Source organism: Sphingomonas montana, from assembly GCF_001956315.1.
GTDB lineage: Bacteria > Pseudomonadota > Alphaproteobacteria > Sphingomonadales > Sphingomonadaceae > Sphingomonas_R > Sphingomonas_R montana.
Map to the genome: position 1 here is coordinate 1 of NZ_MOLY01000019.1, position 47,355 is coordinate 47,355.

Genomic DNA, 47,355 nt, shown 5'->3' on the forward strand with positions numbered 1-47,355 from the left:
ACCGGGCCGTCCGCGCCGCCCGGCCGGCCCGCGCCACCGCCCGCGCCGAACCCCCCGGGGCCTTGCGCCGGCACCGTCTCGCCCCGCGCGATCCGCGCATCACGGTCCGCGCGAAACGCTTCGAACAGCGCCTGTTCGTTCGCCTTCAACGGCACCGACAGGTTGAACCCCCAGCGCAGCTGTTCGCGGTTCTGCGCCAGGAAATTGACCGGCCGGCTGTCGATGCTCAGCAGCGTGCCGTTGGCGTCGCGGACGAACCGGTCGCCGAACGCCGCCTCGATCGCGGCGGTGGGGGCCGGCAGGTTCTCGGTCGCATTGGCGATCCGCGTGCGGACATAGTTGGCGACCAGCGACAGGTCGGGCGTGTTGAACGGTTTCCAGTTCGCGCCGATCTTGAACACGCGCCGCGTGTCGGATTGCAGGTCCGGATTGCCGCCGCTGATCTGCGTGATCCCCACCGTCTGCGCGTTCCGGTAATCGAACACCCGGACGTCGAACGTCGAAATCTGCGGATTGCCCAGCTGCTGCACGCTCGGCGCGCCTTCCTCGCGCGTTTGCGACGCGATCAGGCTCAGCCGCCCGGTCGGCCGCCAGTTCAGGCCGTAACCGATCTTGGTTAGTGTCCCGAAATCGGAAAGCTGGTCGATCGATGCGTTGAGATTGGCCGATACGTCGCCGATCGCGCTCAGCACGTCGGCGCGCCGACTGGTCAGCGGAATATCGATATTGCCCTGCGCATTGGCGTTGCTGCGGTCCAGATTGGCCGACCGCACCACCCCCGACCGTACCGACCGCGTGTCGAACGCGTTCAGCTCGCCCCCCACCTTGATGGTCGTGCTGACCGGCCCGGCGGGCAGCCGGAACGGCGTTCCGCTGGCGATCAGCTGTATGTCGCCGCTGTTGCTCACCGACCGCGCCCGGTCCGCCGCGCGCGGCGTGTACAGGTCGATCGGCAGCGGCCCGAACGGGTTCAGCGTCGGGCTGCCTGCGTCCAGCAACGCCTGCACCGCGCTGCCGTCCAGCCCGGTGGCGCTGCGGGTGCGCGATACCGCCCGGTCGTAATTGCCCGTCGCGGTCAGGTTCCAGCCGTCCAGCGCCTTGTTCAGCGCGAAACCGGCATGCGCCGTCTCGCCGCTATTGTCCTGGCGCAACGCCGCGCCGCCGTCGGGATAGCGATAGACCGACACCGCCTGCCCGAACGGCGAGAACGGATTGCCCGCCGGCAGGTTCAGCCGCGATCCGGCCAGCCCGCGCAGCCCTTCGCTGCCGGTCGCGCCGAAATTGCCGGTGATCGTCGCGGACACGTCGTCGAACACCGTGCGGTTCAGCACCGCGTTCAGCGACAGCGTGTCGCTCGCCGCCTGCAACGTGCGGTATCGCCCGACGTCGGTGACGTTGGCGACGCCCGCCGTCCCTACGAACTGGCCCAGCGTCGGCCGACCGGTCACGCCCGCCGGCACGCCCGCCACCGTCACGATGCTGCCCGCCGCCTGGCTCAGCGCCGGGTCGATCTGCGTCTGTCCGGGGGCCGGCCCGACATTGCCGATGGTGTCGAACAGCTGCGCCGATCGGCCGGGAATGATGTCGCGGTCGCTTTCCAGCAGAGATCCCGTCTTCCGGTAATCGACCGACAGGTTCAGTCGCCCGGCCTTGTTGATCCGCAACAGGCTGCTCTGGATCCGCCCGCCCGTGCCGCCGCCGTCGGTCGTCGTGTTACCGGTCAGTTCGCCGGTCACCGCGTTGAACCGCGGGCGCAGCACGAAATTGACGACCTTCTGGTCCGCCCGATACCCGTATTTCAGCGCGACCTCTTCGGGCAGGATATCGACGCGCAGGATCGCCTCGGTCGGGATGTCGCGCAGTTCGCCGAACCCCGATATCCGCTTGCCGTTCAGCAACGTCACCGGCTGCCCGCCGTCGCGGCCCTGCCCGCTGCCGGTCTGCGCCGCCAGTTCGGCCAGCAGTTCGGTAACGGTGCTGACGCCGTAGGAACGGATATCGGCGGGCGACAGCGTCACTTCTGCCGGAATGTTGCCCACCACGCTGCCCGGTGGGCGCTGCCCGGTGACGACGATCGCGGCCTCCGAATCGGCATCGACATCCGCCTCCGCATCGCCCGGTGCGGGGGCCGGCGTCGCGGTTTCGGTCGGCGGCTGCGGCGCGGCCTGCCGGGCATAGGCACCCTGCGCCCCGCCCGCCAGGAGCAGCCCGACCAATATCCTGCCGTGATTCATGATGTCATCTGCCCTTTTTTTCCGGCCGCTGTAACGACGCCGGGATGACCCGGTATTGCAACGTCGTAACGTTCGTCGATTAACCGCGCCCTAGAGCGCCGGACCGAACCCGCCGCCTGGCGCCGTCCGCAGGCGCAGGCCGAAACACGGCACCATCGGCCAGAACATCGGCCTGACCATGTCGCTGGACATATCGGTCCGGCGTCACGATCCGTAACGCGACCGGTCCAGCACCGCGTTGCCTGCCTCCGCCATCCCGGTCTTGGCGCCGATCGTCAGGATCATGCGGGTATGACGCGCCGGAATGTCCACGCCCCGCCATGCCCAGCGCCCGCCGCCGAATCGAGCGCTTATCGCCCGCTGGCGGTGCCCGCCCCGCCGCCCCATATCCGCTGGCCCAGCCCAAAAAGGACCCGATCCTGCACCCCGTTCCCACCCCGCCCCGCCCCGGCCAGGAAAGCGTCTGGGACTATCCCCGCCCGCCGATCGCCGAACGCAGCGCCCGCCATGTCCGCATCGTCCACCACGGTGTCGTCGTCGCCGACACGCACCGCGCAGTCCGCACGCTGGAAACCAGCCATCCGCCGACCTGGTACATCCCGCCGGACGACATCGCGCCCGGCCTGCTGCATGCGGCATCCGGCGGCAGCTTCTGCGAATGGAAAGGCCATGCCCGCTATCACGACGTCGTGGTCGGCGACGTGCGGCTGGCCGCGGTCGGCTGGTCCTACCCCGCCCCCACGCCCGGCTTCGCGGCGCTGCGCGATCACGTGGCCTTCTATGCCGCGCCGTTCGACGGTTGCTTCGTGGACGGCGAACGCGTCGTGCCGCAACCGGGCGGCTTCTACGGCGGTTGGATAACGTCGGACGTCGCCGGGCCGTTCAAGGGTATCGCCGGCAGCCGCTTCTGGTAACGGCTCCACCATGATCCCGCGCACCCTGATCGACAGTACCGAAATCGCCGGCGGCGGCACGTTGCGGCTGGTCCGGCGCGGCGAGGAATGGTCGATCACGCTGGCCAACAACGAACTGATGAACAGCCGGACCAGCGGGTCGGAGGTGGCGCTCGCCACGCTCGGCTGCGCACCCGTCGCGCTGCGGCCCGCGCCGCGCATCCTGATCGGCGGGCTGGGCATGGGGTTCACGTTGCGCGCCGCCCTGTCGGTGCTGCCTGCCGATGCGGTGGTTGAGGTGGCCGAACTGGTCCCCGCGGTCGTTACCTGGGCGCGTGGGCCGCTTGCCGCACTGCACGGCGACGGGCTGGTCGATCCGCGCACCCGCCTGTTCGAAGGCGACGTGCTGGTGCCGATCCGTGCCGCGCGTGCCGGGTACGACGCGATCCTGCTGGATGTCGACAACGGCCCGGACGGCCTGTCCCGCGCCGGCAACGACGCGCTCTACACCGACGTCGGGCTGCGCGCCGCGGCCGCCGCGCTGCGCCCCGGGGGTGTACTGGCGGTCTGGTCCACCGCGCCCGACGCCGGCTTCGTCCGCCGCATGGCCGCCGCCGGTTTCGCGGTCACCGAACATGTCGTCCGCGCCAACGGCCTGCGCGGCGGCGCCCGCCACATCGTCTGGATCGGGGTGCGCGGTCAGAGCACGGCTGCATCAGAAAGAGTCACCTGACACCAGTCCCAAGCGGACAAGGTCATGCCTCCAAGACCCGTCCATCCCGAGCGAAGTCGAGGGACCCGTCGAGCGTAGCCGAGACGTCCGACAACAGCCCTCGGCTGCGCTCGGGGAACGTGCCTCGACTACGCTCGGCATGGACGGGTCCGTTTAATTCGCATCGCCCCCTACTTCTTCGGCTCGGTATGCAGTTTCACCACGTTCGGCAGCTTCTTGCCCTTCGTCCGGCGCGACGGCAGCTGGACCGGATTCTGCTTCTTCCAGTCCGCCCAGCGCATCGGCCCGTCGGGCGTATCGATCATCATGTCGTCCATCGCGTCTCTCCGTCGTCGCCTGTCGGGACAGCAAACCTGCGGCGCCGCCGTTCGCTCCGCCCGGCCTCTCGACAGGCGCACCGCACAGGCGTCTATGGCGGCCATGCCCACGCTGCTGCTCTATCCGATCGCCGCGACCGCCGAAATCGCCGGCTGCTTCGCCTTCTGGGCCTGGGTGCGGCTCGACCGGTCGCCGCTGTGGCTGCTGCCCGGCATCGCGGCGCTGCTGCTGTTCGCATGGCTGCTCACGCTCGCGCCCGTCGATGCCGCGGGGCGCGCCTTCGCGGCCTATGGCGGCGTCTACGTCGCCGCGTCCGTCGTCTGGGCCTGGCTCGCGGAGGGTGTCCGGCCGGATCGCACCGATATTGCCGGTGCGGTCGTCGCGCTGGTCGGGGCCGGCATCATCCTGCCCGGCCCGCATCACCCGCCGGCGATATCCAGATAGGCGATCACGTCGTCCGGCGTCTGGATGAACAGCCCGGCCTGCACCTCCGCCGGTTGCCGCGCCGCCAGCGCCAGCGCCTCGACCAGCGGGGCATAGACCAGCGTCTCGGCCCCGCCGCCGCCGTCCACGCCGCCGTCCGTGTCATGATCCAGATGATAAAGCCGCACCGTCACGTCCGCCGCCGTCGTCCGCATGTGCCGTCCCCGTCCTTCGCCAGTCGCGGCCCGATGCCCCAACCCCGCCACCACGTCCAGCCCGCCCGGATCGGAACCCCGCGCGCGGCGGGCGGTTACCCCGCCGACACGCATTCGATCGGAACCCCACATGAAGACGCTCCACGCCGCGCTGCTCGGCACCGCCGCAGTCGCGCTGCTCGCCGCCGGCACCGCCATCGCCGCCGACGGCCCGGCGAAGCTGACGCAGGTCGCGACCTTCGATCATCAGGTCACCGGCGTCACGGTGTCGCCCGACGGCCGCATCTTCGTCAATTTTCCGCGCTGGACCGACGACGCGCCGGTTTCGGTGGCGGAGGTCCGCGGCGGCCGCACCACCGCCTATCCGGATGCGAAGTGGAACGCCTGGCGCAACGCCAAGGCGCAGACCATGCCGGTCGGCGAACATTTCGTCTGCGTCCAGTCGGTCGTGGCGGACGGGCGCGGCGGCCTCTGGGTGCTCGACCCCGCGGCACCGGGGAACGAGAAGATCCTCGAAGGCGGACCGAAGCTGGTCCGGATCGATCTCGCCACCAACCGCGTGACGAAGGTCATCCGCTTCGCCGGCGACGTGGCGTTGCAGGGCACCTACCTCAACGACATCCGCTTCTCGCCCGACGGCCGGACCGGCTACATTACCGACTCCGGCACGCGCGGCGCGATCATCGTGGTCGATCTCGACGCCGGCACCGCGTTCCGCACGCTCGACGGCCACCCGGCGACGCAGGTCGAAAAGGACGTGACCGTCACCGTCGACGGCAAGCCGCTCGTCCGCCCCGACGGCCGCCAGCCGGCCTTTGCGGCCGACGGCATCGCCCTGTCGAACGACGGCCGCACGCTCTATTTCCAGGCGCTCACCGGCCGCACGCTCTACGCGATCGACACCGCCAAGCTGAAGCGCGACACGCCGAAGGCGGAGACGGCGGCCGCGTTGCGCAAGGTTGGCACCACCACCGTCGCGGACGGCCTGTGGATGAGCAAAGCGGGCGTCCTCTACGTTACCTCCCCCACCGACAACGCGGTCAAGCGCTGGACCGGCACCACGCTGGAAACCGTCGTGCAGGACAAGCGGCTGCGCTGGCCCGACACGATGTCGGAAGGGCCGGACGGCACGCTCTACGTCACCGCCAGCCACATCCAGGACACGAACTGGTTCAAGCCCGGCGCGCCCGCCTCGATCCGGACCGAACTTTTTTCGTTCAGGCCCACGCGCTGACGGTCCGGCCATTGACACCGGTCGCCAGGCCGGGTCCGTGCCGCTATGCGCCACGCCAGTGATGCGGCCGATGGATGACCTGCGATGACGATGGATCTGGCCGGGACGATCGCGCTGGCGGCCGGCGCCGGCGTACTCGGCGGCGCGATGAACGCTCTCGCTGGCGGCGGCAGTTTCGCCACGCTCCCCGCACTGATCGCGATCGGCCTGCCCGCCAACGTCGCCAACGCGACGTCGAACGTCGCACTGATGCCTGGCGCGGGGATGTCTGCCTGGGCGTTCCGCGACGAACTCCAACCGATCGGCGGCGTCCGGGTCCGCACGCTGGCCGCCATCACCTTCGTCGGCGGCTTGATCGGCGCTGTGCTGCTGGCGGTCACGCCGTCGCGCGCGTTCGATCTCATCATCCCGTGGCTGCTGCTGTTCGCCACGGTCATCCTCGCCTGGGGTCCGCGCGCCGCGCTCTGGCTGAAGTCGCGCGTCACGATCGCCCCGCCCGTGCTGATGGCGGCGCAGGCGCTGCTTGGCATATATGGCGGCTATTTCGGCGGTGGCGTCGGCCTGATGACCACCGCGATCTACGGCCTGCTCGCCAACATCGGCCCGCGCGCGCTGTTCGCCCCGCGCACGCTGATGCTCGCTATCGCAAACTTCGCCGCAACGATCGTGTTCGTCGCCAGCGGCCTGGTGAACTGGCAGTCCTGCGTGCCCATGCTGGCCGGCGGCATCCTCGGCGGCTGGCTCGGCGCGCGGCTGGGCAAACGCCTGCCGCCGAAACCAGTCCGCATCTGGACGTTGTTGGTGACGATCGTGACAACGGCCGTCTTCTTCAACCGCGCCTACGGCTAGGTCGCGGGGCAAGCCTCACCCCGTTTGGTTCGAGCCTGTCGAGAACTCAGCGCTGAGTTCTCGACAGGCTCGAACCAAACGAAATTATTAAGACCCGTCCATCCCGAGCGAAGTCGAGGGACTTCCCCCGAGCGTAGCCGAGGGGCGATGTGGGCTTCTCGACCGCGCTAAAGGCGCCCGTCGACTTCGCTCGGCATGAACGGGTGGAAGAGCGCAGATTAACGCCCCCTCCCCAAACTCACCCCCCGAACGGGCGATCCAGCGTGATATGCCCGCGCTCCTTCAGCACCGCGATCGCCCGCTTCACCTCCTGGCTTTCGCCGCGGGGCATGATGAGGATCGCGTCGCCCGTCGCCACGACGATCAGGTCCGACACGCCCACCATCGCGACAAGCGGCCCGTCGGTGCGGATCAGGCAGCGCTGCGTGTCGATCGCCACCACGTCGCCATGCTGCGCATTGCCCGCAATGTCGCGGTCGGCCAGCTGGTGGATCGCGTCCCAGCTGCCGACGTCGGACCAGCCCATCGCCACCGGCACCACGACGACGCGGTCCGCCTTTTCCATCACCGCATAATCGACCGAATCGGACGGCGACGCCGCGAACGCCACCGGATCGGGGAACAGCCGGTCGCCCTCGCGCGCCGCACCCGCCACCGCACGGCGCGCCGCGTCCGCCATGGCGGGGGCATACTTGTCCAGCGCCGCCATGTAGGTATCGGCCCGGAACAGGAAGATGCCGCCGTTCCAGTAATGGCCGCCCGCATCCAGATACCCTTGCGCCGTCGCGCGGTCCGGCTTCTCCACGAACCGTGCGACCGCGTGGACGCCGTCCGCCAGCGCGCCGCCCGCCTGGATATAGCCATAACCCGTATCCGGGGCGTCGGGCTCGATCCCGAACGTCGCCATCGCCCCGTCGCTCACCAGCGGCAGCGCGCGGTCGATCGCGGCACGAAACGCGTCCGGGTCGGCGATGACATGGTCGGACGGCATTACCAGCAGCACGGCGTCGGGGGCGGCGGCCACCGCCGCCAGCGCGATTGCCGGCGCGGTGTTGCGCGCCATCGGTTCCAGGATCAACAGTGCGCCCTCCACCCCGGCCACGGCCAGCTGTTCGGCGATCACGTCGGCATGCGCGGCATTGGCCACCACGATCGGTGCCCCGAAACGCGCGTCCTGCGGCGTCCGGCGCGCGGTCAGCTGCAGCATCGTGTCCGCATGCGTCAATGCCAGCAACTGCTTGGGCCGACCGGTACGCGACAACGGCCACAGACGCGTTCCCGACCCGCCGGACAGAATGACGGGGACGATCTTCATGGACGGCATCCGCAATGTTCCCAGACAGCAGGCGTGACGCCGCTTAGACGCTTGGTAACCCGGGGGGGGCCGCGCTGTTCCATCGATCGGACATGTTCGGCACGCTCGGGCGCCCCCGATCGCGACCGGACCGGTCGGCACCGAACGGGCGATTGTCGGCCACCCGCCCCGTCTCGGCGATATCCGCGGCCGCCCGCCCGCGCTATGAAGCGGTATGGACATCGACATGCGCACCCGCTTCGCCGCCGACGAAATGCTGCTGGACGATGCCGGACCGGGGGAGGCCGCGCCGGGCAAGCCCGCGTTCCGGCTGGAGGACCCGCACGCCGCGCCGGACGCGATCGTCGTCGCCGCGGTCGATCGGCCCGTCCTGTTCGGCTATGCCCCCGCCCGCCCCAACGGGCGCGCGCTGCTCGTGATCGGCGGTGGCGGTTATACGCAGCTGATGGCCGGGCGGGAGGGGGTGGCCGTCGCGCGCTGGCTCACCGGCCTCGGCTTCCACGCCTTCGTGCTGGTCCACCGTTTCCCGAACGCGACCACCGGCCCCGCCGCGCCGATCGAAGATGCCGTCCGCGCGATGCAGGCGATCCGCGCGCATGCCGCCGGGTTTGCCGCGGTCGGCGTCGTCGGCCTGTCGTCGGGGGGGCATCTGGCCGCCTGCCTGCTCGGCCCGCATCCCGAGGGCGTCCGCCCCGATGGCGCGGTGATCGGCTATGCGCCCATATCGACCAACGCCGCCGGCCGCACCGTCGTCGCGGACAAGCCCCCGCTCGTCCCGCCGGAAAAGCAGGCGCTGTACGACCGGTTCCAGCCCGATCGCCAACTGGCCGATGCGCCGCCGCCGGTGTTCATCGTCTATGCCGGCAATGATCCCGTCGTCCCGATCGACAATGCGCACCGCCTGCACGCCGCACTGGTCGCGGCCGGCGGCCGTCCCGAGCTGCACATCTTCGCCGATGCCCCGCACGGCTTCGCACTCGACACGCCCGACCTGCCCGTGTCGCTCTGGCCCACGCTGTGCGCCGCCTGGTTGCGTCAGGTGTGCCTGGCCCCGCCGGGATAGCCATCCGCCGCTCCCGGCGGGCCGCATTAGTGCAATGATCTTGAAATATCGCACTAAGCGACCATCTCCTGCTCATGGCCCGCCCCTTCCACCATCCCGCCGAAGCGGACATGACGCTCGACGGCGTCCTGCACGCGCTGTCGGACGGCACCCGCCGTTCGATCGTGGCGAAACTCGTCGCGACCGGCGGGCTGAACTGCGGCCAGTCGTGCGATGATCTGCCCGCCTCCACCATTTCGCATCATCACCGCATCCTGCGCGACAGCGGCCTCATCCGCTCGGAACGGCGCGGCGTAGCGGTGTTCAACAGCGTGCGCACGGACGAACTCGACCGCCGCTTCCCCGGCCTGGTCGCCAACATCCTTGCCGCCGAATCCAGGAGCCCCCGCCCATGACCGCCCTTTCCATCCTCGACCTCGTCCGCGTCACCGAAGCCACCGATGCGAAGGGCGCGATCGACAATGCGCGCGACCTGGCCGTCCATGCCGAAACGCTCGGCTACGAACGCTTCTGGGTTGCCGAACATCACAACATGGTCGGCATCGCCAGCGCCGCCACCTCCGTCGTGCTGGGCCATATCGCCGCGGGCACGCGCCGCATCCGCGTGGGGGCCGGCGGCGTCATGCTGCCCAACCATGCGCCGATCGTGATCGCCGAACAGTTCGGGACGCTCGCCGTCATGCACCCCGGCCGGATCGATCTCGGCCTCGGCCGCGCCCCCGGCACCGACCAGCATACCGCCCGCGCGCTCCGCCGGTCGCTGGTGAACAACGACGATTTCCCGCAGGACGTGCTCGAACTCCAGGCCTATTTCCGCACTGCCCGCCCCAATCAGGCGGTGCAGGCCGTCCCCGCCGCCGGCACCGACGTCCCGCTCTGGATCCTGGGGTCCAGCACCTATGGCGCGCAGCTCGCGGCCGAGCTGGGCCTGCCCTATGCGTTCGCGTCGCACTTCGCGCCCGGTTCGCTGGTTCCCGCGCTCAACATCTACCGCACCCGGTTCAAGCCGTCAGCGCAGCTCGCCCGCCCGCATGCCATGATCGGCGTCAACATCGTCGCGGCCGATACCGACGCGGAGGCCCGCCGCCTCGCCACCACGCAGCAGATGAGCTTTGTCGACATGTTCCGCGGCACCCGCGGGCTCAGCCGTCCGCCGATCGACGATATCGACGCCTACTGGTCGCCCGTCGAACGGGCGCAGGCCATGTCGATGCTCGCCCGCTCGATCGTCGGCAGCCCGGAAACCGTCCGCGCCGGCATTGCCGCCCTCGTCGCGGAAACGGGGGCTGACGAACTGATGATCGTCTCGGACGTCTACGACCACGCCGCCCGCCGCCACTCCTATACGCTGATCGCGGAGGCAGCCGCCGCCCGCCGGGACCTCGCGGCGTAATCCGACCGGAACGGCCCCGCCGTCGAGGCTACCGGATGTGACCGGCGGCGGGGGGGGGGGCGTCCCTAACGGGCGTAGTGGCTGGCGACGCCGACCTCCAACTCCCGCCCGGGGCAGCACTTCTTCGGGCTCCGGCCGGTCTATGATCTCGGACAGCAACCGGATATCGCGGCGGACCACTGCGGTGCAGACTGGCGGACCGGTCGTTCGCCGCGGCGTTCGGGATCGGGGCGTGTTCCGGCATCGGTGACGATCGCGGATCGTCTCCGCTATCCGCCGCGTCGCCCCCCGGTCGCGCTGCGACATGTGCCGGGACGGGCTAGCCACTCATATTATCGCCGGTTTCCGGCAGCACATGTCCCCGGTCAGCGTCCGGCGGCAGGTTTGCCCAGCACGGCCATCGCCCTGGCTGCGCGCGCAACCGGCAGATTGCCTGCACAGCCGTCCGTCCAGTAACTGCGGCCCGCGCGCTTGAGATAGATGAGGTAGGATCGGCCCGCGGTCAGTTCCGCCCGGCACGTTGTCGCCTCGGTCCTGATGAGGATCGGCCCCGACAGGCGCGTCTTCCAGCTCCGCCGGACATGCATGCGATAGGCACGCGCCGCCGGATCACGGTCATCGAACGCGGTGACGTCTGCGACGACGACGGCGTCTGCGGCGCGGGCCAGCGCCGCGGGCGTCCGCATGACGCAACGACAGGCTTCGACCTGAACCGGTACGAGTGCCAGGCCGGCAAGGATGACCGAACCGACCACGCCGACCGGACCACGAATATGATCAGACAAATGCCGTCCCTCTGCTCGACCGGGTCATACCGAGGATGTTTGGCTCGTACGGCGTCCGGGGATCGTCCTTGTCATGGATCAGTTCGCTCCGCCGCCCAAGCCCGCAGGCAAGAACCGCTTGTTCGGCGGCATGGGAGAAACCCGGTGCGCCCGCGACATGGGCCAGTTCATGGATAAGCGTCGCCAGCACCACCCAACGGCCTTGCCGGAATGCCGTCGATGAAATCGCGATATCCTTGTAGTTGTTGGTACTGGTTGCTCCGTAACGGCTCGGATTATCCTCATAATTCAACCAGATCGTCTTGTCCGCCAGCAGGCTGGTCAGCGTCTTCTGAAACGGCAGCACCTTGAAATACGCGTCCGCCCCCGGAAGGTTTCGCGCGATCCAGTGCGCGCGTTCCCGAGACCAGGTCAGCATGTGCCGATTGCCCGAAGGGACTGCGCGCCAGAGCGGGTAGATCGGGGTATGATCGCCGACATTGATCTGGATCATATCAACCTCCGGTCCTGCAACGCTCTGAACCAAGCGGCCGGACCGGGAAAACGATCCCCTGTCCGACCGGACTCGGCACGATGCCCTGCTTTTACCAGCCGCTGGGCTTGCCCTTGTTCTGCTGGTCCAGCCAGGTCTTCAGCGGCGCGAAATAGTCGACCAGCGCCTTGCCCGACATCTGGCGCGTGCCGGTGAACGCCTGCAACGCGTCCGGCCACGGCTTCGACGCGCCCATCGCCAGCATGGTGTTCAGCCGCGCGCCGACCTGCTTGTTGCCGTAGAAGGAACAGCGGTGCAGCGGCCCCTTCCAGCCCGACTGGTCGCACGCCGCCTTGTAGAACTGGAACTGCAGGATGCGCGCCAGGAAGTAGCGCGCATAGGGCGTGCTCGCCGGGATATGATATTTCGCGCCCGGATCGAACCGCGTCTCGTCGCGCGCGACCGGCGGCTTGATCCCCTGATATTGCAGGCGCAGCGCGTCCCAGCCCTTCTGGTAGCCGCTCGTCGGGATCGCGCCCGAAAACACGCCCCAGCGCCACTTGTCCATCATCAGCCCGAACGGCAGGAACGCCACCTTGTCCATCGCCTGGCGCAGCAGCAGGCCGATATCCTTGTCCGCCCCCGGCACCTTGGCCGGATCGAGCAGCCCGATCTTCACCAGATAGTCGGGCGTGATCGACAGCGCGACGAAATCGCCGATCGCCTCGTGGAACCCGTCGTTCGCACCGTTCTGGTACAGCAGAGGCTGCTTGTTATACGCGCGCTGGTAATAATTATGCCCCAGCTCGTGATGGATCGTGGTGAAATCGTCCGCATTCACCTTCGTGCACATCTTGATGCGGATGTCGTCCTTGTTGTCCAGGTCCCACGCCGACGCATGGCAGATCACCTCGCGGTCGGCGGGCTTCACGATCTGCGACCGTTCCCAGAACGTCTTGGGCAACGGTGCGAACCCCAGCGAGGAATAGAAGCCCTCGCCCGTCTTCACCATGCGGACGGGGTCGTAGCCCTTGGCCTTCAGCAGGTCGCCGACGTCATAACCCAGGTCGCCCGCCCCGGCCGGCGCGACCACGTCATAGATGCCGCCCCATTCCTGCGCCCACATATTGCCGAGCAGGTCCGCGCGGATCGGGCCGGTCTTCGCCTGCACCGCATCGCCATATTTCGCGTTCAGCTTGGCGCGCACATAGGTGTGGAGCGACAGGTACAGCGGCTCCACTTCCTTCCAAAGCTGGTCGGCCAGCTTTTCGAAATCGTCGGCGGGCATGTCGTACCCCGAACGCCACATCGCGCCGGTGTCCTTGAACCCCAGTTCGCGCGACCCTTCGTTGGCGATCCCCGCCATCTTCGCATAGTCGCCGCGCATCGGGGCGCCGACATTGTCGTGCCAGCTGACCCACATCTCCTTCAGTTCGGCCGGGTCGCGGCTGGTCCCCATCGCGGCCTCGATGTCCGATCCGTTGATCGGCTTGCCGTCCTTCAGCCCGCGCCCCTTGCCGTAGGCGGACGACATCTTGGTCGACAGGTCGGACAGCGTCTGTGCTGCCCCCGGCGTCGTCGGCGCGGGCAGGGTCAGACCGTTCTTCAGGATATCCAGCTTCCGCCGCGTATCGGGCGAAATCCCCTTCACACCGTCGAACTTCGCCGCGCCCAACGCGAACCGCACCGCCATCTCGGTGCCCACCGCGCCCGATTTCGCGGCCAGCGCATCGGTATCGTCGGTGATGTAGGTCGCGTTCACCCAGGCGATCCGCGACGCGTCGATCGAATAGTCGAGCGCTTCCTTCTGCACCTGTTCGACGAACGCGTCTGCGGCGGCCGGCGTGGCGGCCGGCATGGCGGCGACCGGCGCGGCGGTCTGCGCCAGGACGGGTGTCACGGCGGTTGCGGACAGGAGAAGGGCGAACGCGGAAAGTCCGTTGCGGATCATGCGGATGAGAGACCTAACTGGATAGGAAAACGCTAACCTGCACGGCCGAAGCGCATCCGGTCAAGCACCGTCCCACACCCCCGTCATCCCAGACTTGATCCGGGATCCCGCTTCTCCTTCGCTACCTCGAGGAAGAAGCGAGACCCCGGATCAAGCCCGGGGCGACGGATCGGCAGGCGCGCCCGTCACCACCTCCAAAGCCCCCACCGAAACCTCCAGCGCCGCCGCCAGCTTCGCGCGCGTCGCAGGCGTCCCATGCCCCGCCCCCATCTCGATCCGGCTGATCCACACCCGGCTCACCCCCGCCCGCGCCGCCAGCGCGTGCTGGCTCAACCCACGATGCCGCCGCCACGCCGCCAGCGGATGCGCACCGCCCGCGATCGCCGCCGCGACATCCGCCGGCGGCAACGCCTGCAAGGCCTGCGCCGCCAGATCACGCAACCGGTCGTAGATGTCGGCCGGCACCATCACCATCTCGCGCCCGTCCCGCCCGCGGAACCGCATCAATGGATCGTCGCCCAGCGTCATGCGTCCCCCGCACTCCACCAGTCGAACGCCGCCCGCTGTTCGGCCGTCACCAGCGCCTGCGCCGCCGGCCCGGTCCAGTCGCCGACATGACCCAGCATCAGCGCGCGGCCGCCGGTCCACCAGCCCTGCCCCGGCAACCCGTCGCTGGCGCGCACTACCAGCACCGCCAGCCCCGGTTCGCCGGCCGCGCGACCATCTTCGTCGATCTGCTCCATCGTGCGGCACAGCGCGCGCATCCGCGGCCGGCTGAACCGCAGGCCCAGCTCCGCCAGCATCTCGGAATAGGTCAGCGCCGTACCTGCCCGCGCCGCCGCCACCAGCACCGCACGGACCCGCTCGACATCGCCGATCCGGTTTGCGACATCGGTGCCGTCCGCCTGCTCATGCGTTACTTCGTCCATCACGCCACCGTCCCCCGCACAGGATGCCCATCATGCCCGATCCAGCGCCCGGCACCATCCGCATCGGCATCGGCGGCTGGACCTACGCGCCCTGGCGCGGCACCTTCTTCCCGGACAAGCTGCCCCATAGCCGCGAACTGGAACATGCCGCCACACGGCTGACCGCGCTGGAGATCAACGCCACCTATTATGGCCGGCAGAAACCCGAAACCTTCGCGAAATGGGCAGCCGCGGTGCCGGACGGGTTCCGTTTCGCGGTCAAGGCGTCGCGCTATGCCACCGCCCGCAAGAAGCTTGCCGACGGCGCGGAGTCGGTCGCCATGTTCCTGGATCAGGGCCTCGACCGGCTCGGCGAGCGGCTCGGCCCCATCCTCTGGCAACTGCCCGCGACCAAGCCCTACGACCATGACGACCTCGGCCGCTTCCTCGACATGCTGCCGCCCCGCATCGGCGACCGCCCCGCCGCCCATGTGCTGGAGGCGCGCCATGCGAGCTTCGCGGACACCGGCTTCGTCGACCTGCTGCGCGATCATAATGTCGCGATCGCCCATGTCGACCGCGCGGACGCGCCCGCGATCGACGCCGTTACCGCCGACTTCGGCTACGCCCGGCTCGAACGTGCCAACCTGTCCGAACCCGCCGGCTACCCCGCCGCCGATCTCGACCGCTGGGCCACCCGCGCCACCGAAACCGCAAAGGCGGGCCACGACGCCTATGTCTTCTTCATCGCCGGCGACAAGGTCCGCAATCCGCAGGCCGCCGAAGCGCTGATCGCACGCCTTGCCGCATCCTGACCCGGACCATGACCGTTCCAAATCGTGCGCGGATCACAGTCGGTTGAACCACGTCCCAAACGGAACCGTAGGTGCAGCCTTAGAAATCCGTCCGTTCCGCGCGCAGTCGAGGGATCCGTCGAGCACAACCGGGACGCCGACAGCGCCTCCCCGGCGTAGCTCCCGAAAACGTGCCTCGACTGCGCTCGGCAGGGACGGTCTCCTGAGTAAGATCTGGATCAAGACGTCGCGGTAAAGATCACCGCTTCTTGACGAACTCGCAGCGCAGCACTAGCCCCTTGATCCCGTCCGTCCGGCAATCGAACTCGTCCGGTCCGGTCAGCCGGATATTCTTCACCACGGTCCCGCGTTTCAGCGTCTGGCCCGCGCCCTTCACCTTCAGGTCCTTGATGAGGACCACGCTGTCCCCGTCGACCAGCGCGGTGCCGTTGCTGTCCACCGCGCCGAAATCCCCGCCCACCGCTTCGCCCGTCGGCGGCACGCTCATCGGACGGTCATTCTCCCAGTCCCATTCCACGTCCTGCGTCATGCCTGCGTCCCCCGTCCCAACAGCCGCAACGTCGCGTCGTCCGCGCCCCCGAACAGTCGCGCGAGCGCCGCTGCGAACGGTTCCCCCGCCCCGCCCGCTTCCGCGAACAGGGTCAGCGACGACCGCAGCTTCATCGCATCGACCGAACCGAACATCGCCTCTGCCGACCCGGCGGGAATCGCCGCCACGCATGCGCGCAACCGTGCGCCCAGCACAGGATGGTCGAGATAGGCCCGCGCCTCGTCCAGCGACGCGATCGCATAGGTCCGCGCCATCGCGCTGTGTCCCAGCCCGGCGATCTGCGGGAACACGAACCACATCCAGTGGCTGGTCTTGGCCCCCGCGCGGATCTCGCCCAGCGCGCGGTCGTACACGCCGTCCTGCGCGGCGACGAACCGGTCGAGCCCCGTCGACCGGTCGCCGTCACGCACTGACCTTCACCCCGCGCCAGAACGCGATCCGGTCGCGGATTTCCGCGGCGGCTTCCTTGGGATCGGGATAATACCATGCGGCATCGGGGTTCGCCGCGCCGTTCACGACCACCGAATGATAGTGCGCGGTCCCCTTCCACGGGCAGACGCTCGTCGTGTTGCTCGGCGCCAGGATGCCCGGCAACACCGCATCGCGCGGGAAATAGGCATTGCCCTCGATCGTCACGATATCGTCCGACCGTGCGATCACCTGTCCGTTCCAGCTTGCTTCGGCCATGTTTCGTCTCCTTGATGAACGGGACCAACGCGCCGCCGGCCGGATCGCTACCGTGGCACGCCGGCCCGGTCCAGTTCCGGTCCCAGCCGCCCGGTCAGCCATAGCGCCCACATCCGGAAATCCGCCGCCAGCGACCATAACGGGTGCCGGAACGTCGCCGGCCGGTTTCGTTCGACCAGGTAATGTGCGCCCCAGGCAAAGCCGTAGCCCGCGACCGGCACCAGCCACCAGAGCCACGACACGCCGGACAGCAGGGCCGCCAGCGCCAGCGCCACGACCAGGGTGGTGCCGGCATAATGCAGCGCCCGCGTCTGCGGCCGGGCATGTTCGCGCAGATAATGGGGCCAGAACGCCGCGAAACTCTCCATCATCCTCTCCCGCCCGCGCCCCGGTTTCCGGGTCCGCGCGGGAACAGGTTAGCGCGGCTGCTTCTGCAGGTACAGATAGCCGGGGTCGAACTCCGCCAGCCGGGCCAGGCCGTCATTGTCGGTGATCGCCACCTCCCCGTTCCGGAATTCCAGCAGCCCGCGATCGCGCAGTTCGCGCAGCATCCGGTTCACGTGCACCGGTGTCAGCCCGGTGGCGTCGGCAATGTCGATCTGGGTCAGCGCCAGGCCGTAGCGCGCCTCGTTCGCCAGCCCCACGACCTCCAGCCGCGCCCGCAATTCGCAGAACAGATGCGCGATCCGCCCGACCGCGGAGCGCCGGCCGATCGACAGGATCCACTGCCGGTGGATCGCGGCGTCCAGCAGCGTCGAAAACCACAGCATCCGGGTCAGGTGCGGCAGGCTTTCGCTGATCTGCCGCAGCCGGTCGTGCGGGAACACCGCGATCCGCACCGGCGTCAGCGCGGCCAGATTATGTTCGAGATGTTTCAGCAGGAAACTGTGCAGGTCGGCGAAATCGCCCGGCACGTGCAGCGCCACGATCTGCCGCCGCCCGTCGCGCAGGTCCTTGTACCGGCACAGCAGCCCTTCGAGCAGCAGGTGGCTGCTCGACTGTTCCACCCCTTCGCGAACCAGGATTTCGTGCGGGCGAAATTCGCGCACTTCCCCCACCGATTCGACCAGCGCACGCCGTTCGAAATCGGCGAGCGTATCGCGCCGCTCAAGTTTGCGGATCAACCGCTCGATCAATGCCCGCCCCCCGATACCCGCAACCGCCGCGCGACATGATGCCACGGCAAGCTATCGTTCCCCTATTGTCCCCCCGCCATGCAGGGTCAAGCGCCGGGCGGCGTATCGCGTCCGGCGCTTTGTCCCAGGGGTGCGCCGGCGCCCGTAACGGCGCCCGTACCGATCGCCATCAGCCGGCTCAGCACGGCACGGAACCGCCCGAGTTCCGCCCCCGCCAGCTGCGACGTCGTGACGAAACTGATCGTCGCGGGGTTGATCGCCATCCCGCCGCGATACACTTCGTAATGCAGGTGCGGCCCGGTCGACAGGCCGGTCGACCCGACATAGCCGATCACCTGGCCCTGCGCGACATGCGTGCCCGCCGGCACCACGATGCGGGACATATGGCCGTAACCGGTGCCCAGCCTGCCGCCATGCTGGATCTGCACGAACTTGCCGTGCCCGCCATGCCAGCCGGCGAAGCGCACGATCCCGTCCGCCGCCGCCACGATCGGCGAGCCATAGGGCGCGGCAAAATCCATCCCCTTGTGCAGGCGGGAAAAGCCCAGCACCGGGTGCCGCCGCCAGCCGAAACCGGACGAGATCCGCCCGACCACCGGCGTGCGCATCAGTCCACGCCGTTCGCCCACGCCGGATGCCGCATACCATTGCCGGCGCCCGTCGATCGTCCATTCCAGCAACTGTACCCGGCCCCGCGCCTGATCCAGCCCGGCATAGAGCAGCTTGCCGACCTGCGTTTCGCCAGTGGCTGCGCGCGACTGTTCCACGATGATGTCGAACCGGTCGTCGGCCGCCACGTCGCGCCCGATCGACAGGCGCGATCCCAGCGCGCGCAGATAGGCCTCGACCGCCTTGGCCGGCGCACCCGCCGCCCGCGCGGCCAGGTACAATCCCGATCCCACCCGCCCGCGCACGCGCAGCGGCGTCGTGTCCACCGCGATCGGGGTGCGGACCAGCCGCAACCGCCCGCCCGCCCGCGTCACGCCCAGCGTCAGGTCGAACCGCGCGCGGAACGCCAGCTTTTCCAGCGGGCGTGCCTGCCCGCGGTCGGCCCGGCGACCCAGCGTCACGTCCATCCGCGTGCCCGGCGCGATGTCGGCCAGCGGCACCGCGCCCGCCACCATCGCGGCGATCGCCCCGGCCTCCGCCGCCCCGACGCCCGATCGTTCCAGCACGCGCACGAACCCGTCGCCGCGGCCCAGCGTCACGGTCAGGTCGATCGACGGTCGTTCCGGCGTATCGAGCAGCGGCCGTACCGCGCCGGTCGCCGCCATCCGCCGCCCGGTGTCGGCGCCCAGCGCCAGCGGCGCGATGCTCAGCGCGCGCGCCTCCTGCCACTGCGCCGCGGTCAGCGGTGCGGGTGCCGCGGGCGTCAGCGTCGGCATGGCCGGCCAGAAACAGGCGGCCGATGCGCACAGCGCGGTGCAGGTCGCCAGCCCGCGCCACCATGTCCGGCTGCCGATATCCGCGCCGAGATCGACGACCAGCTCCAGGTCGGCGACATGGTCCTCTACCCGCCGCCCGAACCCGGCGGCCCGCGCGGGCAGGATATTGTCCAGGCTCAGCATGGCCGTGCCGCTGCCGAAACCCGATCCCTGGTCGCTCATCCGGTACAAGCTGTTCCATTCCCGTCGCTACGGTCGTTGATCGTGGCGCGTCGCCGGCCGTCCGCTCCGTCTCTGGCCGCCCACGGTTAAAGTCAATTTAACGGCCGGCGCGGGCGGCCCGGCATGCGACCGGACGCCCCGAACCCGCCACCGGCCGTGGAACCGGATCGTTCGCGCCGGCGGGTTGCCGAACCGCTTGCGTTTCGCGCGCGTCCACCCGACATTCGGATCATGGGCTCGTCGGACAGTAAGCTTCTCGCCGTGCTGGGGCCGACCAACACCGGCAAGACCCACCTCGCGATCGAACGGATGTGCGCGCATTCCAGCGGCATGATCGGCTTCCCGCTCCGCCTGCTGGCGCGCGAGGTCTATGACCGCGTGGTCCGGATCAAGGGCGAACGCTCGGTGGCGCTCATCACCGGCGAGGAAAAGATCCTGCCACCGGAAGCGCGCTGGTTCCTGACCACCGCCGAATCGATGCCGCTCGACCGGGATTTCGCCTTCGTCGGGCTGGACGAGGCGCAGCTGGGCGCGGACCCGAACCGCGGCCATGTCTTCACCGATCGTCTGCTGCGCGCGCGGGGGCGGGAGGAAACGATGATCCTCGGCTCCGACGCGCTCCGCCCCATGCTGAAGGCACTGACCCCGGACGCCGACATCATCTCGCGCCCGCGCTTCTCCACCCTGTCCTATGCTGGCTCCACCAAGCTCTCGCGCCTGCCGCCCCGCTCTGCCATCGTCGCCTTCTCGGCGGAGGAGGTCTACGCCGTCGCCGAGATGCTCCGCCGGTTCCGCGGTGGTGCCGCCGTCGTGATGGGCGCGCTCAGCCCCCGCACGCGCAACGCGCAGGTCGCGATGTTCCAGGCGGGCGAGGTCGACTATCTCGTCGCCACCGACGCGATCGGCATGGGCCTCAACATGGATGTCACCCATGTCGCCTTCGCCTCGCTCCGCAAATATGACGGCAAGCGCCAGCGCCGGCTGACCGTCGCCGAAATGGCGCAGATCGCCGGCCGCGCGGGCCGCCATCAGCGTGACGGCACGTTCGGCACGCTCAGCATGGAGGGGTCGCGCGGCGCCGCGTTCGAGGAGGAGGAGGTCCACGCGATCGAGGAGCATCGCTTCCCCCCGCTCGAACAGCTCTACTGGCGCGACGGGCAACCGGGCACGGACTCCATCGACACGCTGATCGCCGACCTGGAACGCAAGCCGGACCACCGGTCCTTACGCAGCGCCCCCGAGGCCATCGACCTCGCCGTCCTGAAACGCCTGGCCGAGGAGCCGTGGGTGCGCGACCGCACACGCGGCGACCGCATGGTCCGGCGGCTCTGGTCCGCCTGCGGCCTGCCCGATTTCCGCAAGACCGGCGTCGATCCGCACAGCCGCCTCGTCGGCCGCGTCTACCGCCACCTGACCGAGGGCGAAGGCTATCTCCCCGCCCCGTGGTTCGCGGAGGAACTGGCGCGGCTCGACAATGTCCAGGGCGATGTCGAAACGATCGCGGACCGCATCGCCGGTGTCCGCACCTGGGCATACATCGCGCACCGCCCCGACTGGCTGGCCGATCCGGCGAAATGGGCGGAACGCACGCGCGAGCTTGAGGAGCGGTTGTCCGACGCGCTCCACCAGCGCCTGACGCAACGCTTCGTCGATCGCCGCACCGCGGTGCTGATGCGCGATCTGGGCGCACGCGGGATCGACGCGCTGCCCGTCGCGATCGACGATGCCGGGATCGTATCGGTGGCGGACGAACCGATCGGACGGCTGGAGGGGTTCCGCTTCCACGTCGATCCCGATGCCAAGCTGCTCGACAAGAAACGCCTGCTCGCCGCCGCCGAACGCCGGCTGGGCGACACGCTCGGCGGCCGCGCCCGGTCGCTCGCAGCCGATCCGGACGACCGGTTCACGCTCGCCACCGATCGCGGTCGCCCGGTCGCGATCTTCTGGCGCGGTGATGTCGTCGCGCGGCTGGAACGCGGGCGCACCGTCCTGTCACCGCGGATCGTCCTCCACCGCGCGCTCGACCTGCTCCGCACCCCCGACCGGATCCTGGTCGAGGATCGGCTGATCGCCTGGCTCATGACCACGGTCGACCGCGTCCTGCGTCCGCTGTCCGCGATCGCCACCGCCGCCACCGATCCCGCCCGCCCGCCGCAACTCCGCGCGCTGCTCGCCCCGCTGGTGGACGCCGGCGGCACCATCGAACGCGCCGCGATCGCGCCCACCGTGGCGGCACTCGACCGCGACGGTAGGCGCGCCGCGCAGGCGCTGGGCGTCCGGATCGGCACGATGGACGTGTTCCACGCGGGCCTCCTGAAACCCGAACCGATGCGCTGGCGGCTGGCACTCGCCGCGATCCGCGACGGGGGGCCGATGCCCGCCTGTCCCGCCGCCGGCTCCGTCACCGTCATGCTGCCGGAGGCGGAACCGGACCGCATCGCCTTCCACCGCGCCGGTTTCCGCCCGCTGGGCGGCCAGATGCTGCGCGTCGACATGATCGAACGGCTTGCCCGCATCGCGCACGACGGCCGGCCGGACGGCAAGGGCGGCCGCGCGCCGTTCGTGCCCGATCCCGCGCTCGCCACCTCGCTCGGCCTGGCGGCGGACGGGTTCGACCGGCTGATGCACATCCTGGGCTTCCGCGCCGCGCCGGACGGCTGGGCCTGGCGCGGGCGGCGCATGGACGTCCAGCCACCGCCCCCGCTGCCGCCGCGCCCCGGCAACATGTTCGGCGCGCTCGCCGCGCTGAAGGCGGGCCATGGCTGACGGCCTGCGGCTCGACAAATATCTCTGGTACGTCCGTATCGCGCGCACCCGCACGCTGGCGGCGGATCTTGCGGCGGACGGCCATATCCGTATCGACGGCCGCACCGTCGCCCGCGCGCACGCCCCCGTCCGGGTCGGCAACGTCCTCAGCTTCGCGCTCCACGGCCGGGTCCGCATCCTGCGCGTGGAATCGATCCCCGCCCGCCGCGGTTCCGCGCCGGAAGCGCAGGCCTGCTATACCGACCTGTCGCCCCCGCCGGTCGTCGCGGGGGCCAACCCCGCGTCCGAAATCGCACCCGTCGATGCACCGGAACCGGCGCGGGACATAATGTCCGCATATCCCAGCTTCCCCGCCGCAAAGCCCGCGATCGGTTGACGTGCCTGTCCCCGCGCCATAGCAGGGCGCCGTCTCCATCCGGGAATCACGCATGACCTACGTCGTCACAGACGCCTGCATCCGCTGCAAATATATGGACTGTGTCGAGGTGTGTCCCGTCGACTGCTTCTACGAAGGCGAGAACATGCTCGTCATCAACCCGTCCGAATGCATCGATTGTGGCGTGTGCGAACCGGAATGTCCCGCCGAAGCGATCCTGCCCGATACCGAGAACGGCCTCGAAAAATGGCTCGAACTCAACACCAGCATGTCCGCCAACTGGCCGAACATCACGCGCAAGCGCGACGCGCCGGCCGATGCCGATGCGTGGAAGGACGTGCCCGACAAATATGACGCGCACTTCTCGGCCAACCCCGGCACCGGCGACTGATAACCGCAGCGCCGGGCATGCTGCGGCCGCCGGCCGCAGCATCCGTCCGGATCGCTGGCTTTTGGCCGGATTTTCCGCTACATGCCCGCCTGACCGGCGGATGTTCCTCGTCCGCCGACCGAGGAAACAGTTAGACGTGCCTGCTGCCGCGCCCGCGCGTCCCGTCCGGGATGGATCGCTGCCGCGTCGGTTCGGGCGTCGGCATGGAAAGGCTTCTACATGGCTGCAAAGGCGCTCAGCTTCGACGTCGGTGATTACGTCGTATACCCCAAGCACGGGGTCGGTCGCGTAATCGAACTGCAAAGCCAGGAGATCGCCGGCACGAAGCTCGAACTCTACGTCCTGCGGTTCGAGAAAGAGCGGATGACGCTCCGCGTTCCCACCAACAAGGCCGAAAGCGTCGGCATGCGCAAGCTGTCGTCCAACGTCACGATGGACGAGGCGCTCGCGACGCTGAAGGGCAAGCCCAAGGTCAAGCGCACCATGTGGTCGCGCCGCGCGCAGGAATATGAAGCCAAGATCAACTCGGGCGACCTCGTGTCGATCGCCGAGGTGGTCCGCGACCTCTTCCGCGCCGACGACCAGCCGGAACAGAGCTATTCCGAACGGCAGATCTTCGAAGCCGCCACCAGCCGCCTCGCGCGCGAACTGGCGGCGATGGAACAGGTGGACGAGCCGAAGGCATCGGAAAAGATCCTCGACATCCTCCGCGCGGCCGCCACGATCCACAACAAGTAAGCAGGGCGGGCACCTTTCCCCGCCGTCATCCCGGCGAAAGCCGGGATCTCCCGCGCGCGAACCGCGCCCCCACCCCAAGCGCGACCCCGGCCCGCGCCGGGGTAACGGTCACACATCGAACGACGTAAAAAGGCGGTCCCCGGGGCCGCCTTTTTCGGTTGCCCCGGCGCACAGCCGCTGTACTATCTGACCATAACAGTGGAGATCCCGACCCATGCGCCGCCTCGCCCCGATCGCCCTTGCCCTGCTTTTCGCGGCCGCGCAGGCCACCGCCGCATCCCCCGTGACGCGGCGTTTCCCGCTCACCGGCTTCCAGCAGGTCAGCCTGGGCAGTTCGGACGATGTGCAGGTCCAGGTCGGCCCCGCCTTCTCCGTCACCGCCAGCGGCCCGGCGGATGCGGTCGGGGTCCTGGCGATCGCCGTTTCGGGCGATACGCTGCGGATCACGCGCGAAGGGCGGATGGACGGCGACGATGACGGGGTCACCGTCACCGTCACGCTGCCGGTGCTGACCGGCGCGTCGGTGTCCGGATCGGGCGACATGACGGTGGCCCCGTTCCGCACCGCGCGCTTCTCGGGCGCGGTCGGCGGGTCGGGCGATCTCCGGCTGACGCGCGTCGATGCGGTGCGGATCGACCTGTCCGTCGCCGGGTCCGGGGATCTGACCGCCACCGGCCGCGCATCGGCCGCCAACCTGTCCGTCACCGGGCCGGGCGATCTCGACGCCGGGGAACTCAACGCCAACAACGTCAGCGCGTCGGTCGCGGGATCGGGCGATCTGTCCGCCCGCGCCGTGCAGACCGCCAGCGCGTCGATCGCCGGGTCGGGGGACATCACCATTCACGGCCCGGCGCGCTGCACGATCAGCAAGGCCGGGTCGGGCGACGTGCATTGCAACGCCGGCTGATCCTGCCCATCGCCACTGCGGCGCTGCTCTCCGCCGCCGCCGCGCCGGCCGCCACGCGCGGCTTCTCGGTCACCAGCTTCGACCGGATCCGGCTCGAAGGGCCGTTCGCGGTCACGCTCACCACCGGGGCCGGGGCGTCCGCGCGCGCCGATGGACCGGACCAGCGCATGCTGGAACGCGTGCGGATCGATGTCATGGGCCGCACCCTCGTCATCCGGCGCGACCGTGACACCACGTCCGGCGGCACGTTGAAGGGGATCCGCATCGCGCTGTCGACGCCCGCGCTGTCCGGCGCGTCCGTGCTGGGCGCGGGCAGCCTGACGGTCGCGGCGAACCGCGGCGCGCGTTTCGATGCCACCGTCTCGGGGGCCGGCGCGCTCGCCGTCACCGGGCTCGACACCGATCTGCTGAACGTCACCAGCACCGGCGCGGGCAGCACGACGCTGGCCGGCCGCGCGCGCAACCTGCGCGCGGTAATGCAGGGCACCGGCACGATCGACGCCCCGACCCTGATCGCGCAGGACGCCGTCGTCACCACCGCCGGTTCGGGCACGCTCACCCTCACTGCGGTCCGCACCGCAAAGGTCGGCGCGACCGGCGGCGGCCTCGTCACCATCCTCGGCACACCCGCCTGCACGGTCACCAGCGAAGGCACTGTCGAAGTCGTCTGCGAAGGCCCCAAACGCCGCTGACCCTGAAAACCCTCTCCCGTGAGGACGGGAAAGGCGGCAGAACCGTCAGAGCAACGACAGCTCTGCCAGTTCCCGGATCAACGCCGCCGGCATCGCCGCCCCCTCGTTCGAACCGCCTTCCAGATCGTCCGGCGCGTCGTCCGCCGTCAGATAGCGCCAGCCCTGATGCGCGCGCTTCGGCCGCGCCCGGACCGTGACCAGCATGGGGTCCAGCCGGATCAGGCACCGTCCCTCCGGCGTCTCGTCGAACCCGATGATCCGCTGCCGCACGACGATCTGGTGCTTGATGATCCAGAACAGCGACCCGCCGATCAGCTCGGCATGGCGGGTCGGGCGGTAGCGCGTCTGGATCGGTGCCTCGCCGTTCGCGGTCCGGTGGCGCGTCCGTTCGGCCAGCGCCTCGACAGTCTCGCAACCGACCGCGACCTTCGTGATGTTCAGCGGGTGCATCAGGTTCAGATGGCCGCCCCGCACGCCCGCTTCAAGCCTGCACCCCCCACCATGTCGCCAGCCCCAGGAAGGAGAAGAAGCCCATTACGTCGGTCAGCGTCGTGACGAACACGGCAGACGACACCGCCGGGTCCGCCCCCGCCTTGTCCAGCCCGATCGGCACCAGGATGCCGGCCAGCCCAGCGGTCATGTTGTTGATGATCATCGCCGCGCAGATCACCATCCCCAGATCGCGATTGCCATAGACCGTCGCCACCGCGATGCCGATCATCAGCCCCAGCACGCAGCCATTGGTCACCGCGATCCGGAATTCGCGCCAGATCATGCGTTTCGCGTTCGAACTGGTCAGCTCGTTCAGCGCCAGCGCGCGCACCGACACCGCCATCGTCTGCGTGCCGGCATTGCCGCCCATCCCCGACACGATCGGCATCAGCACCGCCAGCATCACCAGCCGCGATATCGTCGCCTCGAACAGCCCGACCACCGACGCCGCCAGCACCGCGGTGCCCAGATTCACGACCAGCCATTGCAGGCGGGTGCGGATGGTCTGCAGGATCGGTTCGTTGATGTCCCCGTCGCCGGCACCCGACAGCCGCAGGATATCCTCGCCTGCCTCTTCCTGGATGATGTGGACGACGTCATCGACCGTGATCATGCCGACCAGCCGGCCAGCCGAATCGATGACTGCGGCAGAAATCAGCGCATATTTCTGGAAGCGCAGCGCCACTTCTTCCTGGTCCATGTCGACCGGGATCAGCGTCTGTTCGCGCGCCATCACGTCGGCGATCGCCACCGACCGCGGCGTGCGCAGGATCCAGCTCAGCTTGCACGTCCCGATCGGACGGTGGCTGGGGTCGACGACGTAGATTTCCCAGAAATCGGTGGTCAGATCCTCGTTGTGGCGCAGATAATCCAGCACGTCGCCGACGCTCAGATGCTCCGGCACCGCAATCAGGTCGCGCTGCATCAGGCGGCCGGCGGACTCCTCGGGATATCCCAGCGCCTCCTCGATCGCGGCGCGGTCGTCGGGCGCCAGCGCGCGCAACACCTCGCGCTGGTCGTCGGCGTCCATGTCCTCGATGATCGCGACCGCGTCGTCGGTATCGAGCAGGGTCGCGATGTCGGCGACCTCCTGGGGGCCGAGCGCCTCCATCAGCTCGTCGCGGACCCAGTCGTTCATCTCGGCCAGGACTTCGCCGTCGATCATGCCGTGCAGCGCGGACGCGATCGCTTTCCGCCGGTCGCCCGGTGCCAGTTCGAACAGGTCGGCAATGTCGGCGGGGTGCAGCGGCGACACCAGCGCGCGCGCGCCCTCCACGTCGCCGTCCGCCACCGCGTCGACCACGGCGGTGACGAAATCCGAATTCAGCCGGTTGTCTTCGTCGTGCGTGGGCTCCGCCACGATATCCAGTTCGTCCTGCTCGGCCATGCCCGTCTCCGCTCCGAACCCGCCCGGATGACGCCGCCCACCGCCTCCTTACGGACTCGCGCCGCCGCTGTCAGCCACCGGCACGGGGTTCTTTCCTACGCCGGGCTTCCTAGATAGACGCCCAGCACCACCCAACCGTAAGGAATTGCCGATGGCCGACCAGAAAACCCTCACCCTGACGCTCGACAGCGGCGGCGACGTCGTGATCGCGCTGCGCGACGACATCGCCCCCGGCCATGTCGCGCGGATCGTCGAACTGGCGCAGGAAGGGTTCTACGACGGCGTCGTTTTCCACCGCGTCATCCCCGGCTTCATGGCGCAGGGCGGCGACCCCACCGGCACCGGCATGGGCGGATCGAAGAAGCCCGACCTGAAGGCGGAATTCAACAAGGAACCGCATGTCCGCGGCACCTGCTCGATGGCGCGTTCGCAGAGCCCGAACTCGGCCAACAGCCAGTTTTTCATCTGCTTCGACGACGCCCGCTTCCTCGACAACCAGTACACCGCCTGGGGCAACGTCACGTCCGGCATGGAACATGTCGACGCGCTGCCCAAGGGCGAACCGCCCCGCACCCCGGGCAAGATCGTCAAGGCGACCGTCTCCGCCTGACGCTTGGCGGCTTTAGAAGCAGAAGTACAAAGCCCGTCCCCGTCATCCTGACGGAAGTCGGGATCCATTATCACTCCGCCCGAAGGCAACCCCAAAGCGTAGTGACAATGGATCCCGGCGTCCGCTGGGATGACGACCGGGGCGGGCGGTATCCGCCAACCGGCCCTACCTACCCCGCCGCCGCCACCCGCACCGGCTCGTCCCCCGCGGTGGCCACACTCGCGAACAGCCAGTCGTGGAACACCCGCACCGCGCGGTTCGACATCGCCGAACGCCGGCATACGAACCAGTAGCTGTAGTCGCTCTCCACCTCGCGCCCGAACAGGTTGGTCAGCCGGTCGTCATGCGCGCCGTAGAGATGCGCATCCAGCATGAACGCCACGCCCAGCCCCTGCGCCGCGGCGTCCAGCATCAGGTGGCCCGAATCGAAATGGTCGATCGCGGCGGGTTTAAGGTCCGGCCGCCCGATCGCCGCGCGCCAGATCGCGAACGTTTCGGGCATGTCGCGGTGGACGAAGATCGTCATGCGCCGCAGGTCGTCCGGGTCGGTCAGCGCGTCCGGACCGGTCGTCAGCGAGCGCCGCGCGATCGCGCTGACCCGGTTGCGGTCGATCCGCCGGCCGTACAGCGCCGGGTCCGGTTCCGCGCCCAGCACGATCGCGGCGTCCAGGCTTTCGCCCAGCCGCGCGGTCGGGTGCGGCGCGGTGTCGATATCGACATGGAAATCGGGATAGGCGGCGCGCAGTTCGGGCAACCGCGCCATCAGCTTCTGCGACGCGAAAAGCGGCAGCACGCCCAGCCGCAGGCGCAACGCGTCATGCTGCCCCGTCGTCGAATCGATCGCTTCGGCCAGCGCGTCGATCGCCGGCGCGATCCGGGCAAGCAGCCGCTCCCCCGCCGCATTGGGCAGCATCGCCTGGTGTCGCCGGTCGAACAGTGATTGCCCGACGAACCGTTCCAGCGCCTGCACCCGCCGGCTGAGCGCGGGCGACGACAGCGCCAGTTCCTGCGCCGCGGCCTTGACGGACCCCAGCCGTGCGACCTGTACGAAAGCCTCTACGGCGGTCAGCGGTGGCAGACGACGCATGCTTCCCCTTCCTGCTGCCGCGAACAGCGATTGCGTGTTGCGCAATCGTTTCTCACAATAAAGCATTTGCGGCAATTGTCGCGGTGCAGCAAAAGGGTCGGGCCTTTCAGGCATCCTCTCCTAAAACTTTCGGGCTGTCCCTCGGGGCGGCCCTTTTTTTATCACCGCGCCCGGCGCCTGCCCGGACCGCGGCATCGCCGGCAACGGCAACGGCACATCACGCCTCCGTGCCCCCCCCCCCCCCGCTCATGCGCCACCGGCCGGTCATGGCCTGCTCCACCGATACGCCCGGTCCACCGTCGCCACGCAGACGCTGTAGCTGTCGTACCAGCGCGCCCGGCCCAGCGTGCGGATCCGGCCATGCTCCGCATCGTCGCGCCATGCCGCCGCGGCCGCCATGTCGCGCCAGTAGCTGACGGTGATGCCATGTCCCGCCACGTCGCGGACCGCATCGACGCCCAGATATCCCGGCATCGCGGCTGCGGCGGCATCCATCGCGTCGGCCGCGGCGGCATAGCCGGCCGGGTCCTCGGCGGTCCGCCGACTTACGAAGATCACGGCGACCGCCCCGGCACTTATTGCGTCCATGACGGTTTCATAACGACGCACCCCGGTTCACGCCACGACTGCGGCTTGCTATTGACGGTGGCTTTTGCGAACGGTGCCGACTGTTCGGTGCGTTCTTCCGGGAGTTTCCATGCCGTCATCGTCAGCCGATCAGGCTCTCACCCGTGCGGGCCAGCGCCGCGAACCCGGTCCACTGGGCATGTTCTTCCGTGAATTTCTCAAACATCCGGTCATGGTCGGGTCGATCATCCCGTCCTCGGACAAGCTGATTGCTCGCATGCTGAAGCCCGTCGACTGGGCGAATACCAAACTCTTCGTCGAATATGGCCCCGGCGTCGGCACCTTCTGCCCCGCCATTCTGGAACGGATGGCGCCGGATGCGCAACTGATCGCGATCGACACGAATCGCGACTTCATCGGCTATCTCGGCCGGCGGATCACCGATTCGCGGTTCCGCCCGGTGCTCGGCTCCGCTTCCGACGTGCGGTCGATCATCGCCGATCATGGTCACGATCACGCCGACTATATCCTGTCCGGCCTGCCCTTCTCCACGCTGCCCGCCGGCATCGGCCCGCGGATCGCATCCGAAACGCATGACGCGCTGCGTCCCGGCGGCGCATTCCTGGTCTATCAGTTCTCCCCGCGGGTGAAAGACTTCCTGGTCCCGCATTTCCGCCGGATCGACCATGCGTTCGAACCGATCAACATCCCGCCGGCGCAGCTCTACTGGTGCTGGAAGGACTGACCGACCGGACCCAGGCGCGATGGCGCGACGGGCTCAGCGTCCGTCGATCCCGAAGTTCAGCCGCCGCGTCACATTGCCGTCCACCACAGCGACGATGAAATAGGCGATGCCCCACTGCACGCGGCGGAACCAGCCGGCCCGGTCATGCTCGGCCAGCGTCACCTCGTGGCTCTCCACCGCCTCGCCCTCGAAATAGGCGCGCATATAGGCCGCGAACGACGCGTCTTCGATCCGCAGCATCATCTCCAGGTTCAGGTATAGGCTGCGCACGTCGAAATTCGCCGACCCCAGATGGACGATGTCGTCGATCACGAATAATTTGCTGTGCAGCTTGGTCGCGCCATATTCCAGCACGCGGACCCCGCGGCTCAACAGCCGCTGGTAACAGTGCCGCGTCGCCGCGATCGTGGCCTCGTTGTCGGATTTGGCGGCGGTCATCACCCGCGCCTGCCCGCCGCGCTTCACGATCCGCTCGATCCGGCGCAGCATCGCCGGGTTCGGCGCGAAATAGGCCGCGATCATGTCCAGCCGCCGGGCATGCGCCATGTCCCATTTGACGACCAGCGCCCAGGGGCTCAGCCGCCGCGTCGGCCCGCCGAACACCCAGCGCAGCTTTCCCGTGCCATGCGTCTCGCTATGCCGTTTGAGGATGGTGCGCAGGTCGCGGAACTTGCCCGCCGGCGCCCGTGTCCATGCCAGCAACGCATCGAAATAGCGTGCCAGCCGCACCGGCGCATCACCCTCCACCAGCAATCCCAGGTCGCGCCACGCGCCGTCGGCGACCGTCCCGAAATAATCGTCCTCGACGTTGAACCCGCCGATCAGCACGCGCAATTCGTCCGCCAGCGCCATCTTCTGGTGATTGCGCAGCAGGTAGCGCCGCCCGAACCGTGCCTCGTACCGGCACACCCCGCCGCCGGCGGCCACCAGTTCCGAAAAGAACCCAGCCCCCGCCGCCACGCCGAACCCGTCGACGATCATGTCCACCCGCACCCCGCGCCGGACCGCGCGCAGCAGGGCATCCCGCACCGCACGCCCGGCCCGGTCGTCCGCATAGATATAATAGAGCAGCCGCAACGTGGCCGCCGCCCCGTCGATCAGCGCGATCAACGCGTCCAGCCGCTCCGGCCCGTCGGGCAACAGTGTCAGCCGGTCGCGGTCGACCGTGAAGGTGGGTCTGTCCTCGCTCATCCGCACCGCCTAGCACCGTCACCATGTCGGTACGACTACGCAACGCCGCGCGCACCGAACCGGCACCGTTCCTTGCCTTTCGCCCGCGATGCTGCTAACGGCCCGCGCTTGCATTCATGCTCGAAACTATAGCGGAGCGACATCATGGCGCGCGTCACTGTCGAAGATTGCGTCGACAAGATCCCCAACCGCTTCGACCTGGTCCTGGCCGCCGCTCAGCGCGCACGCCAGATTTCCGGCGGTGCCGAACTGACGATCGATCGCGATCGCGACAAGAACCCGGTCGTCGCCCTGCGTGAGATCGCCGAGGAAACCGTCGTGCCGCACGATCTGGAAGAAGGCATGATCCAGAGCCTCCAGCGCGTCCGGATGGATGATGACGACGCGGTCGACGAAATGGGCTCGCTGTCGCAGTCGGCCGAAGCTCTCCGCCTCACCGCCGCCGCCCCGCCCCGCAACCAGAATGTCGGCGGCGACTACGAGTAATCTTTAATTGCCTGAGCCCCTCCTCTTCAGAGGAGGGGTTGGGGGGTGACAACGCCGAAGTTTGGACGCGCGTTCGCCACAAGTTGCAGCCTCGCAACGCTTTCCCGTTGCATCCCGGCCCCGCCCCGCCACATGATGCCGGGTGCTCAGACAATATGAACTGGTCGATCGGGTCCTGGACTACGATCCGCAAGCCGACGAGGCGATGCTCAATCGCGCCTACGTCTTTTCGATGCAGGCCCACGGATCGCAGAAACGCGCCAATGGCGACCCCTATTTCAGCCACCCGATAGAGGTCGCCGGCATCCTGACCGACCTGCGGCTCGATGACGAGACGATCGTCACTGCGATCCTGCACGACACGATCGAGGATACGGTCGCCACCTACGACCAGATCGAAAAGACGTTCGGCACGTCCGTCGCGCGGCTAGTCGACGGCGTCACCAAGCTGTCGCGGATCGAGGCGCAGACCGAGAACGAGCGCGCCGCCGAGAACCTGCGCAAGTTCCTGCTCGCCATGTCGGACGATATCCGCGTCCTGCTCGTGAAGCTTGCCGACCGGCTCCACAACATGCGCACGCTCCACTTCATTCCAAAGCCGGAGAAGCGCCGCCGCATCGCGCGCGAGACGATGGAGATCTATGCGCCGCTCGCCGAACGGATCGGCATGTACGAATTCATGAAGGAGATGCAGACGCTCGCCTTCCGCGAACTCGAACCCGAAGCGTACGAGTCGATCACCCGGCGGCTCGAACAGCTCAAATCCGGCGGCGGCGACCGTATCGCGCGCATCTCGTCGGGCATCGTCACGCTGCTCGGCCGCCAGGGCATCGTGGCGGAAGTCACCGGCCGCGAAAAGCACCCTTATTCGATCTGGCGCAAGATGGCCGAGCGCCACATCAGTTTCGAACAGCTGTCCGACATCATGGCGTTCCGCATCGTCGTGAAGGATGTCGAGCAATGCTACCGCACGCTCGGCCTGATCCACCAGCGCTGGCCGATGGTGCCCGGCCGGTTCAAGGACTATGTCTCGACGCCGAAGCGCAACGGCTACAAATCGCTCCACACCTCCGTCATCCATTCGGAAAAGGCACGGATCGAGATCCAGATCCGTTCGACCGAGATGCATGACCAGGCCGAAATCGGCCTCGCCAGCCACTGGGCCTACAAGCAGAAGGAAAGTGCGGACACGCAGGTCAGCTGGATCCGCGATCTCGTGGAAATCCTCGATCATGCCGACACGGCCGAGGAGGTCCTCGAACATACCCGCATGGCGATGTACCAGGACCGGATCTTCGCCTTCACTCCCACCGGTGAACTGATCCAGCTGCCCAAGGGCGCCACCCCGGTCGATTTCGCCTACGCGCTCCACACCGATCTCGGTGACCAGACGGTGGGCGCGAAGGTCAATGGCCGCGTCGTGCCGCTCCGCACCGCGATCCAGAATGGCGATCAGGTCCAGATCCTCCGGTCCAAGGCGCAGGAACCCGAGCCCGGCTGGATGGCGTTCGTCACCACCGGCAAGGCGCGCGCCGCGATCCGCCGCTTTGTGAAGCACAAGGAACGCGACGAAACCGTCGCGCTCGGCCGCAAATTCTACGACGAAATCGTCAAGCGCCTGCCCGCGCAACTCGGCACGGAGGCACTGGGCAATGCCGTCAAGCGGCTGCAACTGCCCGACGGCGATGCGCTGATGCAGGCCATCGCGCGCAAGCATCTGACCGACGAACAGGTGATGGAGGCGCTGATGCCCGGCGCTGGCGGCGGCGACGTCGCCATGGTCCGCCCGCAGCGCGAGGCGATTTCGATCAAGGGGCTGACCCCGGGCGTCGCGTTCAAGCTCGCGCCTTGCTGCCACCCCGTCCCCGGCGACCGCATCGTCGGCATGCGCCGCCCCGATGCGGCGGTCGAGGTCCACGCCATCGACTGTTCCGAACTGGCCGACGGCGTCGACGCGGACTGGGTCGACCTCGCCTGGGGCGACGGATCGGACGGCGGCACCGCGCGGCTGTCGGTCATCGTCAAGAACGAACCCGGCTCGCTCGGTGCGATGTCCAGCATCCTGGGATCACAGGGTGCCAATATCATCAACCTGGCACTGTTTCACCGCGACGCCAGCTTCCACACCTTCCACCTCGCCCTCGAAGTCCGCGACCGCCCCCACGTCATGCGCATCCTGGCCGCCCTCCGCGCCGCCGACGCCGTCGCCCAGGCGGAGCGGTTGTAAAGCGAGCGACCGAAAGGCCCCCTGCCTTTCAAGGGAGGGGGTTGGGGGGTGGGCGCAACAGCACCCAGAAGCGACGCCCTGGTGCTTGGCTTGCGGCAACGAAACCATCGAGACATTCCGACCACGCTTCGACCACCCACGTTGCTGAATTCCGCCACTGCGCAAGATCTTCAGCGGAGCAGACGCCCCAAATCGATCGACTTGCAAACGTCGCTCCCGAACATTCGAAGCTAGATGCTGCTCGCCGACGCAAGCCACCATTTGGCGGCAAGCATCGCCTGCAACAGATCAACATAGCTCCAGCCATCGGCGCGGGCGGCGATGGCCGACAGGCAATCCTGATCGTTGCGCCCCGGCCGGCCCGGTCCCGTCATGTTCGGTTTCATATTGAGGTCGAACAATTTGAACCAGCCGTCCTGATCGGCCCGGCAATCGATCCGGATCGCGGTGCGGGCACCGACCAGCCCGGCTGCCACGACGCAGCCCTCGATCATCGCCACGATCGCGGGATCGCGCAGCCGCTCACCGCCGATTGCCACGCTGTTGGCCGTAACCGGCACGTCGCCGTTGTAAGGGGCCACCCCGCCGCGCTGATCGAAGCGGTAGACGGGCCGCAAGGCCCAGTGTGTCCCCGCCCGCGACCCGTCCGGGCGCGGAGCCGCCGGCGGCATGACCGTGACGGTCATTTCGTCCCCGCCCAGAAACTCTTCCACCATCAGCATGTCGCCGAAGGTGGCGGCCGCGATCAACGCGGCCGCCGTATCGCGGAGCGCGGCGAAGGTCTCCACCAGCGTCACGCCCTGGCTACCACGTCCGCGCACCGGCTTGACGATCATCGGAAACGACATGCCGCGGGTCGCGCAGGCCTGCTCGACGTCGGCCAGCGCACAGACATTCTCCCTCGCCTTGCCCGACAGGAGAAACGATCGCGCCACTGGCAGATCCGCCTCGGCAAGAAGCCGGTTGGTTTCGAACTTGTCGTCGAATGCCTGCGTGGCGGCCGGCAACTGCCCGACAATGTCGAAGTCGGCGAGTGCCGCCTCAAGCGGATGCCCCTCGAACAGGATCGTGTTCGCCCACAGCACCGATGCACCGGCCGCACCTGCACGGCGAATGCCCTCGGCGGTGTCCGGGAACACCCAATCGAGCGCCGTGGCCGGATCCGGCGAAACGGTTGGCATGACCACATCCACACCCGCCTCGCGCAACGCGAAGGCGATGTCGGCGCCCCCGTCCGAATATCCCCCCGGCTTCGCATCCTTCCGCAGCCCGCCGATCAGTGGGGGTGGAAGTGCCTGGTACAGAATGGCAACCGGCGCTGGTTTCACAAGCAGTCTCCTGACCGGCGCGCACTCGCCCGCGGCAACATTTCGGGCAAATTACCCGCGGCATATCGAACGATATGCAAGGCCGCCGCGCAGAGGCGAACGCCCGATTTTCCACCAACGCCAGTCGTTCGGCATGATTTTCAATGGCTTTGCAAAAGCCCACCGTGACGTACGGCACGATGCGCACCGCACCGTCCCCACATCTCGGATACGAACTGGCGCTTGGGCATTCCTTCCCACGTCCCCGCATAATGTCCGGAATGACGCAAAAGTGACTGGAGCTGAACCCCCGCCAGCTCCAACTCACTCAATCTTAGAAAGCAGCGATCCCGGTAATCGCCCGCCCCAGGATCAACGCATGCACATCATGCGCGCCCTCGTAGGTATTCACCGTCTCCAGGTTCATCATATGGCGCATCACGCCATATTCGCCGGAGATCCCGTTCCCGCCGTGCATGTCCCGCGCCGCGCGCGCGATATCGAGCGCCTTGCCGCAATTGTTCCGCTTCACGATCGAGACCATCTCCGGCGCGAACCGGCCCTCGTCCATCAACCGCCCGACGCGCAACGACGCCTGTAGCCCCAGCGCGATTTCCGTCTGCATGTCGGCCAGCTTCTTCTGGTACAGCTGCGTCGCCGCCAGCGGCCGGCCGAACTGCTTGCGGTCCAGCCCATATTGCCGCGCCGCGTGCCAGCAGAATTCCGCCGCGCCCATCGTGCCCCAGCTGATCCCGTAGCGCGCCCGATTGAGGCACCCGAACGGCCCCTTCAGCCCGGCGACGTTGGGCAGCAGCTGCTCCTCGCCCACCACCACGCCGTCCATCACGATCTCGCCGGTCACCGACGCGCGCAGCGACAGCTTGCCGTCGATCTTCGGCGCGGACAGCCCGGCCATGCCCTTTTCCAGGATGAACCCGCGGATCGCCCCGTCATGCGCGTCGGACTTCGCCCACACCACGAACACGTCCGCGATCGGCGCGTTGCTGATCCAGGTCTTGGCCCCGGTGATGCGATACCCGTCGGCCACCTTCTCCGCGCGCGTCGTCATGCCGCCGGGGTCGGACCCGGCCTCCGGCTCGGTCAACCCGAAACAGCCGATATATTCGCCGCTCGCCAGCTTCGGCAGGTAGCGCATGCGTTGTTCCTCCGATCCGAACGCATGGATCGGGTACATCACCAGCGACGACTGCACCGACATCATCGAGCGGTATCCGCTGTCGATCCGCTCCACCTCGCGCGCGACCAGACCGTAGGCGACATAGGACGCGCCCACCCCGCCATATTGTTCCGGCACCGTCGGTCCGAGCAGCCCCAGCGCCCCCATCTCGCGGAAGATCTCCGGGTCGGTATGTTCGTCGCGGAACGCCGCCACGATCCGCGGGGCCAGCTTCTCCTGTGCATAAGCGGCGGCCGTATCGCGCACCGCGCGCTCCTCGTCATTCAACTGATCGTCGATCAGGAACGGATCCGCCCAGTCGAACTGCCCCATGCCACCTGCCGCCACGCCTGCTCTCCTGCCGTCTTCTTCCCGCCTAGATCGGGTTTTGTCCGCAAGAGTGCAATGGAGGCATGATGCCCGGATGGCCTGTTGCGCGCCGGGCTGACGGCTGGCCGCCTCAGCCGATCCTCTGCCTGAATCTCGTGGCCATGACTTCCTCGACATCGACTTTCGCAGTCGGCCCATATGCAAGCTGGCAGCAGGAAGTCTGGTGCCGCTACGGGTCGCTCGGCTTTCTGTTGTGTTCGGTGCGATCCTGCCCGCAACCGGACTTGCGCTGCGGTCGAACCATTCCGTACGCGTCACACAGGCGCTAACCGTCTGGATGCTCGCAGCGCTCATTCTATGGTTCGGCTCCGTGCTCGCCTCCGGCGGCGGGATCTGATCGATTTGGGCGATCAGATCCTCGACGGTGCCGGTGCGGACCGCCGGGCGATCAGCCGATGCTCACGCCGAAATTGCGCGCCAGCGGCCCCAGCCCGCCGGCATAGCCCTGACCCACCGCCCGGAACTTCCAGTCGCTGTTGTGGCGGTACACCTCGCCGAAGATCATCGCGGTTTCGGTCGATGCGTCCTCGGCCAGGTCGAAACGCGTGATCTCGCGCCCCGTCGCGTCGTTGACGATCCGGATGAACGCATTGGCCACCATCCCGAAATTCTGGCGGCGCGCCTCCCCATCGTGGATCGTGACCGTGATCGCCACCTTCATCACGTCGGCCGGGACGCGGGTCAGGTCGACCTTCAGCGCCTCGTCGTCGCCATCCCCTTCGCCGGTCCGGTTGTCGCCGGTATGTTCCACCGATCCGTCGGCGGACTTCAGGTTGTTGTAGAAGATGAAGTCCGCATCGCTGCGTACCCGGTCCCCGGCGGCCAGCAGGAATGCGCTGGCGTCCAGGTCGAACGCGGTGCCATCGGTGGACCGCGTGTCCCACCCCAGCCCGATCAGGATCCGGGTCAGCCCCGGCTCCTCCTTCGACAAACTGACATTACCGCCCTTGGACAGGCTGATCGACATGGTCATTCTCCTTGATGAAGCTGGTGGAATGAAGCGGATGGCCGGTCGGCCCGACCGGGGCCGATGCGCGCCGGTTGTGCGCGACGGAGGCGAGGAACGAGACGCCGATCAGCCCCGCACCGATCAGGCCGGTCACCGTCTCCGGGATCTCGAACCGCGCGGACAGCAGCATGATGATCGCCAGCGCCAGGATCGCGTAGAAGGCGCCATGTTCCAGGAACCGATATTCGGACAGCGTCCCCTGATCGACCAGCATGACCGTCATCGACCGGACGAACATCGCCCCGATGCCCAGGCCCAGCGCGATCACGAACAGGTTGTTGGACAGCGCGAACGCCCCGATCACCCCGTCGAACGAAAAGGACGCGTCGAGCAGTTCGAGGTACAGGAACGACGCGAGGCCCGACCGCACGACCGCCCCTGCCGCATCCTCCGCGCCCTCCATCAGCCCGCCGAACGCGTCGACCGCGATATAGGCGACCAGCCCGAGCAGCCCTGCGGTCAGGAACGTCAGCGCATCGGCCGGCAACACCACCCGCGACATGGCATAGAGCGCGATCAGCACGATCCCGATCCGCATCGCCGGCACCTGCCCCAGCCGCCCCAGCCCGCTCTCGACCCCGCCGATCCAGTGGACGTCCTTCTCGTCGTCCAGGAAAAAGCTCAGGCCCACCATCGCCAGGAACGCGCCGCCGAACCCGGCGATGCCGACATGCGCGCCGGTGATGATCCGCTCGTACGTCTCCGACTCCGTCGCCGCCAGCCGCAGCGCATCGACCGGGCCCAGCCTTGCAGCGATCCCGACGATCGCCAGCGGGAACAGGATGCGCATCCCGAACACCGCGATCGCGATGCCCCAGGTCAGGAACCGTCGCCGCCACACCGCGTCCATGTCGCGCAGCACGGTGGCGTTCACCACCGCATTGTCGAACGACAGCGACACTTCCAGCACGCCCAGCACCAGCACGATCCACATGATCGACAGCATGCCCGCCACCGTGCCGGCCATCCCCCACCCCAGCCACGCGGCCAGCGCCAGGCTCATCCCCGTGAACAGCAACGATCCCCTGTAGTAACGCAACACCGACATATCCCCCCGTCATGCAACCCCGAACGGCGTCGCGTTCAGTCCTTGCTGCCCGCGGTCCAGCGCAGGCCGAAGCCGAAGCGCCGGTCCAGCGCCTGCTGGTCCGTGAAATATTCCACGATCCGCGTGGCCTTCAGCGCGCCGCGGTCATTCTCGATCATCGCCACGCCGCACAGCCGCTTCGCGTTGCGCCCCTCGGTCATGCGCACCTCGATCGGCGGCTGGCCGGGCATCGTCACCGTCACCACGCCGTCGGTCGCCTGCCAGTTGGGCACGCCGTCGTAGATATTGGCGAACAGCATGATCCGCTTGATCTTCGCCCAGTGCGCGCCGTTGATCCGGATCGTCTCGCCGGTGGACGCATCGCCCGTCCGGTCGTCGCCCGACAATATGATGTAGGGTTCCGCATCGTAGCGGCCGAATGCATCGCCCAGCGCCTGCACGACATGCGCCCGCCCGTCCGCCAGTTCGAACAGGCACCCCAGATCGAGGTCGATCGCCTGCTTCGCACCGAACATGCCCCTGGCCGCGCCCTTGGTCGCGGCTGACCAGTTCAGGTTGACGACGATCTCGCCGAACCCGCTGCCCGTCTTGGCCAGGCTGACGCTCTGCCCCGCCTTCTCCAGCGTCACCTTGCTCAGCGAAACGGGCGGTGGAGGAGGAGGAGGAGGGGCCGGCGGGACCGGGGTCGGCGCGGCGACGTCGTCGGCCACGTCGATCCCGAACGACCGGGCCAGTGCGGCCAGCCCGCCATTGTAACCCTGCCCCACCGCGCGGAATTTCCACACCCCCTGCCGGCGGTAGAGCTCGGCGAAGGTCATGGCGCTTTCGGTCGCACCGACCAGGTCGGGACGGAACACCAGCACCGGCATACCCGGTGCCGCAGCGGTCGCCACGCCGACCACCGCGCCGGACAGCAGCGCCAGCGTCTGCCCCCGCGCCGCGGCCTCGTCCACCGTCACGCACAGCGCGATCCGCTCGATCTCCGCCGGCACGCGGGTCAGGTCGATCGCGAACCCGCCGCGCGCGCCCAGCCCGGCGTCGAACCGCACCGCGCCCCCCGCGCCGGACGGCTGGTTGTAGAAGACCATGTCGGCATCGCCGCGCACCCGCCCGGCGGCGGTCAGCGGGAATGCCGACAGGTCCGCCTCCACCGCCCGCCCGGTCGGCACGTCCCATCCGAACGCCACCACCAGCCGGTCGCCCGGCACGGCCGCGTTGCCACCGCGAACCAGGTCCGTCACGCCGCCACCGCCCGTCGCCAGGCGTTCCCCGAACCGTTCATACCGCCCCCGTACCGAACCGACATCTTCGCTGTGGAAGTCGAATTCCACGCCAGCCGGCAAATGGGAAGTCTTTGCGGTGCAAGAGAAATGTCCATTACGGACCGAATACGATATTCTATTCAAACACTATTGACGACGGACCTTCCCGATATATTCTGAACGGGTCAGATGCCCGCGCCGGGACTTGGCAACCGGGGGTCCATGCGCGCCATGCCTATCCAGAACGAGCGCCTGCTCGCGTTGATCGACTATGTCGAGGCCACGGAGCGCGACCGCATGGCGATCGTCACCGACGTCGCCGACTATCGCGGCCTGCGGGCCGACGGCGCGGACGTGGCGCGGATGCCCGGCGTCCGGGTCGATGCGCGGACCGACGACGATCCGGTCTGGCTCAGTGTCGATCGTCTCGCCCGCCACGCGCCGTCGCCGCCCGCCGAACCCGAACTGGCGCTGTGGATCGACCAGCCCGACGATGTCGACACCCGCCCCACCCTGCACGCCGCGCGGCCGGCGGCGGCGCTGCGCAAGGCCGGATTGGTCGCGACGGCGGACCTGCCGGCCGGCAACGCCCTGGTCCCGCTGGTGGATTATCCGCACCGCGAACGGCTCGTCGCCCGGCTGGCCGACCATATCCGCGAAACCTGGACCGGCTGGGCGCTGGAGGAAAAGCCGCGCCGGCGCGCGATCGCCTTCTACAACGCCCTGTTCGGCCTGCGTCAGGCGCTCGACGGCGGCGGCACCGCGCCCGTCGAACTGGTCTGGGGCATCGGCCCGGCGCGCTGGGCGCATCCGGCGGGGCGGCTGCACCATCCGCTGCTGTCCGTTGCGATGGACCTGACGATCGACCCCGTCACCCACGCCATCCTGCTCCGCCCGCGCAGCGCGACCCCGCCCGGGATCGAATCCGATCCGCTCGATGCGCTGGAACTGCCCGGCGTCGATCAGTGGCGGCGCACGACGCAGGCCACGCTCGACGCGCTGGCCGCGGACGAAGATCGCGACGGCCTGAACCCGTTCGACCCGGACGGTTTCGCGCCGATCCTGCGCCATGCGACGGCATTGTTCGATGCCGACGGTCTTTATCTGCCGGAACGCGACGGGATGACGCCGCCGGCCCCTACCGTCCTGACGGTCGGCGGCGGCTGGATGCTGTTCGAACGGACCCGCCGCGCGACCATGTTGATGGACGATCTTCGCGCGTTCCGGACGTTGGTCGCCAACCCGGACGACCCGGCCGACATCCCGCCCGCCGTCCGCGCGCTGCTGACCGATCCGGATACCGCATTGCCGGCGGCGGCGCGGCCCATCTATCGCGGCGTCTCGACCGTCCCCGGCGTCACCAGTTCGGACGGGTCGGGCGACGACCTGTTCTTCCCGAAACCGTTCAACCGCGAACAGGTGGAGGTGATCCAGCAGCTCGCCACCCGCCCCGGCGTGGTGGTGCAGGGGCCGCCCGGCACCGGCAAGACACACAGCATCGCCAATATCGTCAGCCATTATCTGGCGCTCGGCAAGCGCGTGCTCGTCACCTCGCAAAAGGCGCCCGCACTCAAGGTGTTGCGCGCCCAACTGCCCGCCGCGGTCCGCCCGCTGGCGGTCAGCCTGCTCGAAAGCGACCGCGACGGCCTGCGCCAGTTCCAGGAATCGGTCGATATCATCGCCGAACGGCTGCAACGCATTCGCCCCGCCGAAAACGCCGCCCAGGTGGCGGCGATCGACGCGACCATCGACCGCCTCCACCGCGGGCTGGCGCAGGTCGACGCGCAGGTGGCCGATATCGGCCGTGCCGCCACCGCCGCGGTTACCATCGACGGCGCGACGATCGACCCCGCCACCGCCGCGCGCGAACAGATGGCCGATCGGGCGCTTGCCGCCTGGCTGCCCGACCCGATCGACGTCATCCGATCGCACGAGGCGGGGTATGACGATGCCGACATCGTCGCGCTCCGCACCGCGCGCAAGGCGGTCGGCGCGCGGCTGGATGCGCTCGGCCTCGTCCTGCCCACCGCGTTGCCCGACGACGACGCGCTGCTGGCGCTGCACGATGCGCTGGCCCATGCGGAGGCGATCCGCCGCAGCACGCCCACCGTCGCCGCGCTCGCGCCCGACGCCACACCCGAACGGCTGGCCGACGCGGCACGGGACCTGGTCCGGCTGGCCGATCTGCGCCGCGACATCGCCGACGGGCCGCATGGCTGGACCGCCACCGTCCTGGCGGACCTGCGCCGCGGCCATGCGTCGGACGGACTGGTCGCCCTCGAAGGGCTGGTGGACGACATCGACCATGCGGTGGCGGAGGCCCGCCATTTCCTCACCCGTCCGGTCGACCTGCCCGACGGCGCGCTGGACGACGCGCCGTTGCGCGACCGCGTCACCGCGCTGGCGCAGGGGCACGAACCCGGTTTCCTGACCGGCCTGTTCGCACGTGCGCTCGGCGTGCGGGTCGCCGCGATCCGGCTGGTCGGCCACCCGCCCGCCGGCCCGTCCGACTGGGCGGAGGTCGACCGCCATCTGGCCGCCTGCGACGCCGTCCTGCGGCTGCGCGCCGCATGGAACAACGCCGCCGCGCACAGCCCGCTCGAACCGGTCGCCGCGACCGGGCTGGGGGTTGCCGAACCGATGCGCCGCCAGCTCGCGCGGATCGCGCTGCTCCGCACGCTGGTCGATCAGGAACGGCGGATCGATCCCGAACTGCGCGCGCTGGTGCCGGGCTGGCGCGGCAGCGTGATCCGGGACGATGCCGCAACCAGCGCCATCGCCGCCACCCTCGATCGGCATCGCCAGCGCCTCCGCCTGCTGACGGTCCAGGCCCGGCACCAGGCGTTGCGCGCGATGCTCGCCCCGGTCGGCGGCACGCTGGGCGATGGCCTGCGCGCCGCCGCCGAACGGGTCGGCAACCCGGATGCCGACGCCGACATGCTGCGGGCCGACTGGCGCGCGCTGCTCGCGGAACGCGATGCGCTGGCGGCGCTTGGGGCCCATTATGCCGCCATCGCCCGCGTTACCGATCTGATCGCGGAAAGCGGTGCGACGATCTGGGCCGATCGGCTGCGCAGCGATCCGGTGACCGGGGTCGATGATCCGCTCACCCCCGGCGACTGGCGCCACCGCTGGCGGCTGCGGCGGATCGCCACCTGGCTCACCCGCATTGACCGGCACGGCGCGCTGGCACAGGCCGGACAGCGCCGTACCGAACTCGAAGGGCAGCTGCGCCGTGCCTATGCGGAGTCGATCGAACTGCGCAGTTGGGGGCGCCTGGCCGAACAGGCGAGCGATCAGGTCCGCGCCGCGCTCGCCTCCTATGCACAGGCCATGCGCCGCATCGGCCGCGGCACCGGCATCAAGGCCGGCCGCTACCGCCACGATGCCCGCATCGCCGCGGACCGTGCCAAGGCCGCACTCCCCTGCTGGATCATGCCGCACTACCGCGTGTCGGAATCGCTGCCGGCCGAACTCGGGCTGTTCGATCTGGTGATCGTGGACGAGGCGTCGCAGTCCACGGTCGCCGCCCTCCCCGCTCTGCTCCGCGCCAAACAGGTGCTGATCGTCGGCGATGATCGCCAGGTGACGCCCGACGCCGGCTTCCGGGCGGAGGCGCGCATGAACGAGCTGGCGCAGCGCCATCTGGCGGGGCAGGTGCCGGACTATCGCGCGGTCCTGCGCGAGGAGAAATCGCTCTACGACCTCGGCACCGTCGTGTTCGCGGGCGGGGCGATCATGCTCAAGGAACATTTCCGCTGCGTCGCGCCCATCATCGAATATTCGAAGGCGCAGTTCTACAGCCACCAGCTCGTGCCCCTGCGGCTCCCCTCCGCCTCGCAGCGGCTCGATCCGCCGCTGATCGACATATTGGTCGAGGACGGCGTGCGGCGCGGCAAGACCAACCCGGCGGAGGTCGACTGCATCGTCGAGGAGATCGGCCGCATCGTCGCCGACCCGGCGATGGCCGGCCGCTCGATCGGCGTCACCACGCTGCTCGGCCATGAACAGGCCGCCGCGCTGTTCGCCGCGATCGAACGAACGCACGGCGTCGATATCATGCTGGCGCACGACATCCGGATCGGGGAACCCAGCGCCTTTCAGGGCGACGAACGCGACATCATGTTCGTGTCCATGGTGGCCGACCGCGGCAGCAGCGCGCTGTCTGGTGCGGCATACGACCAGCGGTTCAACGTCGCCGCTTCGCGCGCGCGCGACCGCATGATTCTGGTCCGCTCGGTCGAACCGGAGGACCTGAAGCCCGCCGACCAGCTACGCCGCGCCTTGATCGACCATTTCCGCGCACCGTTCGTCGCCGACCCTGCGGTGACGGAGGCGGCGCGCGACCGCTGCGAATCGGGCTTCGAACGCGAGATGTTCGACCTGATCGTCCAGCGCGGCTACCGCGTCGATACGCAGGTCCGCGTCGGTGCCGCGCGCATCGACATGGTGGTGGAAGGCGCGGACGACCGCCGGCTCGCGATCGAATGCGATGGCGACATGTGGCATGGCGCGGACCGCTGGCCCGACGACATGGCGCGCCAACGCATGCTCGAACGCGCCGGCTGGGCGGTCTGGCGCTGCTTCGCCAGCCGCTTCGTGCGGGACCGCGACGCCGCGATGGCCGATCTCGTCGCCACGCTCACCGCGCGCGACATCCATCCCGTCGCCCATGGGCAGGACCGCCCCGCCACCCGCCACACCGAACACCGCCGCTGGCGCCCCGGCGGCAACGAACCGGTCGAAGCGCCGGCGGCGGAGCATGTCCCCTACGCGCACCTCGTGCCGATGGAGGCGTTCTAACCCAGCCCCCTTCCCCAACCCGTCCATCCCGAGCGAAGTCGAGGGACCCGTCGAGCGCAGCCGAGACGAGCAACAGCGCCCCTCGGCTGCGCTCGGCATGGACGGGTCTTAAATGAGGGCCAATCTGACGTCGTCGCTCCGAGCCGAAATCCACCCGCACCTCCAAGGACAAAATGACAGCACCCCTTTCCGCCACCCCGCGTTAAACGCCCTGATGCCTCCCCGCCTCCTCCTCACCGGCCTCGCCAAGTCCGTCCCCGGCGGGCGCACCCTGTTCCAGGGCCTCGACCTCAGCGTCGGCCCCGGCGAACTCGTCGCGATCATGGGCGAATCCGGCGTCGGCAAGTCGACGCTGCTCAACATCGTCGCCGGCCTGGACAAACCCGACACCGGCACCGTCGCGGTCGAAGGCGCCGTCCTGTCCGCGATGGACGAAGCCGCCGCCACCCGCCTGCGCCGCGACCGCATCGGCTTCGTGTTCCAGGCGTTCCACATCCTGCCCTATCTCACGCTCCGCCAGAACGTCGCGCTGCCGCTGGCACTCGGCCGGACGCCTGCACGGACCGCTGCCGCGCGGGCCGATGCGATGCTCGATCTCGTCGGGCTGCCGACCCGCGGCGCGGACTATGCGCGCGACCTGTCGGGCGGCGAACTGCAACGCGTCGCCATCGCCCGCGCGCTCGTTCATGATCCCGCGCTGATCCTGGCGGACGAACCGACCGGCAACCTAGACCCCGAAACCGCGCACCGCATCCTCGCGCTGTTCGCCGATGCGGTGCGCAGCCGCGGCGCCGCCGCCGTCATCGTCACGCACAGCCTGGTCGCCGCCGCCGTCGCGGACCGCACGCTGCGGCTCACCGCCACCGGCCTCGTTCCCCATGCGGGCTGAGGCACGGTCGGGCGGCATCGCGCCGCCCCGCGCGCTGCGCTGGATGATCCTGGGCGAATGGCGCGCGCACCCGGCCCGCGTGGTCGTGGCGGCGCTGGCCATCGCGGTCGGCGTCGCACTCGGCTTCGCGGTTCACCTCATCAACGGCTCCGCGCTCGACGCATTCGGCCATGCGGTGCGCGCGGTGAACGGCGCGGCCGATCTCCAGGTTCGCGCCGCCACCCCCGCCGGGTTCGACGAACGGCTCTACCCGCGCATCGCGCTGCACCCCGGCATCGCGGACGCCAGCCCGGTCGTGCAATTGCCGGCGACCGCGGCCGGCGGGGGCCTCACCCTGCTGGGCCTGGACATCCTGCGCGCCGGCGCGGTCACCCCCGCGCTGATCGGACAGCCGCTGTCCGCCCGCGGCGGCACGCCGTTCGACATGGATGCGCTGTTCCTGTCGCGCGCCGCGCTCGCCGCGGTCGGCCGCCCGATCGGTGCGACCATTCCGGTCACTGCCGCCGGCCGCACCGCGCGCCTGCGCATCGCGGGCATCCTGCCCGGCGTGGAGGCGGGCCGCCGGATCGGCGTGGTCGACATCGCCGCCGCCCAGTGGCGCTTCGCGCGGACCGGCCGGATCGACCGGGTCGACCTGAAACTGGCGGAGGGGGCGGACGCCGCCGCCATCCGCCGTACCCTGTCCGCCACCTTGCCCGCCGTGGCGACGCTGGCCGATGCCGACAGCGACGCCGAACAGGGCGCGGCACTCAGCCGCGCCTATCGCGTCAACCTCGACATGCTGGCACTCGTCGCGCTGCTGACCGGCGGCTTTCTGGTCTATTCGGCACAGTCGCTGTCGGTCACCCGCCGGCTGCGCAGCTTCGCGCTGCTCCGCACGCTGGGCCTGCCGCGCGCCGGCATCGTCGTACAGGTCGCGATCGAGGGGCTGGTGGTGGGCCTCGCCGGCACTGCGCTCGGCCTTGCGCTCGGCTATGCACTGGCGTCGGTCGCGCTCACCCGGTTCGGGGGCGATCTCGGCGCGGGCTATTTCGGCGGCGTCGCGCCGGCGCTCGCCTTCGCGCCCGGCGCGGCGCTGCTGTTCGCGGGCCTCGGTCTTGCGGCGGCACTGGCGGGCAGCATCATTCCGGCCCGCGCCGCCGCCCGCGCCGCGCCCGCCGTGGCGCTGCGCAACGCCGGCGACGTCGTCGATCCGCGTGCCCCGGTCGCGTGGCGCGTGCCGCTGGC

At 69.0% G+C, this 47,355-nt stretch carries 47 protein-coding genes; 22 read left to right on the forward strand and 25 right to left on the reverse strand.

Features of this window, described 5'->3' with window-relative positions:
* Nucleotides 1–2,234 (reverse strand): TonB-dependent receptor (locus BKY59_RS07135; protein WP_129586256.1); only part of this gene is annotated, 2,234 nt, incomplete at its 3' end.
* A 419-nt stretch (nucleotides 2,235–2,653) separates the two neighbouring features.
* Here BKY59_RS07135 and BKY59_RS07140 point away from each other — a divergent pair.
* Both BKY59_RS07140 and BKY59_RS07145 read left to right on the forward strand, forming a co-directional pair.
* Nucleotides 2,654–3,148 (forward strand): DUF427 domain-containing protein, encoded by a 495-nt coding sequence (locus BKY59_RS07140; RefSeq protein WP_076070197.1) that lies wholly within the window; start codon nucleotides 2,654–2,656, stop codon nucleotides 3,146–3,148.
* Between the two features lie 10 nt (nucleotides 3,149–3,158).
* Nucleotides 3,159–3,860 (forward strand): polyamine aminopropyltransferase, encoded by a 702-nt coding sequence (locus BKY59_RS07145; RefSeq protein ID WP_076070154.1) that lies wholly within the window; start codon nucleotides 3,159–3,161, stop codon nucleotides 3,858–3,860.
* A 170-nt stretch (nucleotides 3,861–4,030) separates the two neighbouring features.
* On the opposite strand, the gene BKY59_RS17640 is transcribed toward BKY59_RS07145, so the two are convergent.
* On the reverse strand, nucleotides 4,031–4,177 hold the full coding sequence (locus BKY59_RS17640) for a hypothetical protein (RefSeq protein WP_165374803.1): 147 nt from the start codon (nucleotides 4,175–4,177) through the stop codon (nucleotides 4,031–4,033).
* Between the two features lie 103 nt (nucleotides 4,178–4,280).
* Here BKY59_RS17640 and BKY59_RS07150 point away from each other — a divergent pair, with 103 nt between their 5' ends.
* The gene (locus tag BKY59_RS07150; protein WP_076070156.1) at nucleotides 4,281–4,622 is read left to right on the forward strand and encodes a YnfA family protein; all 342 of its coding nucleotides are present in this window, start codon (nucleotides 4,281–4,283) and stop codon (nucleotides 4,620–4,622) included.
* Here the strand turns inward: BKY59_RS07150 and BKY59_RS18300 are convergent.
* Nucleotides 4,598–4,948 (reverse strand): hypothetical protein, encoded by a 351-nt coding sequence (locus BKY59_RS18300; protein WP_338056518.1) that lies wholly within the window; start codon nucleotides 4,946–4,948, stop codon nucleotides 4,598–4,600. The two genes, BKY59_RS07150 and BKY59_RS18300, sit on opposite strands and share 25 nt — an antisense overlap.
* Between BKY59_RS18300 and BKY59_RS07160 the strand changes: the two genes are divergently transcribed.
* Together BKY59_RS07160 and BKY59_RS07165 are read left to right on the forward strand one after the other, a co-directional pair.
* On the forward strand, nucleotides 4,947–6,050 hold the full coding sequence (locus BKY59_RS07160) for an L-dopachrome tautomerase-related protein (protein WP_076070158.1): 1,104 nt from the start codon (nucleotides 4,947–4,949) through the stop codon (nucleotides 6,048–6,050). The two genes, BKY59_RS18300 and BKY59_RS07160, sit on opposite strands and share 2 nt — an antisense overlap.
* Before the next feature lie 84 nt (nucleotides 6,051–6,134).
* Entirely contained in the window at nucleotides 6,135–6,899 is a 765-nt protein-coding gene (locus tag BKY59_RS07165) for a sulfite exporter TauE/SafE family protein (protein ID WP_240500003.1), read from the forward strand.
* A gap of 238 nt (nucleotides 6,900–7,137) precedes the next feature.
* Here BKY59_RS07165 and BKY59_RS07170 read toward each other — a convergent pair whose 3' ends face one another.
* Nucleotides 7,138–8,214: a mannose-1-phosphate guanylyltransferase/mannose-6-phosphate isomerase gene (locus BKY59_RS07170; protein WP_083671950.1), complete on the reverse strand. Its 1,077-nt coding sequence runs from the start codon at nucleotides 8,212–8,214 to the stop codon at nucleotides 7,138–7,140.
* Between the two features lie 226 nt (nucleotides 8,215–8,440).
* Between BKY59_RS07170 and BKY59_RS07175 the strand changes: the two genes are divergently transcribed.
* The 3 genes from BKY59_RS07175 (at nucleotide 8,441) to BKY59_RS07185 (ending at nucleotide 10,670) form a co-directional block, all read left to right on the forward strand.
* Nucleotides 8,441–9,277 (forward strand): alpha/beta hydrolase, encoded by an 837-nt coding sequence (locus BKY59_RS07175; protein ID WP_240500004.1) that lies wholly within the window; start codon nucleotides 8,441–8,443, stop codon nucleotides 9,275–9,277.
* 74 nt (nucleotides 9,278–9,351) lie between these two features.
* A complete protein-coding gene (locus tag BKY59_RS07180) occupies nucleotides 9,352–9,672 on the forward strand; it encodes an ArsR/SmtB family transcription factor (RefSeq protein ID WP_076070161.1) in 321 nt (106 codons plus the stop codon).
* Entirely contained in the window at nucleotides 9,669–10,670 is a 1,002-nt protein-coding gene (locus BKY59_RS07185; RefSeq protein ID WP_076070163.1) for an LLM class flavin-dependent oxidoreductase, read from the forward strand. Before BKY59_RS07180 ends, BKY59_RS07185 begins: the two co-directional genes overlap by 4 nt.
* 365 nt (nucleotides 10,671–11,035) lie before the next feature.
* Here the strand turns inward: BKY59_RS07185 and BKY59_RS07190 are convergent, their stop codons facing one another.
* The 5 genes from BKY59_RS07190 to BKY59_RS07210 form a co-directional block, all read right to left on the reverse strand.
* The gene (locus BKY59_RS07190) at nucleotides 11,036–11,455 is read right to left on the reverse strand and encodes a hypothetical protein (protein ID WP_129586258.1); all 420 of its coding nucleotides are present in this window, start codon (nucleotides 11,453–11,455) and stop codon (nucleotides 11,036–11,038) included.
* Entirely contained in the window at nucleotides 11,448–11,948 is a 501-nt protein-coding gene (locus BKY59_RS07195) for a hypothetical protein (RefSeq protein ID WP_076070165.1), read from the reverse strand. The genes BKY59_RS07190 and BKY59_RS07195 overlap by 8 nt, the downstream gene beginning before the upstream one ends.
* Before the next feature lie 91 nt (nucleotides 11,949–12,039).
* Nucleotides 12,040–13,878 carry a M2 family metallopeptidase gene (locus BKY59_RS07200; RefSeq protein ID WP_076070166.1) on the reverse strand — a complete coding sequence of 613 codons (1,839 nt, stop codon included), beginning with the start codon at nucleotides 13,876–13,878 and terminating at the stop codon, nucleotides 12,040–12,042.
* A 150-nt stretch (nucleotides 13,879–14,028) separates the two neighbouring features.
* Nucleotides 14,029–14,406: a helix-turn-helix domain-containing protein gene (locus BKY59_RS07205; protein WP_076070167.1), complete on the reverse strand. Its 378-nt coding sequence runs from the start codon at nucleotides 14,404–14,406 to the stop codon at nucleotides 14,029–14,031.
* Nucleotides 14,403–14,807: a ribose-phosphate pyrophosphokinase gene (locus tag BKY59_RS07210; protein ID WP_076070168.1), complete on the reverse strand. Its 405-nt coding sequence runs from the start codon at nucleotides 14,805–14,807 to the stop codon at nucleotides 14,403–14,405. The genes BKY59_RS07205 and BKY59_RS07210 overlap by 4 nt, the downstream gene beginning before the upstream one ends.
* Before the next feature lie 32 nt (nucleotides 14,808–14,839).
* On the opposite strand from BKY59_RS07210, the gene BKY59_RS07215 reads away from it, so the two are divergent.
* On the forward strand, nucleotides 14,840–15,601 hold the full coding sequence (locus tag BKY59_RS07215; protein WP_240500005.1) for a DUF72 domain-containing protein: 762 nt from the start codon (nucleotides 14,840–14,842) through the stop codon (nucleotides 15,599–15,601).
* Nucleotides 15,602–15,839: 238 nt separating this feature from the next.
* Here BKY59_RS07215 and BKY59_RS07220 read toward each other — a convergent pair whose 3' ends face one another.
* Genes BKY59_RS07220 through BKY59_RS07245 form a run of 6 tightly spaced genes read right to left on the reverse strand, consistent with a single transcriptional unit; the run spans nucleotide 15,840 to nucleotide 19,581 of the window.
* Nucleotides 15,840–16,088 carry an alkylphosphonate utilization protein gene (locus BKY59_RS07220; RefSeq protein WP_076070205.1) on the reverse strand — a complete coding sequence of 83 codons (249 nt, stop codon included), beginning with the start codon at nucleotides 16,086–16,088 and terminating at the stop codon, nucleotides 15,840–15,842.
* A gap of 38 nt (nucleotides 16,089–16,126) precedes the next feature.
* Nucleotides 16,127–16,561: a DUF1810 domain-containing protein gene (locus BKY59_RS07225; protein WP_076070169.1), complete on the reverse strand. Its 435-nt coding sequence runs from the start codon at nucleotides 16,559–16,561 to the stop codon at nucleotides 16,127–16,129.
* On the reverse strand, nucleotides 16,554–16,838 hold the full coding sequence (locus BKY59_RS07230; RefSeq protein ID WP_076070170.1) for a DUF427 domain-containing protein: 285 nt from the start codon (nucleotides 16,836–16,838) through the stop codon (nucleotides 16,554–16,556). The genes BKY59_RS07225 and BKY59_RS07230 overlap by 8 nt, the downstream gene beginning before the upstream one ends.
* 47 nt (nucleotides 16,839–16,885) lie before the next feature.
* Nucleotides 16,886–17,206, reverse strand: coding sequence for an Mpo1-like protein (locus tag BKY59_RS07235; protein WP_420822081.1), 321 nt, complete (start codon nucleotides 17,204–17,206; stop codon nucleotides 16,886–16,888).
* A 48-nt stretch (nucleotides 17,207–17,254) separates the two neighbouring features.
* Nucleotides 17,255–18,019 (reverse strand): Crp/Fnr family transcriptional regulator, encoded by a 765-nt coding sequence (locus tag BKY59_RS07240; protein WP_240500006.1) that lies wholly within the window; start codon nucleotides 18,017–18,019, stop codon nucleotides 17,255–17,257.
* 41 nt (nucleotides 18,020–18,060) lie between these two features.
* The gene (locus BKY59_RS07245) at nucleotides 18,061–19,581 is read right to left on the reverse strand and encodes a M23 family metallopeptidase (RefSeq protein WP_076070207.1); all 1,521 of its coding nucleotides are present in this window, start codon (nucleotides 19,579–19,581) and stop codon (nucleotides 18,061–18,063) included.
* Between the two features lie 231 nt (nucleotides 19,582–19,812).
* On the opposite strand from BKY59_RS07245, the gene BKY59_RS07250 reads away from it, so the two are divergent.
* The 6 genes from BKY59_RS07250 (at nucleotide 19,813) to BKY59_RS07275 (ending at nucleotide 25,451) form a co-directional block, all read left to right on the forward strand.
* Nucleotides 19,813–22,347: a helicase-related protein gene (locus BKY59_RS07250; protein WP_076070209.1), complete on the forward strand. Its 2,535-nt coding sequence runs from the start codon at nucleotides 19,813–19,815 to the stop codon at nucleotides 22,345–22,347.
* Entirely contained in the window at nucleotides 22,340–22,723 is a 384-nt protein-coding gene (locus BKY59_RS07255) for a S4 domain-containing protein (RefSeq protein WP_165374804.1), read from the forward strand. The genes BKY59_RS07250 and BKY59_RS07255 overlap by 8 nt, the downstream gene beginning before the upstream one ends.
* 52 nt (nucleotides 22,724–22,775) lie before the next feature.
* On the forward strand, nucleotides 22,776–23,114 hold the full coding sequence (fdxA, locus tag BKY59_RS07260) for a ferredoxin FdxA (protein WP_076070174.1): 339 nt from the start codon (nucleotides 22,776–22,778) through the stop codon (nucleotides 23,112–23,114).
* 219 nt (nucleotides 23,115–23,333) lie between these two features.
* Nucleotides 23,334–23,852, forward strand: a complete 519-nt coding sequence (locus tag BKY59_RS07265; protein WP_076070176.1) for a CarD family transcriptional regulator — start codon at nucleotides 23,334–23,336, stop codon at nucleotides 23,850–23,852.
* A 214-nt stretch (nucleotides 23,853–24,066) separates the two neighbouring features.
* The gene (locus tag BKY59_RS07270) at nucleotides 24,067–24,759 is read left to right on the forward strand and encodes a head GIN domain-containing protein (RefSeq protein ID WP_076070177.1); all 693 of its coding nucleotides are present in this window, start codon (nucleotides 24,067–24,069) and stop codon (nucleotides 24,757–24,759) included.
* Nucleotides 24,744–25,451 carry a GIN domain-containing protein gene (locus tag BKY59_RS07275; protein WP_165374805.1) on the forward strand — a complete coding sequence of 236 codons (708 nt, stop codon included), beginning with the start codon at nucleotides 24,744–24,746 and terminating at the stop codon, nucleotides 25,449–25,451. The genes BKY59_RS07270 and BKY59_RS07275 overlap by 16 nt, the downstream gene beginning before the upstream one ends.
* Nucleotides 25,452–25,496: 45 nt before the next feature.
* Here the strand turns inward: BKY59_RS07275 and BKY59_RS07280 are convergent, their stop codons facing one another.
* Both BKY59_RS07280 and mgtE read right to left on the reverse strand, forming a co-directional pair.
* Nucleotides 25,497–25,901 (reverse strand): DUF1489 family protein, encoded by a 405-nt coding sequence (locus BKY59_RS07280; RefSeq protein WP_076070212.1) that lies wholly within the window; start codon nucleotides 25,899–25,901, stop codon nucleotides 25,497–25,499.
* 31 nt (nucleotides 25,902–25,932) lie between these two features.
* Nucleotides 25,933–27,330 carry a magnesium transporter gene (gene mgtE / locus BKY59_RS07285; RefSeq protein ID WP_076070179.1) on the reverse strand — a complete coding sequence of 466 codons (1,398 nt, stop codon included), beginning with the start codon at nucleotides 27,328–27,330 and terminating at the stop codon, nucleotides 25,933–25,935.
* 151 nt (nucleotides 27,331–27,481) lie between these two features.
* On the opposite strand from mgtE, the gene BKY59_RS07290 reads away from it, so the two are divergent.
* Nucleotides 27,482–27,940 (forward strand): peptidylprolyl isomerase, encoded by a 459-nt coding sequence (locus BKY59_RS07290; RefSeq protein WP_076070181.1) that lies wholly within the window; start codon nucleotides 27,482–27,484, stop codon nucleotides 27,938–27,940.
* Nucleotides 27,941–28,109: 169 nt separating this feature from the next.
* Here BKY59_RS07290 and BKY59_RS07295 read toward each other — a convergent pair whose 3' ends face one another.
* Nucleotides 28,110–29,027, reverse strand: coding sequence for a LysR substrate-binding domain-containing protein (locus BKY59_RS07295; protein WP_076070182.1), 918 nt, complete (start codon nucleotides 29,025–29,027; stop codon nucleotides 28,110–28,112).
* A 264-nt stretch (nucleotides 29,028–29,291) separates the two neighbouring features.
* Nucleotides 29,292–29,615: an antibiotic biosynthesis monooxygenase gene (locus BKY59_RS07300; protein ID WP_076070184.1), complete on the reverse strand. Its 324-nt coding sequence runs from the start codon at nucleotides 29,613–29,615 to the stop codon at nucleotides 29,292–29,294.
* A 109-nt stretch (nucleotides 29,616–29,724) separates the two neighbouring features.
* On the opposite strand from BKY59_RS07300, the gene BKY59_RS07305 reads away from it, so the two are divergent.
* Entirely contained in the window at nucleotides 29,725–30,339 is a 615-nt protein-coding gene (locus BKY59_RS07305; protein ID WP_076070186.1) for a class I SAM-dependent methyltransferase, read from the forward strand.
* Nucleotides 30,340–30,372: 33 nt separating this feature from the next.
* Here the strand turns inward: BKY59_RS07305 and BKY59_RS07310 are convergent, their stop codons facing one another.
* The gene (locus tag BKY59_RS07310; protein WP_076070188.1) at nucleotides 30,373–31,530 is read right to left on the reverse strand and encodes a phospholipase D-like domain-containing protein; all 1,158 of its coding nucleotides are present in this window, start codon (nucleotides 31,528–31,530) and stop codon (nucleotides 30,373–30,375) included.
* Between the two features lie 144 nt (nucleotides 31,531–31,674).
* On the opposite strand from BKY59_RS07310, the gene rpoZ reads away from it, so the two are divergent.
* Together rpoZ and BKY59_RS07320 are read left to right on the forward strand one after the other, a co-directional pair.
* A complete protein-coding gene (rpoZ, locus tag BKY59_RS07315; protein WP_076070189.1) occupies nucleotides 31,675–32,016 on the forward strand; it encodes a DNA-directed RNA polymerase subunit omega in 342 nt (113 codons plus the stop codon).
* A gap of 142 nt (nucleotides 32,017–32,158) precedes the next feature.
* Nucleotides 32,159–34,243, forward strand: a complete 2,085-nt coding sequence (locus BKY59_RS07320) for a RelA/SpoT family protein (RefSeq protein WP_076070191.1) — start codon at nucleotides 32,159–32,161, stop codon at nucleotides 34,241–34,243.
* A gap of 230 nt (nucleotides 34,244–34,473) precedes the next feature.
* Here the strand turns inward: BKY59_RS07320 and BKY59_RS07325 are convergent, their stop codons facing one another.
* The 5 genes from BKY59_RS07325 to BKY59_RS07345 form a co-directional block, all read right to left on the reverse strand.
* Nucleotides 34,474–35,571, reverse strand: a complete 1,098-nt coding sequence (locus tag BKY59_RS07325) for an ATP-binding protein (protein ID WP_076070193.1) — start codon at nucleotides 35,569–35,571, stop codon at nucleotides 34,474–34,476.
* Nucleotides 35,572–35,884: 313 nt separating this feature from the next.
* Nucleotides 35,885–37,060: an acyl-CoA dehydrogenase gene (locus BKY59_RS07330; protein ID WP_076070194.1), complete on the reverse strand. Its 1,176-nt coding sequence runs from the start codon at nucleotides 37,058–37,060 to the stop codon at nucleotides 35,885–35,887.
* A 445-nt stretch (nucleotides 37,061–37,505) separates the two neighbouring features.
* Nucleotides 37,506–38,084 carry a TerD family protein gene (locus tag BKY59_RS07335; protein ID WP_076070214.1) on the reverse strand — a complete coding sequence of 193 codons (579 nt, stop codon included), beginning with the start codon at nucleotides 38,082–38,084 and terminating at the stop codon, nucleotides 37,506–37,508.
* Nucleotides 38,056–39,174 carry a DUF475 domain-containing protein gene (locus BKY59_RS07340; protein WP_083671953.1) on the reverse strand — a complete coding sequence of 373 codons (1,119 nt, stop codon included), beginning with the start codon at nucleotides 39,172–39,174 and terminating at the stop codon, nucleotides 38,056–38,058. The genes BKY59_RS07335 and BKY59_RS07340 overlap by 29 nt, the downstream gene beginning before the upstream one ends.
* Before the next feature lie 35 nt (nucleotides 39,175–39,209).
* Nucleotides 39,210–40,505, reverse strand: a complete 1,296-nt coding sequence (locus BKY59_RS07345) for a TerD family protein (RefSeq protein ID WP_240500007.1) — start codon at nucleotides 40,503–40,505, stop codon at nucleotides 39,210–39,212.
* A 153-nt stretch (nucleotides 40,506–40,658) separates the two neighbouring features.
* On the opposite strand from BKY59_RS07345, the gene BKY59_RS07350 reads away from it, so the two are divergent.
* The 3 genes from BKY59_RS07350 to BKY59_RS07360 form a co-directional block, all read left to right on the forward strand.
* Nucleotides 40,659–45,239 (forward strand): AAA domain-containing protein, encoded by a 4,581-nt coding sequence (locus BKY59_RS07350; RefSeq protein ID WP_240500008.1) that lies wholly within the window; start codon nucleotides 40,659–40,661, stop codon nucleotides 45,237–45,239.
* A gap of 214 nt (nucleotides 45,240–45,453) precedes the next feature.
* Entirely contained in the window at nucleotides 45,454–46,128 is a 675-nt protein-coding gene (locus tag BKY59_RS07355; protein ID WP_076070196.1) for an ABC transporter ATP-binding protein, read from the forward strand.
* The coding region (locus BKY59_RS07360; protein ID WP_129586259.1) for an ABC transporter permease at nucleotides 46,118–47,355 on the forward strand (1,238 nt) is incomplete at its 3' end. The genes BKY59_RS07355 and BKY59_RS07360, both read left to right, overlap by 11 nt.

Bases quoted from the DNA above. Each gene is read 5' to 3' on its own strand.
- BKY59_RS07145 (WP_076070154.1), top strand. From the start codon at position 3,159: ATGATCCCGCGCACCCTGATCGACAGTACCGAAATCGCCGGCGGCGGC.
- BKY59_RS17640 (WP_165374803.1), bottom strand. From the start codon at position 4,177: ATGGACGACATGATGATCGATACGCCCGACGGGCCGATGCGCTGGGCG.
- BKY59_RS07150 (WP_076070156.1), top strand. From the start codon at position 4,281: ATGCCCACGCTGCTGCTCTATCCGATCGCCGCGACCGCCGAAATCGCC.
- BKY59_RS07160 (WP_076070158.1), top strand. From the start codon at position 4,947: ATGAAGACGCTCCACGCCGCGCTGCTCGGCACCGCCGCAGTCGCGCTG.
- BKY59_RS18300 (WP_338056518.1), bottom strand. From the start codon at position 4,948: ATGTGGGGTTCCGATCGAATGCGTGTCGGCGGGGTAACCGCCCGCCGC.
- BKY59_RS07165 (WP_240500003.1), top strand. From the start codon at position 6,135: ATGACGATGGATCTGGCCGGGACGATCGCGCTGGCGGCCGGCGCCGGC.
- BKY59_RS07170 (WP_083671950.1), bottom strand. From the start codon at position 8,214: ATGAAGATCGTCCCCGTCATTCTGTCCGGCGGGTCGGGAACGCGTCTG.
- BKY59_RS07175 (WP_240500004.1), top strand. From the start codon at position 8,441: ATGCGCACCCGCTTCGCCGCCGACGAAATGCTGCTGGACGATGCCGGA.
- BKY59_RS07180 (WP_076070161.1), top strand. From the start codon at position 9,352: ATGGCCCGCCCCTTCCACCATCCCGCCGAAGCGGACATGACGCTCGAC.
- BKY59_RS07185 (WP_076070163.1), top strand. From the start codon at position 9,669: ATGACCGCCCTTTCCATCCTCGACCTCGTCCGCGTCACCGAAGCCACC.
- BKY59_RS07195 (WP_076070165.1), bottom strand. From the start codon at position 11,948: ATGATCCAGATCAATGTCGGCGATCATACCCCGATCTACCCGCTCTGG.
- BKY59_RS07200 (WP_076070166.1), bottom strand. From the start codon at position 13,878: ATGATCCGCAACGGACTTTCCGCGTTCGCCCTTCTCCTGTCCGCAACC.
- BKY59_RS07205 (WP_076070167.1), bottom strand. From the start codon at position 14,406: ATGACGCTGGGCGACGATCCATTGATGCGGTTCCGCGGGCGGGACGGG.
- BKY59_RS07210 (WP_076070168.1), bottom strand. From the start codon at position 14,807: ATGGACGAAGTAACGCATGAGCAGGCGGACGGCACCGATGTCGCAAAC.
- BKY59_RS07215 (WP_240500005.1), top strand. From the start codon at position 14,840: ATGCCCGATCCAGCGCCCGGCACCATCCGCATCGGCATCGGCGGCTGG.
- BKY59_RS07220 (WP_076070205.1), bottom strand. From the start codon at position 16,088: ATGAGCGTGCCGCCGACGGGCGAAGCGGTGGGCGGGGATTTCGGCGCG.
- BKY59_RS07230 (WP_076070170.1), bottom strand. From the start codon at position 16,838: ATGGCCGAAGCAAGCTGGAACGGACAGGTGATCGCACGGTCGGACGAT.
- BKY59_RS07235 (WP_420822081.1), bottom strand. From the start codon at position 17,206: ATGGAGAGTTTCGCGGCGTTCTGGCCCCATTATCTGCGCGAACATGCC.
- BKY59_RS07245 (WP_076070207.1), bottom strand. From the start codon at position 19,581: ATGAGCGACCAGGGATCGGGTTTCGGCAGCGGCACGGCCATGCTGAGC.
- BKY59_RS07250 (WP_076070209.1), top strand. From the start codon at position 19,813: ATGGGCTCGTCGGACAGTAAGCTTCTCGCCGTGCTGGGGCCGACCAAC.
- BKY59_RS07255 (WP_165374804.1), top strand. From the start codon at position 22,340: ATGGCTGACGGCCTGCGGCTCGACAAATATCTCTGGTACGTCCGTATC.
- fdxA (WP_076070174.1), top strand. From the start codon at position 22,776: ATGACCTACGTCGTCACAGACGCCTGCATCCGCTGCAAATATATGGAC.
- BKY59_RS07265 (WP_076070176.1), top strand. From the start codon at position 23,334: ATGGCTGCAAAGGCGCTCAGCTTCGACGTCGGTGATTACGTCGTATAC.
- BKY59_RS07270 (WP_076070177.1), top strand. From the start codon at position 24,067: ATGCGCCGCCTCGCCCCGATCGCCCTTGCCCTGCTTTTCGCGGCCGCG.
- BKY59_RS07280 (WP_076070212.1), bottom strand. From the start codon at position 25,901: ATGCACCCGCTGAACATCACGAAGGTCGCGGTCGGTTGCGAGACTGTC.
- mgtE (WP_076070179.1), bottom strand. From the start codon at position 27,330: ATGGCCGAGCAGGACGAACTGGATATCGTGGCGGAGCCCACGCACGAC.
- BKY59_RS07290 (WP_076070181.1), top strand. From the start codon at position 27,482: ATGGCCGACCAGAAAACCCTCACCCTGACGCTCGACAGCGGCGGCGAC.
- BKY59_RS07295 (WP_076070182.1), bottom strand. From the start codon at position 29,027: ATGCGTCGTCTGCCACCGCTGACCGCCGTAGAGGCTTTCGTACAGGTC.
- BKY59_RS07300 (WP_076070184.1), bottom strand. From the start codon at position 29,615: ATGGACGCAATAAGTGCCGGGGCGGTCGCCGTGATCTTCGTAAGTCGG.
- BKY59_RS07305 (WP_076070186.1), top strand. From the start codon at position 29,725: ATGCCGTCATCGTCAGCCGATCAGGCTCTCACCCGTGCGGGCCAGCGC.
- BKY59_RS07310 (WP_076070188.1), bottom strand. From the start codon at position 31,530: ATGAGCGAGGACAGACCCACCTTCACGGTCGACCGCGACCGGCTGACA.
- rpoZ (WP_076070189.1), top strand. From the start codon at position 31,675: ATGGCGCGCGTCACTGTCGAAGATTGCGTCGACAAGATCCCCAACCGC.
- BKY59_RS07330 (WP_076070194.1), bottom strand. From the start codon at position 37,060: ATGGGGCAGTTCGACTGGGCGGATCCGTTCCTGATCGACGATCAGTTG.
- BKY59_RS07335 (WP_076070214.1), bottom strand. From the start codon at position 38,084: ATGTCGATCAGCCTGTCCAAGGGCGGTAATGTCAGTTTGTCGAAGGAG.
- BKY59_RS07340 (WP_083671953.1), bottom strand. From the start codon at position 39,174: ATGTCGGTGTTGCGTTACTACAGGGGATCGTTGCTGTTCACGGGGATG.
- BKY59_RS07350 (WP_240500008.1), top strand. From the start codon at position 40,659: ATGCGCGCCATGCCTATCCAGAACGAGCGCCTGCTCGCGTTGATCGAC.
- BKY59_RS07355 (WP_076070196.1), top strand. From the start codon at position 45,454: ATGCCTCCCCGCCTCCTCCTCACCGGCCTCGCCAAGTCCGTCCCCGGC.